At 41.9% G+C, this 57,671-nt stretch carries 51 protein-coding genes and 2 tRNA genes (2 of these 53 running past the window's edge); 22 read left to right on the top strand and 31 right to left on the bottom strand.

The window, feature by feature from the left end:
* Positions 1-54, bottom strand: a tRNA-Gln gene (locus tag GTQ34_RS12730); it reaches 18 nt to the left of the window's first position.
* 170 nt (positions 55-224) lie between these two features.
* Between GTQ34_RS12730 and GTQ34_RS12725 the strand changes: the two genes are divergently transcribed.
* A complete protein-coding gene (locus tag GTQ34_RS12725) occupies positions 225-3,563 on the top strand; it encodes a glycosyltransferase family 117 protein (RefSeq protein WP_166524186.1) in 3,339 nt (1,112 codons plus the stop codon).
* 32 nt (positions 3,564-3,595) lie between these two features.
* Here GTQ34_RS12725 and GTQ34_RS12720 read toward each other — a convergent pair whose 3' ends face one another.
* Positions 3,596-3,892 carry a thioredoxin family protein gene (locus tag GTQ34_RS12720; RefSeq protein WP_116185038.1) on the bottom strand — a complete coding sequence of 99 codons (297 nt, stop codon included), beginning with the start codon at positions 3,890-3,892 and terminating at the stop codon, positions 3,596-3,598.
* 90 nt (positions 3,893-3,982) lie between these two features.
* Positions 3,983-5,218 carry a metallophosphoesterase gene (locus GTQ34_RS12715; RefSeq protein WP_166524185.1) on the bottom strand — a complete coding sequence of 412 codons (1,236 nt, stop codon included), beginning with the start codon at positions 5,216-5,218 and terminating at the stop codon, positions 3,983-3,985.
* Positions 5,219-5,473: 255 nt separating this feature from the next.
* Between GTQ34_RS12715 and polA the strand changes: the two genes are divergently transcribed.
* Positions 5,474-8,308, top strand: a complete 2,835-nt coding sequence (gene polA / locus GTQ34_RS12710; protein ID WP_166524184.1) for a DNA polymerase I — start codon at positions 5,474-5,476, stop codon at positions 8,306-8,308.
* Positions 8,309-8,490: 182 nt separating this feature from the next.
* A complete protein-coding gene (locus tag GTQ34_RS12705) occupies positions 8,491-9,993 on the top strand; it encodes a serine hydrolase (protein ID WP_166524183.1) in 1,503 nt (500 codons plus the stop codon).
* Between the two features lie 51 nt (positions 9,994-10,044).
* Here the strand turns inward: GTQ34_RS12705 and GTQ34_RS12700 are convergent, their stop codons facing one another.
* A complete protein-coding gene (locus tag GTQ34_RS12700; protein WP_166524182.1) occupies positions 10,045-10,599 on the bottom strand; it encodes a hypothetical protein in 555 nt (184 codons plus the stop codon).
* A 178-nt stretch (positions 10,600-10,777) separates the two neighbouring features.
* On the opposite strand from GTQ34_RS12700, the gene GTQ34_RS12695 reads away from it, so the two are divergent.
* On the top strand, positions 10,778-11,515 hold the full coding sequence (locus GTQ34_RS12695) for a sulfite exporter TauE/SafE family protein (RefSeq protein ID WP_166524181.1): 738 nt from the start codon (positions 10,778-10,780) through the stop codon (positions 11,513-11,515).
* A 109-nt stretch (positions 11,516-11,624) separates the two neighbouring features.
* On the opposite strand, the gene GTQ34_RS12690 is transcribed toward GTQ34_RS12695, so the two are convergent.
* Together GTQ34_RS12690 and GTQ34_RS12685 are read right to left on the bottom strand one after the other, a co-directional pair.
* Positions 11,625-11,795, bottom strand: a complete 171-nt coding sequence (locus GTQ34_RS12690; RefSeq protein WP_166524180.1) for a hypothetical protein — start codon at positions 11,793-11,795, stop codon at positions 11,625-11,627.
* A gap of 168 nt (positions 11,796-11,963) precedes the next feature.
* On the bottom strand, positions 11,964-12,410 hold the full coding sequence (locus GTQ34_RS12685; protein ID WP_166524179.1) for a MarR family winged helix-turn-helix transcriptional regulator: 447 nt from the start codon (positions 12,408-12,410) through the stop codon (positions 11,964-11,966).
* A 123-nt stretch (positions 12,411-12,533) separates the two neighbouring features.
* Here GTQ34_RS12685 and hppD point away from each other — a divergent pair, with 123 nt between their 5' ends.
* From hppD to hisC, 5 genes are all read left to right on the top strand, one after another.
* Positions 12,534-13,670: a 4-hydroxyphenylpyruvate dioxygenase gene (gene hppD, locus GTQ34_RS12680; RefSeq protein ID WP_166524178.1), complete on the top strand. Its 1,137-nt coding sequence runs from the start codon at positions 12,534-12,536 to the stop codon at positions 13,668-13,670.
* A 102-nt stretch (positions 13,671-13,772) separates the two neighbouring features.
* Positions 13,773-14,930, top strand: a complete 1,158-nt coding sequence (locus tag GTQ34_RS12675) for a homogentisate 1,2-dioxygenase (RefSeq protein ID WP_166524177.1) — start codon at positions 13,773-13,775, stop codon at positions 14,928-14,930.
* A 105-nt stretch (positions 14,931-15,035) separates the two neighbouring features.
* Positions 15,036-16,256, top strand: a complete 1,221-nt coding sequence (fahA, locus tag GTQ34_RS12670; protein ID WP_166524176.1) for a fumarylacetoacetase — start codon at positions 15,036-15,038, stop codon at positions 16,254-16,256.
* A 99-nt stretch (positions 16,257-16,355) separates the two neighbouring features.
* Positions 16,356-17,225, top strand: coding sequence for a flavin reductase family protein (locus GTQ34_RS12665; RefSeq protein ID WP_166524175.1), 870 nt, complete (start codon positions 16,356-16,358; stop codon positions 17,223-17,225).
* Between the two features lie 2 nt (positions 17,226-17,227).
* Positions 17,228-18,337 carry a histidinol-phosphate transaminase gene (gene hisC / locus GTQ34_RS12660; RefSeq protein WP_166524174.1) on the top strand — a complete coding sequence of 370 codons (1,110 nt, stop codon included), beginning with the start codon at positions 17,228-17,230 and terminating at the stop codon, positions 18,335-18,337.
* 25 nt (positions 18,338-18,362) lie between these two features.
* On the opposite strand, the gene GTQ34_RS12655 is transcribed toward hisC, so the two are convergent.
* Both GTQ34_RS12655 and GTQ34_RS12650 read right to left on the bottom strand, forming a co-directional pair.
* Entirely contained in the window at positions 18,363-18,860 is a 498-nt protein-coding gene (locus GTQ34_RS12655; protein WP_166524173.1) for a lipocalin family protein, read from the bottom strand.
* A gap of 81 nt (positions 18,861-18,941) precedes the next feature.
* Complete coding sequence (locus tag GTQ34_RS12650; protein WP_417936283.1) at positions 18,942-21,569, bottom strand: DUF5916 domain-containing protein; 2,628 nt, start codon at positions 21,567-21,569, stop codon at positions 18,942-18,944.
* A 272-nt stretch (positions 21,570-21,841) separates the two neighbouring features.
* Here GTQ34_RS12650 and rplM point away from each other — a divergent pair, with 272 nt between their 5' ends.
* The 4 genes from rplM (at position 21,842) to tsf (ending at position 24,937) form a co-directional block, all read left to right on the top strand.
* The gene (rplM, locus tag GTQ34_RS12645) at positions 21,842-22,297 is read left to right on the top strand and encodes a 50S ribosomal protein L13 (RefSeq protein ID WP_166524172.1); all 456 of its coding nucleotides are present in this window, start codon (positions 21,842-21,844) and stop codon (positions 22,295-22,297) included.
* Positions 22,297-22,683 (top strand): 30S ribosomal protein S9, encoded by a 387-nt coding sequence (gene rpsI, locus GTQ34_RS12640; protein ID WP_166524171.1) that lies wholly within the window; start codon positions 22,297-22,299, stop codon positions 22,681-22,683. The genes rplM and rpsI overlap by 1 nt, the downstream gene beginning before the upstream one ends.
* 211 nt (positions 22,684-22,894) lie before the next feature.
* Positions 22,895-24,037 carry a 30S ribosomal protein S2 gene (gene rpsB / locus GTQ34_RS12635; RefSeq protein WP_166524170.1) on the top strand — a complete coding sequence of 381 codons (1,143 nt, stop codon included), beginning with the start codon at positions 22,895-22,897 and terminating at the stop codon, positions 24,035-24,037.
* A gap of 75 nt (positions 24,038-24,112) precedes the next feature.
* Positions 24,113-24,937 carry a translation elongation factor Ts gene (tsf, locus tag GTQ34_RS12630; RefSeq protein ID WP_166524169.1) on the top strand — a complete coding sequence of 275 codons (825 nt, stop codon included), beginning with the start codon at positions 24,113-24,115 and terminating at the stop codon, positions 24,935-24,937.
* Positions 24,938-25,007: 70 nt separating this feature from the next.
* On the opposite strand, the gene GTQ34_RS12625 is transcribed toward tsf, so the two are convergent.
* The 4 genes from GTQ34_RS12625 to GTQ34_RS12610 all read right to left on the bottom strand — a co-directional run bounded on the left by GTQ34_RS12625 (position 25,008) and on the right by GTQ34_RS12610 (position 28,132).
* Positions 25,008-25,814, bottom strand: a complete 807-nt coding sequence (locus tag GTQ34_RS12625) for a DUF4097 family beta strand repeat-containing protein (protein WP_166524168.1) — start codon at positions 25,812-25,814, stop codon at positions 25,008-25,010.
* A gap of 2 nt (positions 25,815-25,816) precedes the next feature.
* Positions 25,817-26,674 (bottom strand): DUF4097 family beta strand repeat-containing protein, encoded by an 858-nt coding sequence (locus GTQ34_RS12620; RefSeq protein WP_166524167.1) that lies wholly within the window; start codon positions 26,672-26,674, stop codon positions 25,817-25,819.
* 67 nt (positions 26,675-26,741) lie between these two features.
* The gene (locus tag GTQ34_RS12615; RefSeq protein WP_166524166.1) at positions 26,742-27,542 is read right to left on the bottom strand and encodes a HEAT repeat domain-containing protein; all 801 of its coding nucleotides are present in this window, start codon (positions 27,540-27,542) and stop codon (positions 26,742-26,744) included.
* Positions 27,539-28,132: an RNA polymerase sigma factor gene (locus tag GTQ34_RS12610; RefSeq protein WP_208103891.1), complete on the bottom strand. Its 594-nt coding sequence runs from the start codon at positions 28,130-28,132 to the stop codon at positions 27,539-27,541. Before GTQ34_RS12610 ends, GTQ34_RS12615 begins: the two co-directional genes overlap by 4 nt.
* Positions 28,133-28,257: 125 nt before the next feature.
* Here GTQ34_RS12610 and pyrH point away from each other — a divergent pair, with 125 nt between their 5' ends.
* From pyrH to GTQ34_RS12580, 6 genes are all read left to right on the top strand, one after another.
* Entirely contained in the window at positions 28,258-28,965 is a 708-nt protein-coding gene (gene pyrH / locus GTQ34_RS12605) for a UMP kinase (protein WP_166524165.1), read from the top strand.
* Between the two features lie 41 nt (positions 28,966-29,006).
* Complete coding sequence (gene frr / locus GTQ34_RS12600; protein ID WP_166524164.1) at positions 29,007-29,561, top strand: ribosome recycling factor; 555 nt, start codon at positions 29,007-29,009, stop codon at positions 29,559-29,561.
* A 75-nt stretch (positions 29,562-29,636) separates the two neighbouring features.
* On the top strand, positions 29,637-32,033 hold the full coding sequence (locus GTQ34_RS12595; protein ID WP_166524163.1) for an efflux RND transporter permease subunit: 2,397 nt from the start codon (positions 29,637-29,639) through the stop codon (positions 32,031-32,033).
* A 90-nt stretch (positions 32,034-32,123) separates the two neighbouring features.
* Entirely contained in the window at positions 32,124-33,557 is a 1,434-nt protein-coding gene (gene asnS / locus GTQ34_RS12590; RefSeq protein ID WP_166524162.1) for an asparagine--tRNA ligase, read from the top strand.
* A 39-nt stretch (positions 33,558-33,596) separates the two neighbouring features.
* The gene (gene rpoN, locus GTQ34_RS12585; RefSeq protein ID WP_166524161.1) at positions 33,597-35,054 is read left to right on the top strand and encodes an RNA polymerase factor sigma-54; all 1,458 of its coding nucleotides are present in this window, start codon (positions 33,597-33,599) and stop codon (positions 35,052-35,054) included.
* Positions 35,054-35,656: a hypothetical protein gene (locus GTQ34_RS12580; RefSeq protein WP_166524160.1), complete on the top strand. Its 603-nt coding sequence runs from the start codon at positions 35,054-35,056 to the stop codon at positions 35,654-35,656. Before rpoN ends, GTQ34_RS12580 begins: the two co-directional genes overlap by 1 nt.
* Here the strand turns inward: GTQ34_RS12580 and GTQ34_RS12575 are convergent.
* From GTQ34_RS12575 to GTQ34_RS12540, 8 genes are all read right to left on the bottom strand, one after another.
* Positions 35,651-36,397, bottom strand: coding sequence for a porin family protein (locus GTQ34_RS12575; RefSeq protein ID WP_235915037.1), 747 nt, complete (start codon positions 36,395-36,397; stop codon positions 35,651-35,653). The two genes, GTQ34_RS12580 and GTQ34_RS12575, sit on opposite strands and share 6 nt — an antisense overlap.
* A 39-nt stretch (positions 36,398-36,436) precedes the next feature.
* Entirely contained in the window at positions 36,437-36,919 is a 483-nt protein-coding gene (locus GTQ34_RS12570; RefSeq protein WP_166524159.1) for an ExbD/TolR family protein, read from the bottom strand.
* A gap of 12 nt (positions 36,920-36,931) precedes the next feature.
* A complete protein-coding gene (locus tag GTQ34_RS12565) occupies positions 36,932-37,540 on the bottom strand; it encodes an ExbD/TolR family protein (protein ID WP_166524158.1) in 609 nt (202 codons plus the stop codon).
* A gap of 11 nt (positions 37,541-37,551) precedes the next feature.
* The gene (locus tag GTQ34_RS12560; RefSeq protein ID WP_166524157.1) at positions 37,552-37,989 is read right to left on the bottom strand and encodes a hypothetical protein; all 438 of its coding nucleotides are present in this window, start codon (positions 37,987-37,989) and stop codon (positions 37,552-37,554) included.
* A gap of 26 nt (positions 37,990-38,015) precedes the next feature.
* A complete protein-coding gene (locus GTQ34_RS12555; protein WP_166524156.1) occupies positions 38,016-38,750 on the bottom strand; it encodes a MotA/TolQ/ExbB proton channel family protein in 735 nt (244 codons plus the stop codon).
* Between the two features lie 77 nt (positions 38,751-38,827).
* Positions 38,828-38,915, bottom strand: a tRNA-Ser gene (locus tag GTQ34_RS12550).
* Positions 38,916-38,983: 68 nt separating this feature from the next.
* A complete protein-coding gene (locus GTQ34_RS12545; protein ID WP_166524155.1) occupies positions 38,984-40,015 on the bottom strand; it encodes an asparaginase in 1,032 nt (343 codons plus the stop codon).
* Positions 40,016-40,018: 3 nt separating this feature from the next.
* Positions 40,019-40,786: a TatD family hydrolase gene (locus GTQ34_RS12540; protein WP_166524154.1), complete on the bottom strand. Its 768-nt coding sequence runs from the start codon at positions 40,784-40,786 to the stop codon at positions 40,019-40,021.
* A gap of 102 nt (positions 40,787-40,888) precedes the next feature.
* On the opposite strand from GTQ34_RS12540, the gene GTQ34_RS12535 reads away from it, so the two are divergent.
* The gene (locus tag GTQ34_RS12535) at positions 40,889-41,329 is read left to right on the top strand and encodes a retropepsin-like aspartic protease (protein ID WP_166524153.1); all 441 of its coding nucleotides are present in this window, start codon (positions 40,889-40,891) and stop codon (positions 41,327-41,329) included.
* Positions 41,330-41,412: 83 nt separating this feature from the next.
* On the opposite strand, the gene odhB is transcribed toward GTQ34_RS12535, so the two are convergent.
* The 6 genes from odhB to GTQ34_RS12505 all read right to left on the bottom strand — a co-directional run bounded on the left by odhB (position 41,413) and on the right by GTQ34_RS12505 (position 49,464).
* Complete coding sequence (gene odhB, locus GTQ34_RS12530) at positions 41,413-42,633, bottom strand: 2-oxoglutarate dehydrogenase complex dihydrolipoyllysine-residue succinyltransferase (RefSeq protein WP_166524152.1); 1,221 nt, start codon at positions 42,631-42,633, stop codon at positions 41,413-41,415.
* 25 nt (positions 42,634-42,658) lie between these two features.
* A complete protein-coding gene (locus tag GTQ34_RS12525; RefSeq protein ID WP_166524151.1) occupies positions 42,659-45,457 on the bottom strand; it encodes a 2-oxoglutarate dehydrogenase E1 component in 2,799 nt (932 codons plus the stop codon).
* Between the two features lie 96 nt (positions 45,458-45,553).
* Positions 45,554-45,928 carry a hypothetical protein gene (locus GTQ34_RS12520; RefSeq protein WP_313790477.1) on the bottom strand — a complete coding sequence of 125 codons (375 nt, stop codon included), beginning with the start codon at positions 45,926-45,928 and terminating at the stop codon, positions 45,554-45,556.
* A 15-nt stretch (positions 45,929-45,943) separates the two neighbouring features.
* On the bottom strand, positions 45,944-47,221 hold the full coding sequence (locus tag GTQ34_RS12515) for a metal-dependent hydrolase family protein (protein ID WP_166524150.1): 1,278 nt from the start codon (positions 47,219-47,221) through the stop codon (positions 45,944-45,946).
* Between the two features lie 70 nt (positions 47,222-47,291).
* Positions 47,292-48,317: a UDP-glucose 4-epimerase GalE gene (gene galE, locus GTQ34_RS12510; RefSeq protein WP_166524149.1), complete on the bottom strand. Its 1,026-nt coding sequence runs from the start codon at positions 48,315-48,317 to the stop codon at positions 47,292-47,294.
* A complete protein-coding gene (locus GTQ34_RS12505) occupies positions 48,310-49,464 on the bottom strand; it encodes a DegT/DnrJ/EryC1/StrS family aminotransferase (protein WP_166524148.1) in 1,155 nt (384 codons plus the stop codon). The genes galE and GTQ34_RS12505 overlap by 8 nt, the downstream gene beginning before the upstream one ends.
* An 81-nt stretch (positions 49,465-49,545) precedes the next feature.
* Between GTQ34_RS12505 and GTQ34_RS12500 the strand changes: the two genes are divergently transcribed.
* Together GTQ34_RS12500 and GTQ34_RS12495 are read left to right on the top strand one after the other, a co-directional pair.
* A complete protein-coding gene (locus tag GTQ34_RS12500) occupies positions 49,546-50,787 on the top strand; it encodes a 3-deoxy-D-manno-octulosonic acid transferase (protein WP_166524147.1) in 1,242 nt (413 codons plus the stop codon).
* 32 nt (positions 50,788-50,819) lie between these two features.
* The gene (locus tag GTQ34_RS12495) at positions 50,820-52,199 is read left to right on the top strand and encodes a sugar porter family MFS transporter (RefSeq protein ID WP_166524146.1); all 1,380 of its coding nucleotides are present in this window, start codon (positions 50,820-50,822) and stop codon (positions 52,197-52,199) included.
* A gap of 296 nt (positions 52,200-52,495) precedes the next feature.
* Here the strand turns inward: GTQ34_RS12495 and GTQ34_RS12490 are convergent, their stop codons facing one another.
* From GTQ34_RS12490 to GTQ34_RS12470, 5 genes are all read right to left on the bottom strand, one after another.
* Positions 52,496-53,122: a hypothetical protein gene (locus GTQ34_RS12490; RefSeq protein ID WP_166524145.1), complete on the bottom strand. Its 627-nt coding sequence runs from the start codon at positions 53,120-53,122 to the stop codon at positions 52,496-52,498.
* A gap of 44 nt (positions 53,123-53,166) precedes the next feature.
* Positions 53,167-53,466, bottom strand: a complete 300-nt coding sequence (locus GTQ34_RS12485) for an HPF/RaiA family ribosome-associated protein (protein ID WP_166524144.1) — start codon at positions 53,464-53,466, stop codon at positions 53,167-53,169.
* A 77-nt stretch (positions 53,467-53,543) separates the two neighbouring features.
* A complete protein-coding gene (locus GTQ34_RS12480) occupies positions 53,544-54,860 on the bottom strand; it encodes an ATP-dependent 6-phosphofructokinase (RefSeq protein ID WP_166524143.1) in 1,317 nt (438 codons plus the stop codon).
* 11 nt (positions 54,861-54,871) lie between these two features.
* Positions 54,872-56,488 (bottom strand): phosphoenolpyruvate carboxykinase (ATP), encoded by a 1,617-nt coding sequence (pckA, locus tag GTQ34_RS12475; protein WP_166524142.1) that lies wholly within the window; start codon positions 56,486-56,488, stop codon positions 54,872-54,874.
* A gap of 20 nt (positions 56,489-56,508) precedes the next feature.
* Positions 56,509-57,671: the 3' portion of an SLC13 family permease gene (locus GTQ34_RS12470; RefSeq protein WP_166524141.1), read on the bottom strand. The gene runs 676 nt beyond the window's last position; 1,163 of the gene's 1,839 nt are visible here — the last part of the coding sequence; its start codon lies off the right edge, out of view; the stop codon is at positions 56,509-56,511.

Here is a 57,671-nt window from a genome sequence, read left to right as displayed (position 1 = left end):
AACCTTGAACGACTGAACCAAAATCAGCTGTGTTACCAATTACACCATAGGCCAATATAGCAATTGAGCGTGCAAATTTATAACAAACTTTGGTTTCAACAAATAATTTCAAAAGAATAGAACCTATTTTTTCATTCCTCATGTTGTTAAAGGTTTTGAAAATTTAAAGGCCCTTCTGTGCGATATTTACTAAATTCGCCCCAACTTGGTTAACCACGACCTTTATGTTCGCAAACAACTTTAAAAAATGGGACACCATCCTTGGGTGGACATCCTTTACCATAGCTTTATTGGTATATGCACTGACTGTAGAACCTACAGGTAGTTTTTGGGATGCCGGTGAATACATCACCACTTCGGCAAAGTTACAGGTAGGACACCCTCCTGGAGCCCCCCTGCTCCAAATGATCGGTGCCTTTTTTGCCATGTTTGCCTTCGGGGACACCTCCAAAATAGCTCTGATGGTAAATGCGGTTTCAGTAGTTTCCAGTGCCTTTGCCGTATTGTTTACTTTTTGGACCATCACCAACCTTACCCGTAAGTTGATTTCGAAAGACAAAGCCCTTACCAACAGCAGGGCAATTGCTGTTTTGGGAAGTGGTCTTGTGGGTGCATTGGCCTTTACCTTTTCAGATAGTTTTTGGTTCAATGCCGTGGAAACCGAAGTGTATGCCATGGCCAGTTTGATCATGGCACTGCTACTTTGGCTGGGCCTAAAATGGACCGATAATTTGGATGATCCCCGAGGTCACCGCTGGCTTTTGCTCATTTGCTTTGTTATCGGCCTCACCTTTGGCATCCAATTTATGGGCTTTTTGGCCATTCCTTCTATTGGTCTTCTGTTCTATTTCAAAAAATACAAGAAAACCACGGTAAAGAATTTCTTGCTGGCCAATGTAGTCGTAATTGCCCTCTTAATGTTGGTGTATAAATTCTCGCTCACCTACGTGCTAAAGCTTTTCGGATGGAGTGAAGTTTTCTTCATAAATGAAGTTGGCCTACCTTTTAACTCAGGCACAATCATAATGGGAATCTTGTTTGTTGCTGCCTTTTATTTTGTTTTGGGATATACTCGAAAAAACAAATTTTATACTGGTAACCTTGTTGTGCTATGTGTCATGTTCCTAATTCTAGGATTTTCCTCATGGCTCATGCTGCCCATCAGAGCAAATGCCAATACGGTGGTGAACGAAAACAATCCAGAGGACGCCCGTTCACTTTTGGCCTATTATAATCGTGAGCAATATCCAGGTGTGGAAAGTCCTTTTTATGGTGCTTATTATTCCGACACTTTTGCCGCTGCGGGTGAGGACAAGGATGACAGCCCCAAATATGAAAAGGATGAGAATTTGGGCAAATATGTCATCGTAAACAATTATAAAGATGCCATGCAAGGACCCAATGAAAAACATGTGGGGCCTTTACCTAGAATGTGGAGTGATCAGCATGCTGAGAATTACATGCAGTATTTTGGTGAGTTGGAATTCCGCATCAAGTCTGAATATATCTCAAATAACGACCTCCGCCAAGCGGTGGCTCAATTTAAGGCAGCCTACCTACAAGGTGAGCTGGATACTGAACAATACATCCGTTTTCTCCGTGAATTTGGAGAATATATCGAAGTGGAACCACCCACCCTAGGTCAGAACCTTCGCTATATGTTTCAATTTCAGTTTGGCTACATGTACATGCGGTATTTCATGTGGAATTTTGTGGGCAGGCAAAACGATGTTCAGGGACGCTATGATGAAAACGGGCATTGGTTGAGTGGAATTGGTTTCTTGGACAGTCTCAGGTTGGGAAGTCAGGATAATTTACCCTCGGATTGGGCAGACAACAAGGCCCGAAATACCTATTTCTTTTTGCCCCTACTTCTAGGAATCATTGGATTGGTATTTCAAATCTCAAGAAACCCAAAGCATTTCTGGGTACTTTTTGTCTTTTTTATGTTTACTGGATTGGCCATTCAGTTCTATACCAATCCCTACATTTTCCAACCACGTGAACGGGACTATTCCTTAGTCGGGTCTTTCTATATTTTCTGTATATGGATAGGTATTGGGGTCTATGGCCTTTACGATGAGTTCAAAAAAATAACAGCTGCCAAGATAGTTGCTCCCGTGATTACAACATTATGCTTGCTGGCCGTGCCCCTGTTGATGGCCTTTCAGAATTGGGATGACCACGACCGTTCGGGCCGTTACACCGCACAGTCCACGGCAAAGGCCTACCTGGATTCTTGTCAAGAAGATGCCGGGGCCATCCTGTTCACTATTGGGGACAATGACACTTTTCCATTGTGGTATGTACAGGAGATTGAAAATTTCCGTACCGATGTACGTGTTGTGAACACCAGTCTGTTTGCCACCGATTGGTACATAGATCAAATGAAACGAAAGGCCTACGAGAGTGAGCCCGTTCCCTCTCAACTTACCCATGAAAAATACCGCTATGGCACTAGAGATGCTGTTTATTATCAAGGAATAACGGATAGTCGATGGGACATTAAGGATTTTATGAATTGGATTGGGAGCGACAAGCCCCAAACTAAGTTCCGATATCTTTTGGAAAAGCGAGGAGCAGATCTCAGTGAATATTCTGAAAGCAATTTGGACATCGTTTACTACCCCACAAACAAGATAAGAATTCCAGTCAATAAGGAAAACGTATTGAAAAGTGGACTGGTTAAAGAAAAAGACGCTGACCTTATTGTAGATTACATCGACATTGACCTTCCTCAGAGCGCACTTCCCAAAAATCGAATGCTGATGTTGGACCTGATTGCCAACAATGATTGGAAACGACCTATCTATTTTTCAGGGGGAAGCTTTGATCGTGCCGAATATATTTGGATGAAGGAATACCTTCAAATGGATGGGCTGGTGTATAAGTTGGTCCCCATAAAAACTGAAAACGAGAGTTCTTTTGAAATGGGCCGTATCGATTCTGAACTCACCTATGACATTGTAAAAAAATGGGATTGGGGCAATGCTGGAAGTGACGATATCTATCACGATCCGCAAACCCGTTCCCAAGGATTATCTTTCAGAAGTAATCTGGCAAGGCTTACAGAGACCTTGATCGCAGAAAATAAAATTGACAAGGCTAAAGACATCATCAATATTGCCATGACCAACATCCCTGTAGAGCATTTTGGCTTTTATGCCTTCGCGGAACCTTTTGTGGATGGCTATTATAAGGTTGGAGAAAACGAAAAGGCCAGAAAGCTCTATGAAAAACTGAAAAAGATATATCAGGAGCGTCTCGAATACTACGCCGGTGTTCCCTTGGATGAGCAATATGAAAAAATTGATGATATTTTGGCCGATATGCAGGCTTATCGAAGAAACATTGATATTCTTATTAAAAATGAGGACCGGGATTTTGCAGAATCTGAAACAATCATCTTCAATGAATACATTGATAAGTTTTCACAGTTCATGGGCGAAGAAGAGGAAGATATCTTTGAAGAACCTCCGGGGCCCAATCCAAGTTTGGAAGATTCCATCCCGTTGGACACCATTGAAACTGTAACCGATGGCGTTGTAGTTGAAGAACAATAGTAAAAAAGCGAGGTTTTCACCTCGCTTTTTTATTAAATATATTCGTTCAAAATGCCTATCAGTGTATTGGCGTCCTGTTCACCGCTCTGCCGCCAGACCATTTCGCCTTTCTTGTAGATCATTAACGTTGGCAGCCCCTTTATACGAAGTGCTTGAGATAGCTCTTTGTTTTTGTCAACATCTATCTTGATTACCTTGCCCTTATCTCCAAGAGCAGCAGCAACATCCCGAAGAACCGGGTGCATGGAAGTTGATTGTTCGTTCCATTCAGCGTAAAAATCCAACAACACGGGGACATTTACATCAATGAGTTCGCCAAACTTAGACATAGATTTTCTCTGGTTTACAAGTCAAAAGTAAGAAAATTTGTTAACGTTTTACGCGAAGCACGTGCATTAGTAGTCCTGCACAAGTTAAATTCAAGTTAAAGCTTTCTTTTTGAGTGTAATCACCGAAATCTCGGGCCAGATGCCTACACGACCTGGATAACCAATAAATCCAAAACCACGATTTACGTTGATGAACTGTCCCAATTCTTTATAAAGTCCTGCCCAATATTTATAGCGCCATTTTACAGGGCTCCATTTCACCCATCCTGGAATTTCTACACCGAACTGCATACCATGGGTGTGACCACTAAGGGTTAGATGAAAATGGTAATCATCCTGCAAAACCACATCCTCCCAATGGGAAGGGTCGTGACTCAATAAAATCTTAAAATCATCTTTAGAGACCCCTTCCTTGGCCTTTTCCAAATCACCTGCTTTTTTAAAACCTCCCCTGCCCCAGTTTTCAACACCAAGTAAAGCAATTTTTTGGCCGTCACGTTCCAAATAACGATTGGAATTCAGGATAAGGTCAAAACCCATCTCTTTTTGTAATGTTTTCAAATCCTCCAAATTTTGAGCTTTGGCCTCTTCGGTATCCCATCGGGTATAGTCTCCGTAATCGTGATTTCCCAGAATGGAGAAGATACCATCTTGGGCATCCAAACGTGCAAATAAGTCTTTCCATGGAAGCATTTCATCAGTGCGGTCGTTGACCATATCCCCTGTAAAAAAGATAACGTCACTCTTTTGTTGATTGATCAAATCCACTCCATAGGCCACCTTGTTGGCATCATCAAAACTACCGCTGTGCACGTCGGAAATTTGTGTAATCTGGTATCCATCAAAAGCATCGGGAAGATCGTCAAACTCCAATTCGTATTTAAATACTTGGTAGTTGTACTTGCCTCTGTACATACCATAAAGCAAGGCACCAAAAGGTATGGAAGCCAATCCCACCGCAATGGCACTTATAAATTTTCTTCGATTGGGAAAATGACCTGTCTCGGAAGGTGCAGCTCCTGAAATCTTGTTATAGCCAAAAGCCACCAGTCTCCCCAAATCTTCCAAAAGCATAAAAGAGCCCAGCATGATTCCAAGTAAAAAGAAAGCGAAGAAAATACCCGAAGCCAAAGCCACGGAACCCCTAAAACCATCTCCTGGGGTATAGGCCAGAACTTTGATAATCAAAAACAATAATGCTCCTAGAAACAGCACCCCATACGCCCAATGGGCCCATTGCGTTTTAAACAAGGTGCGGAACGCCTGAAAGCCGTAAATGGCCATGACGATGTAAATTAGCGATAGAACGATTACAAACCGAGGCATATCAATTTTTTCGCAAAAGTATCGCTAAACTACTGAAATAAAGATGATTTTAAATTTATTTAACGGTATCTGTCCTTTTATCCACTGCCCTACTTGTTGTATTGTATCAAGCAAGAAGATAGCACGACAAAACAGGATCCACAATCATTCAAGACTGTCCACCCAAATCCAGATGTATTTCACCATTTTTGTTTCTTTCCGACAGCAATTTGTACTTTTAACAACTATCCGATAAAAACAGATAATTAATAATTCATGTCCGATCAAAAACGACTTTTTCTGCTTGATGCCTACGCACTTATTTTTCGAGGGTACTACGCCTTGATCAAAAACCCTAGAATCAACTCAAAAGGAATGGACACCTCAGCCATTATGGGTTTTATGAACTCCCTTTTTGATGTGATCAAACGCGAACAGCCCGACCATTTGGCCGTGGCCTTCGACAAAGGAGGCAGTGTGGAGCGCACCGAAATGTTCGAGGAATACAAAGCCAATCGTGATGAAACCCCGGATGCCATCCGTATCGCCATTCCGTACATTCAAAAAATATTAAAGGCCATGAAGATTCCTGTGGTGGAGCTGGAAGGCTACGAAGCCGATGATCTTATCGGTACCTTGGCAAAACAAGCTGAAAAAGAGGACTACAAGGTTTTTATGGTAACCCCCGATAAGGATTTTGGGCAATTGGTCAGTGATAACATTTTTATGTACCGCCCGGCCCGGATGGGAAATGGCATTGAGATTTGGGGCATTCCTGAAGTACAAAAGCGATTTGGCGTGGACCGTCCCGAACAGGTCATTGATTATTTGGGGATGATGGGGGATGCCAGTGACAACATTCCGGGCCTCCCTGGTGTGGGTGACAAAACAGCTAAAAAATTTCTGGAACAATTTGGTTCCCTGGAAGGATTGCTGAGCAATACAGACCAGCTCAAAGGAAAGATGAAGGAGAAGGTGGAGGAAAATGCCGAATTGGGAAGACTGTCCAGACAATTGGCAGAAATAAAGACGGATTGTGATGTGACCTTCCACGCTGAAGATTATGAAATGTGTCCTCCAGATGCAGAAAAGGTCCAAGAAATTTTTAAGGAACTGGAGTTTAGAAGGTTAAAAGATCAGTTCATAAAAATATTTTCTGGTGAGGTTGAAGCCAGCACTCCTGTAACCAGCACTGAAACAGCCAAACAAGAGGCCAAAGTGGCCGGCAGCGGTCAATTTACGCTTTTTGGAGGTGATCCAGGTGAGTCTGCTGCCACCATTAAAGATGTGAACAGCAGAAAAACCATTGCCGATGTTCCTCATTTTTACCAAGCCGTATCCAATGGATTGGCCATGGATTTGTTTTTGGAGAAATTAATGCAACAGAACTCGGTCTGTTTTGACACGGAGACTACATCCATCAACCCTTTGGAAGCAGAACTGGTCGGTATTGCTTTCAGTTGGTCAACAGGCAAAGGGTTCTATGTGCCTTTTCCCGAAGACAGAAATGATGCCATGTCACTCATTGAAAAGTTGAGACCCTTTTTTGAATCCGAGGACATTGAAAAAATTGGTCAAAATTTGAAGTACGACATCAAAGTGATGCACAACTATGATGTTGAGGTCAAGGGGAAATTGTTTGATACGATGTTGGCGCACTACCTGATCAATCCCGATATGCGGCACAATATGGATGTGCTTGCGGAGACCTATCTCAATTACACCCCGATTTCGATTACTGAACTCATTGGCAAAAAGGGCAAAAATCAATTGAGCATGAGGCAAGTGCCGGTGGAAAAACAGACCGAGTACGCTGTGGAAGATGCCGATATCACCTATCAATTGGCCCAAAAGTTTCGTCCCGAGCTCAAGGAGGCCCATACGGATAAACTGTTTGAAGAAATAGAAGTGCCACTGCTCCGTGTTCTGGCCGACATGGAACAGGAAGGCATCAATTTGGATAAGGAGTTCTTGAATGACCTTTCCAAAGAATTGGATAAGGATATAAAAAAATTGGAGACAAAGATTTATGAACAGGCTGGGGAGGAATTCAATATTGCATCACCAAAACAGTTGGGTGACATTCTCTTCGGTAAGTTAAAACTCGTAGATAAACCTAAAAAGACCAAAACCGGACAATATTCCACCGCAGAAGATGTACTCTCCTATATGGCCAAGGACCATCCTATAATCAGAAACGTGCTCGAGTACCGTGGACTGGCCAAATTAAAGAGCACCTATGTGGACGCCTTGCCCAATGAGGTGCAAAAACACAGTGGGCGCATACACACGGATTATATGCAGACCGTGGCCGCAACAGGACGTTTGAGCAGCAACAATCCCAATTTGCAGAACATCCCCATACGCACAGAACGGGGAAGGCAGGTTCGGAAGGCTTTTATTCCCAGGGATGAGAACTATGTGTTGCTGGCAGCAGATTATTCCCAAATCGAATTGCGCATTATTGCGGCTTTGAGTGAAGAGGATACCATGATCTCCGCTTTTAAAAATGGAGAGGACATTCATGCCTCAACGGCCTCCAAAGTATTCAATGTGCCGATTGACAAAGTGACCCGCGAACAACGCAGCAATGCCAAAACGGTAAACTTTGGAATCATTTACGGAGTTTCCGCTTTTGGTTTGAGCAACCAAACCGATTTGAGCCGTACCGAGGCCAAGGAACTGATAGACACCTATTACAAGACCTATCCCAAATTGCGCAATTACATCGGCGAGCAGATAGATTTTGCCCGTGAGTATGGCTACGTGCAAACAGTTTTGGGCCGTAGACGTTATTTAAAGGATATAAATGCCGGTAATCAAGTGGTGCGTGGCGCCGCCGAACGTAACGCCGTTAACGCTCCCATCCAAGGAAGTGCAGCCGACATCATCAAAGTGGCCATGATCAACATCCACAAAAAGCTTTCCGAAGGAAAGTATAAGACCAAAATGCTGCTGCAGGTACACGATGAATTAGTTTTTGATTGCTACAAGCCCGAATTGGAAGAGTTGAAGGAACTTATCAAAACTGAAATGGAAAGTGCCTATGAATTGGCTGTGCCCTTAGATGTGGAAGTAGGAATCGGCGAGAACTGGTTGGAGGCGCATTGAAAAATTTATGCTGACAGTATAGAATGATTGTTGCTATATACGATAATTTCAGAGATGAATGAAGCATAGAGTGCCCTTCGTCAATTTTAGTAACTTTCAGATTATTGGAATTACAATAATTGCTAAAACATTTATGTCATTTTGAATTTAAAAAACTGTTTATCAAAATATTATACTTCTTCATGAAAGCTTATCTCCTTTCCCTTGTCAGTCTTCTTTTAATCTTTTCACTGGTATCCGCACAACAAGATACCAAGGCCGACCTATTGAATACCATGATAGAAAAGGGCATGGAAGATTGGAAAATACCGGGTTTGGTCACCGTGGTTGTGAAAAATAGTGAGGTAGCGTTCAAAAAGGCGTATGGGTTCAAAGATTTGGAAAGCAAAGCCCCTGTGGACGAGCATACGCTATTTACCATGGCCAGTACCACCAAGGCCATTGTTTGCCAAGCCCTTGGTATTTTGGTGGACCAAGGCAAGTTGCAATGGACGGACAAAGTACGGCAACACCTGCCCGACTTTAAACTTTCGGATGCCTTTATCACTGAGGAAGCCCGTGTGCAGGATCTTTTGACCCACAATTTAGGGATTCAACAAGCGGACCTGCTCTGGGTGATGGACAGCACCTCCACCAAAGCCACAGTGCAACGGTTTGCCCTATCCCCAAAAACCTATCCCGTTCGCGGGGGGTTCGATTATAATAATATAATGTATGCGATTGCTGGAGAAGTTATCCAAGCGGTAAGCGGTCAACATTGGACGAATTTTGTAAAGGAAAATATCTTTGAGCCCATTGGCATGGACGATGCCGTTGCCAAATCAGCCGACATATTCAGCAAAGGAAACCATGCCACCCCCTACCTCAACGATATCGAAGATGGTATTGTAACGGTCGACTATAATCTTTCGGACCAAATCGGAGCTGCGGGAATGATTTGGGCCAGCCTATCCGATGTAAGCAATTATCTACATTATTTGGTCAACGACGGAGTGGTTGGTAAGGATACACTCCTCAAGAAATCCACCTTCGAATATATGTTCAAGCCCCATGCCTTTGTAACCGATGCCAGTTTCTATCCTACGCAACAGTTGACCAAACCGCATTGGAAGACATATGGTTTGGGTTGGTTTCAGCACGATTACCGAGGTGAAAAGCTCGACTTTCATACAGGCAGTATTGGAGGTTTGGTCGCCATTTGCGGTATAATGCGCGACAAGGACGTAGCCGTTTATGTTTTTGCCAACCTAGATCATGCCGAATTGCGCCATGCCATTATGTACAAGGCCATGGACCTCTTTGCCTTTGATGACAACAGCCGCGACTGGCATAAAGAAATCTTTGACCTCTATGTTGATTTTAGGGAACAACAAGAGGAAGATTTGAAAAAAAGCAAAGCTGAACGTGCGGCGGGGACCAGCACCACATTGCCAATGAAAGCCTACGAAGGTACCTATGAGCACCCCATGTTGGGACAGGTCAATGTAAAAATATCAAACAGGGGACTTGATATAGATTTCAATAATTTTAAGAAGCTCTCAACCTATCACTGGCATTACAACGCCTTTAAATCTACCAAAGAAAATCCCTTTCATGCAGTGATGGACTTCAACTTTCAAATAACTACTTCAGGGAAAGTGGCTTCAATGGAAACCTTCGGAGAAACATTTGTCAAAACAAAATAAGAAAGGCACCTAATTGGTGCCTTTTCCTTCATTCCTGTTCGTTTTTTAGCTTCAGAAGCTATTTGCCCATCGAGGTCTTGGATTTTTATTGGAAAATGGCTCGATGAAAGCTTTCCAATGACGATTCCAATGAAAAGGCACCAAATCAAACCACAATTTGAGGTCCAATACCCCTTCATCTTTGATGGTAAAGCCATTTTCGATGGTGAAATCCAAATGGTCCAATTGATTGGCGTTTTCCTCGTTGCCATCAGCATATCGTAGCACGTTGCCTTGGTTCCTAACATGAAATCGCAGGGCGGTATAGTCTCTTGCAGGTAAATTAACCAGACTTCCCAATCGCACAAAATGACCCGATTGCATTCCTTTGAAAGTGACCGCATTGTTTTCAGAAAATTCCTGAATCAAATATTCCCTTCCTTCAGAATCAACGGCACTAAAACGGTAAATATTGAAGGTCATTTCAGCAATATTGCCGTCTTTAATAACTTCATTTTTCAAAATCAATTCTTTGGCAGCCCGTCCTTGGGCCTTCCATCCAGCAAACAAATCAAAAGTGAAAGGAACTGTTTGCCATTTATTTGGATATACTTTGTTAATTTTCATAGTACATTGTATTTTGATATACAGTACAAAATTGCGATAGTAAATAAGTCTGTGCTTCTATAGAATTCACCAGTTTCTATGCTATTTTATCCTTAAAAATTGATTTTTTATTGTTTTACGTTAAAATTTCACAAAAACATTCTTCCTTACCTTTGAATGGGACATCCTTAACCAACATATGAAAGTCAATTATTTCTTTTTACTGCTGGCTCTTTTGGCAGAAATAATCGGAACAGTGGGTGGTTTTGGATCATCGGTCTTTTTTGTTCCCTTGGGCAATTTTTATTTTGATTTTTACTCTGTCCTCGGAATGACAGCTATTTTTCATCTGTCAAGTAACCTTAGTAAGATATTTTTCTTCAAAAAAGGGTTGGATAAAATGCTGTTACTCTATATTTGTTTGCCATCAGTACTGTTTGTTATTATAGGTGGATTTCTCTCCAAACTCGTCCAAACTGCAACACTTGAAATTGTATTAGGTATTTTTTTAGTGGTTTTTTCCCTTTTGTTTCTCATAAAAAGTGAAATAGTGGTCCTTCCCAAAAAGAAAAATGCGGTCATCGGTGGCACGCTGTCCGGGTTTTCCGCAGGGCTTTTGGGAACCGGAGGTGCCATTCGGGGGCTTACCTTGGCCGCTTTTAATCTGGAGAAGAGTGCCTTTATTGCTACTTCCGCCTTTATTGATTTTTTGATTGACTTCTCCCGCACTTTTGTGTACTACAGCAATGGGTATATCGGCAAGCAGGAGCTTACCTACCTTCCCTTTCTATTGGTCATAGGATTTGTAGGCACCTATCTCGGCAAAAAAATACTGTTTTATATCCCGCAGGGGATTTTTAGGAAACTGAGCCTAGTACTAATTTTGTTAATAGGCTTGGCAACTCTAGCACAATTGATTGTTAAGTATTCCTATTGAAACTGGAGCATCTTCTTTGGATTGATCTCGATGCGCTTGAGAAAATTATTAAAAGAAAAAGGCACCCAAATGGATGCCTATTCATTATTTGAATATTCGATTTGAAAGTTTACCAGCCCAAGGCCAGTTTAAATTTTGATTTTCGTTCTTTTTGCACGGTTTCTTTTTTCACGTGCCTTTCGCTTTCCCTTAATCGGGCTTCCTTTTCCATATGCGCAAACAAATCCATTGAAAAGGGATACGTCTGCCATACGTTGGGATAATGCTTAAACTTTTTCATACTATAAGTTTTTTGAAAAATGTATCACAAAATTCACGCATATCTTAAGGCAATAAATTAACAGGATTTTCCGCTTTCTATGCTATATTAACATCGAAGGCCCTTTTTAACAATTCTTTGGGACAATCTCCCATATCATGTTGGCAATTAAGAAAATAGGTGCCAATTTCAGGCCATATTGTAATTATCCCCTATCTGGTCCAAGACCTTCAAAAAAATCTCAAACTCTGACACCTCCAATTTTTTGATGGCCTGCTTGCGAAGGTCAACTGCATGGGGCAATACCAAATCGATTATTTTTTGACCCTCAGAGGTAAGTTCAAGTTTAAATCGTTTTTGATCGCCATCAAATCGGGTTTTATTGATCCATCCCTTGCGCTCCAAACCTCCAATTACCCGGGAGGTAGTAGCTCGATTCCGAAAATTACTTCGTACAACCTCCCTTTGGCTGGCTTCATCACCAAGTTCATAAATACGATGTAGAATAACCCATTGCTCAATCGTCATATTAACGCCTAATGCATCAAACTTACGCAGGTAGGCGTCTTGAACTTTTCGAAGCACCAAGTCCAAATGCAAGCCTATTCCCTGTATTTCATCAATTTGATTGAGCATATTGAATTTTAGGTCAAAATTTTAACCTTATTTTTTATTTCCGAAAACGCTTTCGTAAGCCAAAAATAACTATTTTTGTTGCATTAACAACAATAATAATCGAATTCAAAAAATAAAAGCCTTATGGAAACTTCTACCCTATCCAATATAAAGGATGACAAGTTGCAAGATTTTATGCCCATCAATGGCACGGACTACGTAGAGCTCTACGTGGGCAACTCCAAACAAGCTGCCCATTTTTATAAGACCGCTTTTGGTTTTCAATCGCTGGCCTACGCTGGCTTGGAAACAGGCCTTAAAGACCGCGAAAGCTATGTGGTGGTCCAAGATAAGATACGTTTGGTTTTAACCTCTCCGTTGAAAAGCGGAACAGAAATCGGAAAACATATTGACAACCACGGCGATGGTGTGAAAGTGGTTGCCCTTTGGGTAGAAGATGCCACCTACGCCTATGAAACTGCAATGGCCCGAGGGGCAAAATCCTACATGGAACCAACCACCGAGAAAGACAATACTGGAAAAGTGGTTCGCTCGGGAATATATACCTACGGGGAAACCGTCCATATTTTCGTGGAACGCAAAGATTACAACGGTGTTTTTCTTCCCGGATACAAAAAATGGGAAACTCCCGATTACAATCCTGCTCCCGTAGGGCTAAAATATGTGGATCACATGGTGGGCAATGTAGGTTGGAACAAGATGAACCATTGGGTGGACTTCTATGAAAAAGTATTGGGTTTTAAAAACATTCTTTCTTTTGATGACAATGATATCTCCACAGAATACACCGCATTGATGAGCAAGGTGATGAGCAACGGAAATGGTCGCATTAAATTCCCTATCAACGAACCTGCCGAAGGCAAGAAAAAATCGCAGGTAGAGGAGTATCTTGATTTTTATGAAGGCGAAGGCGTACAACACGTTGCTGTTGCCACAGACGATATAATCAAAACCGTAAGAGATCTAAAAAGCCGGGGCGTGGAGTTTTTAAGGGTCCCGGACACTTACTACGAAGCAGTCACTGACCGCGTTGGTGAAATTGATGAGGACATTGCCCCCTTAAAAGAATTAGGGATTTTGGTTGATCGTGATGATGAGGGGTACCTGCTCCAGATTTTTACAAAACCGGTAGAACCACGCCCTACCATGTTCTTCGAAATCATTCAAAGAAAAGGCGCACAATCGTTTGGAAAGGGTAACTTTAAAGCATTGTTTGAAGCCATAGAGCGCGAACAAGAGTTGCGTGGAACACTTCACTAAACAAAAGCTTACGCATAAAAAGGAAATGCAAGTTTGAAAAACAAATACGCCTTATTCGTAAACTTGTATTTCCTTGTAAACTTCAATTTAAAATACTAAACTATGCCCATCTATCATAAACTCGGTAAAATTCCACAAAAGCGGCATACCCAATTTGAAAAGCCCGAAGGAGGGCTCTATTATGAGCAGCTGTTCGGCACCATTGGTTTCGATGGCATGTCATCCCTACTCTATCACATTCATCGTCCAACACAGGTAAAGGAAATTGGCGAACCCGTGGATATGAATCCGAAAATTGCTGTGCAAAAGAACATCACATCCCGTAAACTAATTGGATTTGATGTGCTGCCCAAAGATGATTTTCTCGAAGCAAGAGAACCTCTTTTGGTGAACAGCGATGTACACATCGGGTTGGCAGCACCAAAAAAATCGCTTACGGACTATTTTTACAAAAATGCCGATGCCGATGAGATGCTCTTTATCCATAAAGGCTCCGGAACATTAAAAACCTTTTTGGGGGACATCCCTTTTGAATATGGCGATTACCTTATCATTCCTAGAGGGATGATATACCAAATCGAATTTGACACCGAGGACAACCGTATCCTATATTCAGAATCGTTCCATCCCATATATACCCCCAAACGTTATCGAAATTGGTTTGGACAGCTTTTGGAACACTCCCCATTTTGTGAACGGGATTACAAATTGCCACAAGACTTGAAAGCGCATGATAAAACCGGGGAGTTTGTGATGAAAATAAAAAAGCAGGGCATATTGCACAGCTTGGTCTATGCCACACATCCGTTTGATGTGGTTGGATGGGACGGCTACAATTATCCCTACGGATTTTCAATCCACAATTTTGAACCCATTACAGGTCGTGTGCACCAACCGCCACCCGTGCACCAAACCTTCGAGACCAGTGCATTTGTGATTTGCTCATTTTGTCCAAGGCTTTACGATTACCATCCGAAGGCTATTCCGGCTCCCTATAACCACTCCAATATCGATTCTGACGAGGTGTTGTATTATGTGGATGGCGATTTTATGAGTCGCACAGGCATTGGACCTGGCTATATTTCCCTGCACCCTGCAGGAATTCCACATGGACCACATCCTGGAACGTATGAGGGAAGTATTGGCAAAAAAGGCACTGAAGAATTGGCCGTCATGATAGATACGTTCAAACCTTTACAGGTGACCGAAAATGCCCTCAAAATTGACGATGGCAAGTACTATAAATCTTGGTTGGAGTAATAGTTAAACCATATTGAATGTCATTTCGAACGAATGTGAGAAATCTCACTTTTAGATTTCCCAATCGCCACGCTCATTTCGAAATGACCTAGCAAAACATAATAAATGATAGTAAACATACCTGAAAACTCAGATTTTTCAATTCATAACATTCCTTTTGGAATATTTTCTACCAAGGATAGAAACCCGCGTGCGGGAGTGGCCATCGGGGAGCATATCCTTGATTTGGCAGCCGTGCACAGCTTAGGTGTTTTCGATTTTGATATTGCTGTTTTAAATCGAAATAATCTCAATGATTTTATTGCATTGGGCAAATCGGTCACCTCCAAGGTACGTACCGACATTCAATCGTGGTTGCAAGACGATAATTCAGTTTTGACAGGAAAGCCCGAATTGTTCGTAAAGCAATCCGAGGCACAAATGCATATGCCTGTACACGTAGGTGATTATACTGACTTTTATTCCAGTATAGAACACGCCACCAACGTGGGAAAGATGTTCCGCGACCCTGAAAATGCATTGCTTCCCAACTGGAAGCATATTCCTGTGGGTTATCATGGTAGGGCCAGCTCTATTATTGTGAGTGGCCAACCCATTCATCGACCAAAAGGACAAACACTTCCCAAGGATAGTAACACTCCCGTTTTCGGTCCTTCACAACGGTTGGATTTTGAGTTGGAAATGGGATTTGTGGTTGGAAAAAATACTCAAATGGGCGATACAGTATCCACAGGTGAAGCCGAAGACCACATTTTTGGCTTGGTCCTCTTTAATGATTGGTCTGCCCGTGACATCCAAAAATGGGAATATGTACCATTGGGCCCTTTTTTAGCGAAGAACTTTGCTTCCTCAATTTCTCCATGGATAGTAACCTTGGAAGCCTTGGAGCCGTTTCGCGTGGCGGGCCCCAAACAAGAGCCCAAAGTATTGCCTTATTTGGAATATGACGGACAGAAAAATTATGACATCCATCTTGAAGTAGGTATTATACCAGAAGGTAGTGAAGAAACCAACGTTTGTCAAAGCAACTTCAAGCACATGTATTGGAACATGGCACAACAATTAGCACATCATACAGTAAATGGTTGTAATGTGCATATCGGGGATATGATGGCATCGGGAACCATTTCTGGAAAAGACGAAGATTCCTATGGTTCCATGTTGGAATTGGCCTGGATGGGGACCAAACCACTTCAAATGAAAGATGGAACCGAACGCAAGTTTATCAATGATGGAGATACGGTAAGCATGAGGGGTTACGCTCAAAAAGATGGCATTCGTGTTGGATTCGGAGAGGTTTCCACAAAAGTGATGCCTGCAAAATAGTATATTGGTTCTGGACGTCACATTGAGCACAGTCGAAATGTCATCCAGAACTACTTTTCATATCTCGACTACGCTCGATATGATAAAAAAGGTTTCAAAATGATACAGACCATAGACCCAAATCAAATTTCCCAGCCTGATCTTCACAACATTTTGTTGACGGCTGTGGCACCAAGACCCATTTGTTTCGCCAGCACAGTGGATAAGCATGGCAATGTGAACCTGAGCCCATTCAGTTTTTTTAATGTGTTCAGTTCCAATCCACCTATAATGATTTTTTCTCCTGCCCGCAGCGGACGAGACAATTCCACCAAGCATACCCATCAAAATGTGAAAGAGGTTCCAGAGGTGGTGATCAACATCGTCAATCAGGGTATAGTGGAGCAAATGTCACTTTCCAGCACGGCTTATGATAAAGGAGTAAACGAATTTGTAAAGGCCGGATTTACCCAAGTGCCCAGCAAAACAGTGAGTCCTCCAAGAGTTGGAGAAGCACCGGTTTCTTTTGAATGCTCGGTGGAAGATGTCATTGAGTTGGCGCAAACACCCGGTGCCGGTAACCTTATTTTGGCCAAAGTGAAACTTATCCATATTAATGAAGAGTATCTGACCGACGGTTTATTGGATACCCAAAAACTGGATTTGGTGGGACGTATGGGGGGCAGCTGGTACGTTCATGCCAATGGAAGTGCTCTCTTTGAAATTCCCAAGCCCATACGAACCAAAGGAATAGGTGTGGATGCTCTGCCGCAGGGGATTCGTCAAAGTGAAGTGTTGACGGGCAACAATTTAGGTCGACTGGGCAATTTAGAACGATTGCCATCAAAGGAAGAGATAATGGAAAGTCTTCAAGATTTGGAGTTGGAAGATGCATCCAAAAATGAAATCCATAAGATGGCACAACAAATTTTGGAAGAAGGAAAAACTGAGAAGGCGATGGCCTTATTGATGCACGCCGAAATGCTTTAACCATGGAAAAAGGAATCGAATCCATCTTTAAACCCCATCTGGAACCCAAAGAAGTCTATAAAGGTGGGAAGAACATTCCACCATCGCTGAAAAAGATTTACAAACTCTCTTCCAACGAAAACCCCTTGGGCCCATCACCAAAAGCAATACAAGCCATAAAATCAGTATTGGACCAAATTGACCTGTATCCCGACCAAACGGATATTCGCCTTCGGGAAGCTTTGGTTAAAGACTTTGGAGGAAAATTAGCTGCTGATCAGTTTATAACCGGAAATAGTGGTTCGGAAGTAATAGATATGATTTTGCGGGCCTTCATTAATGAAGGAGACGAAGTAATCTATTCCAATCCTTGCTTTTTGCCCTATTCTGTTTTTTCGAGATGGTATGGCGCAAAACAGATTGATGTCCCCCTGCGTGAACCCGATTATGAATTGGATGTTGATGGTATTTTGAATGCCATTACCCATAGGACCAAAATTATTTTTTTGACCAGCCCCAACAATCCCACGGGCACTTATATTCCAAAATCAGTTTTGGAGGATTTCTTGGAAAGGATCCCAAAAAATATTGTGATTGTTTTGGATGAGGTCTACAGGCACTTTGTAGACGCTCAAGACTATGTTATGGCACTTCCCTATGTTCTAAAGGGACACAACATTATAGGCCTGAACAGTTTTTCCAAAACATACGGATTGGCAGGACAGCGAATTGGCTATTGCTATACTACGGCCACTATTGCGAACTACATCCGACTCATTCATAAGCCATTCCTCTTGCCATTAACTTCCATTGAGGCAGCCATAGGTGCACTGAACGACCATGAATTTATTGAGGAAACGATTAGAACGGTACGCATTGGGCGAGCTTATCTTGCCCGGGAATTTGAAAAGCTACAAATAAAATATTGGCCAAGCCAAGCCAACTTTTTCATTATTGACCCGCCACTGCCCGAAATGGAATTCACGGACAAAATGTTGGACGAGGGTATTATGGTCCGACCCGTTTCCCAATTTGGGGCACCTGGTAAAGTACGGATTACCATTGGTGACCGAGAAGCCAATGGAGCTTTGGTCAACGCACTTCAAAAAATAAATCCCCATCCGAAAAGATAGGCCCTTGTACTATTCGTGGGAAGGTCTATTGCCTGGTAAAAACAGCGTCGGCCCCGGCATAGTTGTTTTCATCAATATCTTCGCCTGAAATAATCAACGTGTTATTCCCTTCAAATTGAATAGTAATGGTTTCAGACATTTGGTTTTCGTCGGTAAGTGTCAGTTCATTGCCTTCCAAGATCCATGTGCCCGACTCAGTATCACTTTGCGTTGGACAATCCACAGACAAACCTGTCGGGGTGGCATTTGGGACAATATAGTTTACGCTGTTTGATGACATTACCGTTCCATCAGCATTAAAGGTAAAGCTTGCCAAAAAGCAATCTTCATCTACCAAAGCATCCAGAATTTCATCTGCCAAATTTAATGTAGGGTCACTCGGGTCTTCAACAAACCTTGCATCGGTTAACGCCCATGTCCCTACCAAATCATTGTCATCTGTAGAATTTTCTCCAGAATTATCATCATTGGAACATGAGAAAAGAAGCGTAATCATACCTATTAGAAGAGATGTCTTTTTCATTATTTTTTGTTTGTGAGGTTTTTTCAACCTTAAAAACGAAAAAATATGCCAAATCTTGCCCTTCCGAAACCAAAGGGGAGTCTAAAAGACGAAGCGATACGTTGCTTTTAAAAGAAAAATGTTCTGAGGGGTCTGTCCGAAAACATTATCTCCCAGACTAGTTAGAAGTCCTCGGGTAGGGTCTCCATCGCGGGAAACATCTTGGGACCACACCAAAAAGATTTCTGAACCTGGAATGTACTCCCAACGAATCACCAAGTTGGAACGGAACTGAACAAAGGAAAAATCAGAATCATCGAAACTGAAATCCTGAACACCGTCCATATCCTCGTCCACACCATATGTTCCTTCCGAAAAAGTGATTTGGCTTCCTTGATACTGCACAAACCTATTTTCAAATCGATTTGCCGTGGCATCGGTGACATGCTTGAAGTTGGAATATCTCCCTCTGGAGATAAAGGGCTGGCCCCAATATTGTATGGTCAGGTTTGGATTGATGGTGTAGTTCAGTCGAAATGACATGCTAAGGGTACGTTGGTCTATCTCGCCATTTAAGTAACGAGCAGCACCATCGCTATTTTCGAGATTATCAATATACTGTAACTTATCCCGATTGATACGCAAGGAAGGAAATGCTGAAACCCGAATGGCATTCACGGGCTGGTATACAAACCCCGCCTCTATAAAATAAGACTTTCTGGAATTGTCAACGGCCTTTCGCCCATTATGAAATACATTAAAGCGGAGCTTTTTACGGCTATCTGTCCTAATGCTGTTCCAGAAACTTATCCAAGGAGATTGTCGCAATCTTGGCCCACCTCGCAAAGCAAAATTATCATATTGTATAGGTGCATAGTTAAATCCAAAATTAGAAAACCAGTTGTTTTGCCAGTTTTGCCAGCTGTTGGTGTTGAATTGCAAATAATTATGGTTCCCACCAAAATCCCAAGCGCTCCAATGGTTATAGTTGATGCCTACGCGTCGGAAGGTACTATCGGGTTTCAGGGTCTGATATCCTATCCAAGTGTAGTGCCGGAGATCATCGGCCTGTCGCTGAAAGCCAACATCATTCAGTTCCAACTCTGGAGAACGCCACGTGCCCCCCGTTTCGAACCGCCAATGGCCATTGCCCACTTTTCCAATTTGGAGGTTACCTCCCGTGCCGGAAAGTTCCGTTCTGGTACTATCGACAGAAACATAGTTGGCATCCACCCGCTGAAATAAATGCGTAATGGACTCTTGTGTATTTTTGATGGCTTCCTCGCTTCCTTTCACGTGGCTAAAGGTTACATTGCCTTCTACATACCAATCCCGATTGTTCCACTGGTGTTTAAAATCAATTGCTCCAGTAAAAGCTGACTTATGCAGGAAGTCGAGCTGTTCCGTTAAATTGTCCCTGTTGGTGGCCGTAAAAATTCCTCCAATATAGGAGTTGCGTTCATTGAAATCTTTTTGCAGCCTTCCCACAAAATAGTTGGTAAGTGGCTCCACCATCTCTCGACGCTTGTTACCTTCTTCGTCTATGATGGAGGCGTATCGCTTGGCCGTGACACTTTCCAAGACCCCTATGGCCCAACCATTCTTTGTTTTGCCGCTAAATTTGGCCGCACCTATAATTGGAGTGTTCGCCGGGAGATCCATAAACTCATTATCCTCCGTATCTGGTGAACCTTGAGGATTTCTTCCTATACGTCGAGAATAGAAAACATTGTCAAAACCGAAGGTGTTTCCCGCTTCAGATTGGGAAAGGTTGAAATCGAAAATGTTCTTGTTCTCCACAAAAAATGGCCTTTGCTCCCTAAAAAAGATTTGAAAACCATCCAAAGCAATTGCCGAGGGGTCTGCCTCTACCTGTCCAAAGTCGGGGTTAACCGTTAAATCAAGAGTTAAATCATTGGTCACGCCAATTTTGGCATCCAATCCTACTGTAATATCACTTTCGTTACCGTCCCTAAAGGGATTGCCTTCCTCTTCCTCATAGGTTTCCCCACTGGTAACTGTATAGGGCTGAATCTCCAACTGCTTTTGGGGCTGTATGTTCTTTAGGCCGTGCAGCTCACCAAACTCACTTACCCAACCGGGTTGATCAATGGGCTTTCGTTGCCACAAAGAGCGTTCTTCCGCCCTAAAAAAGCGTCTAGTGGACTGTAATCCCCATACTTGGTTGTCGGCTGAACCAAATTTTAATTGACTTAATGGAATTCTTATCTCTGCCGTCCATCCTTCATCATCAATATTGGTCTTGGCATACCAAATGGGATTCCAACTCGAATCCCAATTGTTCCCATTATTGGAAACAAACTCGTCTCCCTTTACTCCTGCTGCTGTAATGGTAAATGAAAATGCCGTCCGTTTATCATGGTAACTGTCAATGTTGAACTCTACCCAGTCCCCATCAAAACCATCCCTTCGGGATAGTCGCTTTACAATTTTATCCGGTTCGGAATCATAGCATCGTACACCTATGTATAGGTTCTTGTCATCATAAACAATCTTGAACTTAGTTTGATTGGAAGGATCTGTATTTTCATCTGGTTGAAATTCCACATAGTCTCCTCCCCATTCCACAAGCTTCCAAACGGAATCGTCCAGAAGGCCATCAATTATTGGAGGATTTTCTGGTTCAAGAGCCTTTGTGACATAAATTTTTTTGGGGACTTTAGTTGCCTCTGCCTTCTCTTGGGCAAGTGCCCCAAAATACAACAACATCACCATGAGATGAAAACCAATTCGTTTCAAGTGTTCGCTTTTTGATTGATGAGTTACATTAAAGACATACAAAAATTTAGATAGTTACAGTATGGCTTGTATTTATTTTTCAGCAACGAAAAGTATTTGCCATCAACCCATGTTCCAAACAAAACATAATGGATAGGAAAATGAAAAAATATTCCCAATCAACGGTTTGTATTTCAATCTAATAATTGTACATTTGCAGCCCGTTTATCGGAAAAGGATTCAAATTCAATAATATTCAAGAAGTGGATACATTAAGTTATAAAACTGTTTCTGCCAATAAATCCACCGTTGATAAGCAATGGTTGGTTGTTGATGCTGACGGACAGACATTGGGAAGATTGGCATCGAAAGTGGCCAAATTGCTCAGAGGTAAACACAAGACCAATTTTACCCCTCATGTAGATTGTGGAGATAATGTAATTGTGATCAATGCCGAAAAAATCACTTTGTCCGGCAATAAGATGGATGACAAGGAATATTTAAGATATACTGGATATCCAGGAGGTCAACGATCTACCTCTGTAAAGGATTTGTTGAGCAAGCATCCAGAGCGAGTTGTTGAGAAATCCATCAAGGGAATGCTCCCTAAAAATAAATTGGGTGCTGAGCTGTTCAGAAACCTAAAAGTATACGCAGGGCCCGAACATGGTCATGAAGCTCAAAAACCAAAAGCTATAAACCTAAACGACTACAAATAATGGAAGTGGTTCATAAAATTGGTAGAAGAAAAACCGCTGTGGCGAGAGTTTATGTTTCCGAAGGAAAAGGAAATATCATCGTCAACAAAAAAGATTTGAAAGATTACTTTACCACTGCAACCTTGCAATACAAAGTAATGCAACCTTTTTCCCTTACAGACACAGAAGGCGCTTACGATGTTAAGGTAAATGTTTATGGAGGAGGAATAACAGGGCAGGCAGAAGCTGTGCGTTTAGCACTTTCCCGTGCCATGTGCGAAATTGATGAAGAGAACAGGGGCGTTCTTAAACCTGAAGGTTTGTTGACAAGAGATCCGAGAATGGTGGAAAGGAAGAAATTCGGACAGAAGAAAGCCCGTAAAAAATTCCAGTTCTCCAAACGTTAATACCCCGGTGCTTTGCACCAAATTATATACTAGAAGTTCATTGAAAGCCCTGAAGTTTTTCAGGGTTAAATTTTAACCGAGTTGTCGTTGTTCCAAAAAGGGATAAAACCGACTTTTTGGAATTTAGTTTAGCATCTAAATGGGTAGGGCGAGCTTATTGCGACCACCAATCCATTGCTACTACAACGGAACGTAAACTAATTACAAAAAAATGGCAAGTAAAACTGAAGTCAAAGACTTATTGGAAGCATGTGTGCATTTCGGACACCTAACACGAAAGTGGAACCCAAACATGGCCCCATATATCTATATGGAGCGAAACGGTATCCACGTTATCAATCTCTACAAGACAGTAGCTAAACTCGAGGAGGCCAATGAGGCACTCAAGAAAATAGCTTCATCTGGAAGAAAAATCCTTTTTGTAGCCACAAAAAAACAAGCTAAGGACATTGTCGCCGACAAAGTGTCCAAGGTAAATATGCCGTACATCACCGAAAGATGGCCAGGGGGAATGTTGACAAACTTCGTCACCATCCGTAAAGCTGTGAAGAAAATGGCGTCCATCGACCGCATGAAGAAAGATGGCACCTTCAATACACTTTCTAAAAAAGAAAGATTGCAGGTTGATCGTTTACGTGCCAAGTTGGAGAAAAACCTAGGTTCGATAGCGGACATGACCCGTTTGCCAGGCGCAATATTTATTGTGGACACCATGCGCGAGCACATCGCCGTTAAAGAGGCACAAAAACTGAATATTCCCATTTTTGCAATGGTGGATACCAATTCAGACCCAAGGCCTATCGACTTCGCAATTCCTGCCAACGATGATGCAGGAAAATCCATTGAGGTTATTTTGACCTCAGTGACGGATGCCGTTGCTGAAGGTTTGGCAGAACGCAAGAGTGAAAAGCAGGAAGGAAAACAAGACGAGACTCCAAAGGCAGCTGCGAAGGAAGTTGCTAAGGAGAAGGAAGTGAAACCAGAACCTGTACAAGAAAAAGAGGAGCCAAAAGCCAAAGAAAAGGTAGAAGTAAAGAAAGAAGAACCTGTCGCCGAAGCCAAGGAAGAGAAAAAAACAGCCAAGAAGACAACGTCCAAAGCTGAAGACCTTACCAAAATAGAAGGAATTGGACCAAAAGCTGCAGAGGCCCTTACCAATAGCGGTATTAAAACCTATGCTGAATTGGCCAAGGCCGATGCCGAAAAAATCAAGGAAATATTGACCGAGGCAAGTTCAAGAATGGCCCATTTGGACCCAACCTCTTGGCCAAAGCAGGCTAAAATGGCAGCTGATGGGAAATGGGACGAATTACAGGAGTGGCAAGACAACGCCAAAGGAGGAGTTGAAGCCTAAGACTGGTTTAACATTGTTCTAAAACAAAACACCTTAGTGTGTTTTATTATACACAAAAATTTAAAATTTTATAAGATGGCAAAGATTACCGCCGCAGAAGTAAATAAATTAAGAAAGGCTACCGGTGCCGGAATGATGGATTGCAAAAAAGCTTTGGTTGAAGCCGATGGTGATTTTGACAAAGCAATAGAAATCCTAAGGAAGAAAGGACAAAAAGTGGCCGCCAAAAGAGCGGATCGAGATTCTTCGGAAGGAGCTGCTATCGCCAAAGTGAGCGTAGACAAAGCAAATGGAGTGATCATTTCCTTGAACTGTGAAACCGATTTCGTAGCCAAGAATGAGAGTTTCGTTAAGTTGGCCAACGATTTAGCTGACTTGGCTTTGGGATACAACAGTAAGGATGATTTTTTAGCTGCATCCTTCAACGGGATGACTGTAGCTGATAAGTTGACCGAGCAAACCGGTGTTATTGGTGAAAAAATAGAAATTGGAAGCTTTGAAAAACTAAGTGCCCCATTCGTGGGCTCTTATATCCATGCAGGCAACAAAATTGCCACTTTGGTAGGTTTGTCAGCCGCAGTTGATGGTGCCGCAGAAGCCGCTAAGGATGTTGCTATGCAAGCTGCTGCCATGAACCCAGTAGCCTTGAACGAAGCAGGAGTTGACCAGTCCATAATTGATAAGGAAATTGAGATTGCCAAAGATCAATTGCGTCAAGAAGGAAAACCAGAAGCCATGTTGGATAACATCGCCAAAGGAAAACTGAAACGCTTCTTCAAGGACAACACCTTGGTGAACCAGGCTTTCATAAAAGACAGCAAGCAAAGTGTCGCCGAATATGTAAAATCCGTTAACCCTGATTTGGAGGTGACCGGATTTCAAAGAGTTGCCCTAGGGTAAACTTTTGGTTTAACATATAAAAAAACCGCTCTAAACGAGCGGTTTTTTTGTTTCCTAGGATTTCTTGATATCACTTGGACTTAATCAATATATCCCCATTAAAGGTTTTAAAAAGTATTTCAGGGCCACCGCCATTTATAGTTCCTCGAAGCCATTGTTCAATCTTAACCTTGTAACCTCTCGCAGATTGCCCTTTTTCTACCTTGGGTTCCCTTTCTGAAATGGCCATATTAAAATCCGAATAGATTTCGCCCATATCCGATTTAGCCTTTACATTGGCTTTTATCATGCTAGGGAAAGTCACTTCAACATTGCCATTAAAACTACTGAAGGCCATGTCGGAATCTTCTTTTACCGAGTTGAAATTAACCTTTACCTCTCCATTGGTGGTATCGGTGATGGCTGACCCACTTACATTTTTTAGTGTTATGTGCCCGTTTACATTGCTGATTTCCATATCCCCACTTACTCCCTCAACATAAATATCTCCATCATTCACAGTTTTCAACTTCAACGAAAAATTCTTGGGCACCTTAATCTCAAAATCCGTTTTCCTATTCCATGCTTCGTTATCGATTTTTACCACATTATTCTCTTCTTCGGCACTAATGCTAAGTCCAGAACCTCCTATCCGTTTCATACCATACTTTGACTGACCGGAATTTTCAACTTCACCAACCATTACCTTTACAATAACCTCTTTACCCTCATAAGCTATCACATTTATAGATCCAGACAACTGCTCTACCTTGAGCATACCTTCTTTGCTGGGCGAACTTAATGGAATTGTGAACAAATCAATTTCCTTTTCTTGGGCCTGTGCAACACTTATCCACAATACGGCCAAAACCGCAATCCATGCTTTTATCCTTTTCATAGCTATATCTTTTTTAAGTATACATCCCCGTTTAACGTTTCAAAATCCAAAGCTATGCCCCCTTTTCCAATTTGTAGTTTGGGGGTTGCTTGATATGTGTACTTGGCTTTCTTTCCTTCAAATGATCGCTTGGCATCCATATACTGTTTAGCAATATCAAAGTCTGTAAAAAGTTCTCCGTTCATGGTTTTAAACGACACATTCGCAGATAGTTCCTGTTGATATTTAACGTTGATGTCCCCATTCAATGAATAATACTTTGAATCCTCGGTTGGGTTGTTTACGTATGCAATGGAAACATCCCCATTTATACAATGCAAATCTGTTTGACCGGATACATTCTCTAAAGTAATACCCCCATTGATATTATTTACCTTCAAATAATCCCCTTTCATGTTCTTTACCAAAATTTCTCCGTCATTTATGGTACTAATGTTGATTTTAACGGACCAGGGAACTTTCACATCAAAATGGAGGGAATGATCATAGGGCCATTCTTCCTGATTGCACCAATTATAGCGCAAGTTGTCATCATCAAATTCAATGTAAGGGGCATCAGGCCTAAGTATCAGCCTATCCGGGTCGGTTGTCACCTTTAGCTGAAGCTCTTTCTTGCCAAGCTCTAAATCTTCAACCGACTTGGCTGTTATGATGCGCATCACTTCCATTACGACCTTATCACCGTTGTAGCCTTGAATATCAATGGAGCCAAAAACATTTTTGATTATCAAAGTATTTGCCGAAGTGTTCCCAAAAGGTACTTCTTTAGAAATTTTTTCCGAAAACTCTTTCTGCTGGGCTTTCATGCATGCGGTACCTACCCAAATAGTGAGTGAGAGCACCAAGATTAATTGTTTCATCATTTTGATTATTAAACTGTTCGTGATTTGATTTTTGTCTCTATGGAGACAGATTGATAAATAAACTCTAGATTATCGATTCTATGGAATTCTCTATTTTCTTCTTCACCGTAGTATCCAGTGTCTTCTCCTGCAATAGCTGTCGAAAAGGCGCAATGGATGCTTTCTCTTGCAAGGCCACCATAAGGTTCGCCAAGGTAACTTGAAGAATGGGTGATTCTTGGTGTGCAATGGACTGGACCAGTCCTTGCCTAACGGTCGGGTTGTCCAAATAATTGGTCAAAGATTCTATGGCCGCCAATCGCACATTAACATTTGGATCATTGTTGAGCGTTTGCAAAAGGGCCTTCACCACAATGCTGTCAACTTGGGCAATTTTATTGGCCTCGCCGACTCCCTGCAATCGCTGATTGGCAGAGGGTTGTTCCAATAAGGTCAATACGAGCCGCTGCCTGACTTCTTCCAAGGGCTCATCTACCTGAACAATCTTTTGATTTTCATCGGGCATCTCCCCAGGGCTAAAAAAGTATCCAATTACCAAACCCACACCTACCAACAAAAATCCATAGGCCAATTGTGGTTTGAAAGCCGAAAAAACCATCTCTTGAAGTAAAATCCAAAAGCTTTTTTTAGTCTTTTTATCCACCTCTTGCACTAATGCATCGAAAAAGCTTTCATCCATTTTCGCTGTTGGCTTTGGGGCGTCCAAGTTTTCAACCTTGGACCAAATGTTCATTAGTCCTTCGAACTCTTTGCTCAAATTCTCATTTTTGGCAAGTAACTTCTCAAATTGTGCCCTATTCTTTTCAGGCATATCCCCACTGAGATATTCCATCACTTGTATTTCAAAGTTTTCCTTATTCATCATGAAGTTTCCAATTCTAAAAAAATCGTTCTTAATTCTTTGAGCGCCCTGTGCACTCTAACTTTGGCAGCTCCTTCGGTACAACCGAGTATCTCGGCCAACTCTCCAAACTTCAACCCTTTATATTTGCTCAAAATCAAAAGCTCCCTTTTTTCATCGGACAATTTTGCCAACGCGCGTTTTAACAATATGGAGTTACCTTCTCTTTCCATTGACTCATTGAAACCATCATCTGAAGCTTCTCCCAATTCCTCTGATGATACCTGCCAGGAAATTTTTTCCTTGGCCGTTTTTTTATGATGATCATAGTTGACATTTCTTGCCATGCGAAACATCCAAGCACCAAACATTCCCTTACCTGTATAAGAACCTCTATATTTCAACATCCGCATAAAAACATTCTGCACCAAATCCTCACTTACCGAAGGATTGTTTCCCAGATTATAGAAAAAACCAAACAAAGTTTTTTTATGGCGTTCATAAAGTAATCCCAACTTGTCCAAGTCTCCTGATTTTACTTCTGACATAAGAGCATTGTCCGATAGGTGGTCCAAGTTGTCGGTGTTTTCTTGTTTGTTTTCAGGATATACCATCACTTTTTCAAAAGGTTACAAAATGTATGGTTTTTTTAATCGATTTTCTTTCAAAACCGCTCATTTTGATACTGCAAAGCCTAAATAATTTTGATTATTTTTGTCCGGACTTCAACAATTCCTCAATGCAATACAAAAGAATTTTACTCAAATTAAGCGGTGAAGCCCTAATGGGAGAACAGCAATACGGTATAGATGCCAATCGGTTGGCAGAATATGCCGAAGACATTAAGGCTGTTGTCGAAAAAGGGATTGAAGTAGCCATTGTCATTGGGGGAGGCAATATTTTTAGAGGTCTTTCCGGTGCAGGTCAAGGAATGGATCGCGTACAAGGAGATCACATGGGCATGTTGGCTACCATAATCAATGGTTTGGCCTTGCAGAGTGCTTTAGAACTTCAAGGGGTTGAAACGCGATTGCAATCGGCCATAAAAATAAATGAGGTTGCAGAACCCTTTATCCGAAGAAGAGCGATTCGTCACTTGGAAAAAGGCAGAGTAGTTATTTTTGGTGGCGGTACGGGCAACCCCTATTTTACCACAGATTCTGCTGCTGTGTTAAGAGCCATAGAAATAAAGGCCGATGTTATTTTAAAGGGCACTCGGGTGGATGGCATCTATACATCCGACCCAGAAAAGGACAAAAACGCCACTAAATTCGAGTCCCTCTCCTTCAGCGATGTATTGTCCAAGGGTTTGAAGGTGATGGATACCACTGCCTTCACCCTAAGTCAGGAAAACGAACTTCCCATTGTGGTTTTTGACATGAACACAAGAGGAAACCTGATGAAAATCGTATCCGGCGAGAATATCGGTACAGTTGTCAATATTTAAGTGGCATATACTTTGATTCATTAGTTAAAATTGAAAATATTATGAACGAAGAAGTTAAATTTATACTGGACACCACAAAAGAAAGCATGGATGCCAGTATTTCCCATTTGGAAAAAGCATTGGTAAAAATACGGGCGGGCAAAGCAAGTCCAATGATGCTCTCCACAGTTATGGTCGAATATTATGGTTCTCAAACCCCACTATCCCAGATAGCCAACATCAATACCCCTGATGCCCGGACCCTTTCGGTACAACCTTGGGAAAAAAGCCTACTTTCCGAAATAGAAACGGCCATTATGAATGCCAATTTGGGCTTTAATCCGATGAACAATGGCGAAATGGTAATCATCAACGTTCCTCCCCTGACAGAGGAAAGAAGATTACAATTGGTAAAGCAAGCAAAATCCGAAGCAGAGGATGCCAAGGTAGGTGTGCGAAGTGCCAGACAGGATGCCAACAAGGAATTAAAGTCATTAGATATCTCAGAGGACCTGCTGAGCAATGCAGAAGTGGATGTACAGGAACTGACCGATAATCACATCAGTAAAATTGATGCTATCCTCACTGCCAAAGAAGCGGAAATAATGAAGGTATAACACCTCGAAATTGAACTTTTCATTTTCTAGGAACACAGCGCATCATTTTCTACCTTTGCGCCCAACGATTCCCCAATGGTAGCAAAGCTCACAAAAGGATTTTGGCCCAAGGTAGCACGCCTTATTCTCCGTAATAGAGTCCTTATTCTTTTAGCAATAGCTGGATTCACTGTTTTTTTGGCACTCCAGTGGAAAAATATGCAATTTTCAAATTCGGAGGCCAATATTCTTCCTGATGACCATCCAGCTACCGTTAACTACAATGCATTCAAAAAAATATTTGGTGAAGAGGGCAATGCGGTTGTTCTGGCCGTTAGGGATTCTGCGCTGTTCACGCCTGATAATTTTAATCGCTGGAACAAATTAAGCAAACAACTGCAAGCTTTTCCGGAAATTGATTTCGTGGTTTCCACAGACAATCTAAAAGTATTGGTGAAAGATAATGACCAACAGGCTTTTGTGATGGAGCCCCTTATAAAGAAACCATTCTCCACCAAGGAAGAAGTGGAAAAAACGACAAACCACCTTTTCAAAGAGCTCCCTTTTTACGACAACCTTATCTACAACCCCAATAGTGGAACCATACAGACCATCGCCTATCTGGATAAGGACATCATGAACACGGCGGTCAGAAATGAGTTTATTTTGAACGACCTTGGGGATTTGGTCAAAAATTTTGAAACTGAAACTGGTTTGGATGTCCGCGTTTCCGGTATGCCCTATATCCGAACCTGGAACACCAAGTCCATCGTTGATGAAATCGGTATTTTTATTGGGGCCGCATTGTTGGTTACCTCTCTTATTTTTTTCTTTTTCTTTAGGAGTTTTAGGGCCACTTTTATTTCGATGTTCGTGGTTATTATCGGTGTGATGTGGGCCTTTGGTATTCTTGGGCTTTTTAGATATGAAATCACGATCCTTACAGCTTTGATTCCGCCCCTGATTATTGTTATTGGAATACCTAATTGCATCTTTCTAATCAATAAATATCAGCAAGAAGTTAAAAAACACGGTAATCAAGCCCTTTCCCTGCAACGGGTTATTTCCAAAATAGGCAATGCAACGTTGATGACCAATGTCACCACGGCTTCAGGTTTTGCCACCTTCATTATTTTGGACAGTGCCTTGCTTAAAGAATTTGGTATCGTAGCTTCTATAAATATCGTTGGGATTTTTATTCTTTCCCTACTGATCATACCCATAGTGTACAGCTTCATGCCCCTTCCCAAAACCAAGCACTTGAAGCATCTAAACAAAAAATGGATTGATTTTTTTGTGAACTGGATGGAACGCATGGTAAGGAACCATCGCATAGGCGTCTATATTACTGCTGTTATTGTTTTGGTGATGAGCATTGTAGGCATTTATCAAATTAAGATTACCGGAAGCCGTATCGAAGACCTACCCAAAAACACACATTATTTTAAGGATATCCGGTTTTTTGAAGAAGAGTTTGACGGCATCATGCCCATGGAAATTGTTGTGGACACCAAGCGGAAGAATGGCGCGGTTAAACCAGCAACCTTAAGAAGAATGAACCAGCTGGAGGAAATCATTGAAGAGACCCCAGAGTTATCCAAGCCAATTTCCTTGGTCAATTTGGTGAAATATTCCAAACAAGCCTTTTACAATGGCATTCCAAAGTATTATCAATTGCCCACATCCCAAGAAAATACCTTTATCATGGACATGGCAAGGAAGTCATCAAGTGATGACGACCTTTTGGAAAGTTTTGTGGACAGTACAGGTCAAGTGGCGCGGTTGACCACCTTTATGCGCGATGTGAAAATAGAACGCATGGAAGAGATTGAACAGGATGTTCAAGATGCCATCAATAAATTTTTTCCGACAGAACGCTACAGTGTTTTTATGACTGGTAAGGCCCTTTTATTTTTAAAGGGGACACGATATTTAGTCAAGAATTTGTTGATTTCTTTGGCACTGGCCATTGGATTGATATCTCTTTTTATGGCCTATCTGTTCCGTTCGTTTAGGATGGTCATTATTTCACTGGTCCCAAACTTGCTTCCTCTTGTCATTACGGCGGGACTCATGGGTTATTTGGGCGTGCCTATAAAACCCTCAACCATATTGGTGTTTAGTATTGCTTTTGGTATTTCGGTGGATGATACCATTCATTTCTTGGCCAAGTATCGACAGGAATTAACGGCCAACCGCTGGCAGATTAAAAAATCCGTCTATGCTGCCCTACGTGAAACCGGTGTAAGCATGTTTTATACATCCATTGTGCTTTTCTTTGGATTTTCGGTCTTTATTATTTCCAGTTTTGGGGGGACCAAAGCTTTAGGAGGACTCGTTTCGGCAACACTGCTTTTTGCCATGCTTTCCAATTTAATTTTGTTGCCCTCTTTGTTGCTTTCCTTGGAAAGAAGTATTGCCAATAAACAAGTCCTTAAAAAACCTCAGATTGATATTTTACCCAAGGAAGAAGACACCATCAAGGATAAATAGTTAGTGAAGTGCCTATAAATATGGCTTTTCTGTTGCCCTCTTTTTTCATCAAAAACCTATCTTTACCCCTTAATTTACCAGAAGGAAGAAATGAAATCTTATTCCGTAAAAGAACTATTGGAGAAACAGCCCCTAGGAGATTCCGTTGTTGTGAATGGATGGGTAAGAACTTTTAGGAGCAATCGATTTATAGCGTTGAACGATGGGTCGACCATCCATAACCTGCAATGCGTTGTCGATTTCGAAAATTTGGAAGAAAGTCTTCTTAAACAGATAAATACAGGGGCAGCCTTAAAAGTATCAGGAACTTTGGTAGCGAGTCAAGGAAGAGGACAAAGCGTCGAAGTCCAAGCTACCGACGTTTACGTTCACGGTGGAGCCGACCCAGACACCTATCCCATACAGCCTAAAAAACACTCTTTGGAATTTTTAAGGGAGAAAGCACATCTTCGGGTAAGAACCAATACGTTTTCTGCGGTAATGCGTGTCCGTTCCGCATTGGCCTTTGCCGTACACAGTTATTTTCAGCAGAACGGATTCTACTACATGCACGCACCTATAATTACAGGGTCCGATGCCGAAGGAGCTGGAGAAATGTTCAGGGTAAGTGTCCTAGATCCCAAAAATCCACCGCTGTCTGCAAGTGGGGATGTGGACTATGAGCAAGATTTTTTTGGCAAAGAAACCAATCTAACGGTTTCCGGTCAATTGGAGGCCGAAACCTATGCTATGGGCTTGGGTAAGGTATATACTTTTGGTCCTACTTTTAGAGCAGAAAATTCGAATACGTCTAGACATTTGGCAGAATTCTGGATGATAGAGCCTGAAATGGCCTTTTATGATTTGGATGCCAACATGGATCTGGCGGAAGACTTTGTTAAATGGATAATACAATATGTCCTTGATAATTGTCAAGATGATCTTCAGTTCTTGGAAAAACGACTGTTGGATGAAGAGAAATCCAAACCCCAGCATGAAAGGTCTGAAATGGCCCTGATTGAAAAACTAAAGTTTGTGGTAGACAACAACTTTAAAAGGGTCACCTACACCGAAGCCATAGATATTCTTAGAAACAGCAAACCCAATAAAAAGAAAAAGTTCCAGTTTCCCATAAACGAATGGGGAGCAGATCTTCAAAGTGAGCACGAACGCTTTCTGGTAGAAAAACATTTCAAGTGCCCTGTCATTCTTTTTGATTATCCAGCGAACATCAAAGCATTCTACATGCGCCTTAACGAAGATGGGAAAACGGTCCGGGCCATGGACGTGCTTTTTCCAGGTATCGGAGAAATTGTTGGTGGATCACAGCGGGAAGAACGCCTGGAGGTACTCCAGGAAAAGATTAAGGCCTTGGATATTGATGAAAAAGAGTTGTGGTGGTATCTGGACCTTAGACGATTTGGTACCGCGGTGCATAGTGGATTTGGACTAGGCTTTGAGCGTGTGGTCCAGTTCGTTACGGGCATGGGTAACATTAGGGACGTCATACCATACCCAAGAACACCACAAAACGCAGAGTTCTGAATTGAATTCTTAAATTTATAAGAAGGAAGATAACGCATCATGCTAAAACAGCACTTACAGTTTAAGCTTTCACAAAAGCTGTCTCCACAGCAGATTCAACTCATGAAATTGATTCAACTGCCCACACAGGCTTTTGAACAACGATTGAAGCAAGAGTTGGAGGAAAATCCTGCATTGGAAAGCGGAAAGGCCGAAAGCGAAAACTTAGATGATGCCTATGATGACACCTATGATGATGCATCGGACCACGAAACCATCTCCACGGACGAAATCAATATCGATGATTACCTGAGCGATGATGAGATTCCAGATTACAGGACCCGAGCGAACAATTATAGTTCCGATGATGATGAAAAGACCATTCCCTATGCAGCAGGCACTTCTTTTAACCAACACCTGATCAATCAACTGAACACGATTTACCTGGATGATGAGGAATGGGCAATTGCTGAATTCTTGGTAGGAAGTGTTGACGAAAGTGGTTACATCCGAAGACCCCTTGCCGATATTATGGACGACCTTGCCTTTACACAGAATATTTATGTTGAGGAAGATAAAATAGAGTCTGTGCTTAAGGTGGTACAAAGATTAGACCCTCCTGGTGTGGGTGCCCGCTCGTTGGATGAGTGTCTTTTGATACAATTGAGACGAAAAGAAAAAAGACCGGCCGTAGAATTGGCGATTTCCATTTTAGAAAAGTCCTTTGAACAGTTCACCAAAAAACACTACACCAAACTCATCCAAAAACATCATATTAGCGAGGAGGAACTGAAAGAAGCCATCACCGAAATTGAAAAGTTGAACCCAAAGCCCGGGGGATCTTATGCAGGCAACAATAGGATGGTGGAACATATTGTTCCCGATTTCTCCATTCGGATTGTGGATGGTGAACTGGAACTTACCCTAAATGGAAGAAACGCGCCCGAACTTCATGTGTCCAGGGAGTACAACAATATGCTTCAAGGCTATAAGGACTCAAAAGAAAAGACCAAGTCTCAAAAAGACACGGTACTCTTCATCAAACAAAAACTGGATGCGGCAAAATGGTTCATCGATGCGATAAAGCAACGACAGCAAACCTTGTTTGTGACCATGAGCGCAATCATGAACTACCAGAAAGAGTATTTTATGACAGGCGATGAACGGAAACTGCGCCCCATGATCTTAAAGGATATAGCGGATGAAATTGATATGGATGTTTCTACCGTGTCCAGAGTGGCAAATAGTAAGTATGTGGACACGCCTTATGGAACCAAATTAATTAAAGAGTTCTTTTCCGAGTCCATGAAGAATGAGCAAGGAGAAGACGTTTCGACCAGGGAAATAAAAAAAATATTGGAGACCGTTATTCTTGATGAGGAAAAGAAGAAACCATTGACTGATGACAAGTTGGCCAAAATACTGAAGGAACGCGGATATCCCATTGCAAGACGTACGGTCGCCAAATACCGAGAACAATTGGGCATTCCTGTGGCTCGGTTAAGAAAGCAGATCTAATGCGCCATTTTTTCCACATTGTCTCCTATGTGTTTCATCCCTTGTTCATCCCCGTCGGAGGTACCATTCTATATTTCATGATTGCTCCATATAGCACACTTGAAATCCAAAGTGGTAATGTCCTCCCAATTTTCATACTCACTGTAATCATTCCTATTATTTTCTTTCTGATTCTAAAGAACATAGGTCTCATTAACTCTATTTTTTTGCCCACCTTGCAAGAACGGAAGTATCCACTTTATATCAGTTGTATTTTATTGTTGATGATTTTGTACAAGGTAATTCCGAACAATTACGTCCGTGAGCTTTTTTATTTCTTTACCGGATTGCTAACCGCCACCTGTACTGCACTTATTCTTATTTTTCTAAAATTCAAAACCAGCATTCATTTATTGGGTATGGGCAGTATTTTGATGTTCATGATTGCACTGAGCATTCACTTTGAAAAAAACATTACTTTGGCCATTAGCCTTTTCATCATCATGACAGGTTTGGTGGCTACGTCTCGTTTGTATCTAAAAGTGCATAGCAAGGCCGAGCTTCTTATCGGGTTTTTGATTGGGGTTTGCTCTCAGTTGATTATCCTGAAATATTGGCTATAAAATGTAGAAGATGACACCAATGCGTAGGACTCTTAAATCAATCGTTTCATTATTGTCCAGCACCGTACCGTCTTTCAAAAGTGGGTTTAGGGCATAGTAGGCATGAATGTTCCAAGTATTGTATCCAAAGCTGAGTGTGAGCCCATACTGCAGGTCCTGAATATCTGGATTTGAGAAACCATTTCTCACCTCGTCAGTCACCAATCTTGATCGACCGCTAAACACATACCCGAGTTTAGCCCCAGCATAAATCCTCCAAAACTTGTACGACTGTAGTGTTGAAGTTCGCCAACGCAGTTCTAAGGGAAACTCTACTGTATGCGTCTCCAACTTGCTTCGCTTAAATTGATCTGAAGTCAAAACCTCGTAAACAACAATGTCTCCCACTTCGCTGGCACCAATATTACTGTAATACGAGTTGGTTGCATATCCAATACCCAGCCCCAAACCAAAGTTTCTTCTGCTGTTCAGCGGAATGTCTTTAATGAAACCCAACTGAAAATTATAGGAAAGGCTTCGCTGGTTAACATCCTCCGATCTATCCAACAAAAAATTAAACCCTAATCCAAGATAAAACTGATCCTCCAGATATTTTTCATCGAAAACAGCCCCATCTTGTGTATCCTGAGCATTGCCCAGTAAGAAACAAAGTAGAAGCAGTATGACTAAAAGATAATTCTTCATGGTTGTATACGTGGCATAAAGATAGAGATACATGACACCAAACAAAAAACGCTCCAAATTAATTTGGAGCGTTTTCCACTAAATCTAAGTTATTGATTACTGTAAATTGTTGAAGGCATCTCCTTCGTAAGTGGTATAATTCACTTTAAGGGCGTTCACCTTCCGCAATTCTTGTTTAATATCGGTGATAAGACCCATGTTGGCATTCTTATCCACCTTTAAAGCAGTAGTCAATACATTTTGCAATTCTTGAGGCTTTTTAGCACGCTCGGCCAAAATATAGGAACCGACCTCTTCTACGCTAGCGAACTTATCGTTCAGTTGTATTTTAGGTTCTGTTCCGAAAACCTTCTCATACTCCTGTGTAGGCTTGCCAACATAAATGTAGATTACCCTATCCTTTTTTTCCAATTTCTTGGTTTCGGATGCATTTGGAAGCGTATTTTCAACAAGTAGGGAACTATCCTTCATTGTGGTTACTGTCATAAAAAAGAACAATAACATGAACACGATATCGGGCAAAGAAGCGGTTGAAACCGCTGGTAAATCCCCATCTTTCTTTTTTGCAAACTTTGACATAAAATCTAAACTTTAATTACTTGTGGTTTCCGCTTCAGATAATTTCTGTGGAAACATATCCTGAACACGCTTTACTTTATCCTTAAGGTCATCCCTTACGTTGGAAGGAGTTTCAGGGTTCAAATATTCTGCTTCCATCTCGGTAAAATCCCGGCCATACAAACGTTGGGCCTCTCGATTTCTTAATTCGTTGTAGGCACCGACCAGTTCGTTTTGAACTGTTATGTAAGTTGCATACTTGGTTTCCCTGTCATTCTTTAGTGAAATAATGGCCTTTTCTGGATTATCCGAAGAAGTAGCGTCTTTCCTGCCTTTGCAATAATTGCAACTTCCATCACCATTGTTTTCAAGAAATGCAACAGCCGCTTTTCTTAAATCCCTTAGCTGCATCAGATTGTCTTCAACCAACAGCTGTCCATTTTTGTTAATATTTACCGTGAAGATGTTCTTTTGTTTAATAACAACTTCTACATCTTCTGGAGGATCAATGGGTGGTAGCATACGGTCCAAGCCTGCATCCGTTTCTATGGTTGTGGTAACCAAGAAAAAGATTAACAGCAGGAACGCAATGTCCGCCATGGAACCGGCATTGACTTCCGGAGCTCCTTTTCTTCTGGGCATAACTTACTTTTTTACTTTACAAACATTTTCTTCAATCCAGGCACCACCATCAGAATAACGGCAACCAAGGTTAGAATGAAAAATACATTCAGTCCCATGCCAATATTTTTAACGGTACTTTCCGTAGTTTCCACTCCTCGTTCCGACATGGTTTCAACAACAGCCATATTATCAGACGACAATCCGTAGGATATCGCAACGACAATGGCCAGTCCACCAATGGCAAACAAGGATTTTTTGAGGCTTCCAGGGGTGGACAATAGTTTTTTGAGTCCAAAAAACACGGACGCCACCACGGCTATCGCCAACAATAGGTACATAATAATGAACATAAAGTTCATGGAACCACTATTGATGGCATCTGGATCATCAGCGGATGGTAGCGAGAACCAAAGTACGGCCGCTATCAATCCGATGACAATTAGTGCTATTTTTACTAGTTTATTCATGATTCTCGATAGTTTTTAATTCGTAATTATTTCTTGTGTGCCGCCAACATATCAATCAAGGATATGGAGGAGTCTTCCATGTCGTTTACGATACTATCGATTTTTGCAATGATATAGTTATAGAAAATTTGTAGGATAATTGCCGTGATCAAACCAAAAACGGTTGTCAATAACGCAACCTGGATGTCACCCGCAATCAAGGATGCGCTCAAGTTACCTACTGCTGCAATTTTCTGGAAGGCTTGAATCATACCGATTACCGTACCCATGAACCCAAGCATGGGTGCAATAGCGATGAAAAGCGACAACCAAGAAACGTTTTTCTCCAATTGTCCCATCTGCACGCCTCCGTAGGCAACAACAGCCTTTTCAGCGGATTCCAATCCTTCGTCGGCTCTGTCAAGACCTTGGTAAAATATGGAGGCAACTGGTCCTTTGGTGTTTCGGCAAACCTCTTTGGCGGCCTCTACACCCCCAGATGCCAATGCATCTTCCACTTGTTGTTTGAGTTTGGTTGTATTGGTAGTCGCCAAATTCAAATAAATAATTCTTTCAATTGCAACTGCCAATCCCAAAATTAGACAAAGAAGTACAATTCCCATAAAGGCAGGGCCTCCCTGGATAAACTGTTCTTTCAATACCTGAGTGAAACCTTTGCTGGCTTCAGCCGCAGCTTCATCTTGTAACATGGCTGCAGAAGCAGTCGTAGTTCCTAAAACAAACATTCCGGCAGCAGCCAGAGTAAAGGATATTTTTTTCATTTCGTCAAACTTAAATTTAGTTAGTTAATAATGTTAAAGATATAAAAATTTTACAATTGAAAAATTAAAATACCTAGCAGAGAGGAAGGGATTCGAACCCTCGATACACTTTTGGTGTATACACACTTTCCAGGCGTGCGCCTTCGACCACTCGGCCACCTCTCTATTAATGCGTAATTAGGCCGTCCAATAAACAAAAAAATTATTAGTTATAGAAATTTGGGGCGTTAATTTTAGCTCATCTCTCCCCTAAGCGAAGTTTCAAAAACTGTCTTAAACAATTTGTTGGAAATATTGGTCCCAAGTAGGTACATTGCCTTGGTTACGGCGGCTTCCGTTGTAATATCCTTTCCATCAACCATCTGCATGTTATCCAGTCGTTTGCTCGTTTCATAATGTCCCATGGCCACCGAACCTCCCGAACACTGTGTCACATTGATTATGTGCAACCCATTGGAAATGGCAATTTCCAGTGCCTCCAAAAACCAATCGTCCATAGGAGCATTGCCCGCTCCATAGGTTTCCAATATCAATGCCTTTAATCCTGGAATTCCGAGAACAGCATGAAGCACATTTTTGTTAAGTCCTGGGAAAAGCTTTAAAATAGCTACGTTATCGTTTAAGGTTTTATGGACCTTCAATGGTTTTTTCTTTAATGATGATTTGCGCAAGTTGGCCGCATCTACCTTCAAGTGTACCCCCGATTCTACCAGAGGTGGATGGTTCAAAGAGGCAAAGGCCTCAAAATGCTCTGCATTGATCTTGGTGGTCCTGTTGGCCCTGTAAAGTTTGTATTCAAAATACAGCCCTACTTCTTGAACTACGGGTCGACCCTTTTCTTGAAGGGACGCAATTTCTATGGAGGTGATTAAATTCTCTTTGGCATCGGTTCTTAAATCACCAATTGGCAATTGAGACCCTGTAAAAATTACGGGCTTTGCCAAATTTTCCAACATAAAACTGAGGGCGGAAGCCGAGTAGCTCATGGTGTCGCTGCCATGTAAGACCACAAAACCGTCGTATTCCGTGTAGTGCTCCTCGATTATGGAAGCAATCAACCCCCAATATTTGGGGTTCATATTGGAAGAATCAATTGGTTTTTTGAAGGAAATACCCTTTAAATCACAATCGAGTTGGTCCAATTCAGGGATGTTTTTAATGAGCTCCTCAAAATTAAAAGCTTTCAAAGCTCCGGTTCGATAATCCTTAACCATACCGATAGTACCCCCTGTGTAGATCAACAATATTTTGGTTCTCGCTTTCATGGACTAAATTCCAAATACATGTTTTGAGTTTTCTGTGGTAATTGCCGCTATTTCTTCCACAGGCCTACCGTAAATATGGGAAAGTTTTTCCAATACTTTAATTATATAAGAACTTTCATTGCGCTTTCCGCGATATGGAACAGGGGCCAAATAGGGCGAATCTGTTTCCAGAACAACGTGCTCCAAATCAATGTTGCCTAAAAATTGGTCAATCTTGCCATTTTTAAAGGTGACCACTCCCCCAATGCCCAATTTCATGTTGTATGATATGGCTCTTTTGGCCTGTTCCTTGGTTCCCGTGAAACAGTGAAAAATACCAAACAAGTCCTTTCCGTTTTCCTGTTCCAGAATTTCAAAGATTTCATCAAAAGAATCCCGGCTGTGGATCACAATGGGCAGTTTATATTTTTTTGCCAATCGAATTTGATACACGAAGGCTTCTTGTTGTTGTTTTAAAAAGGTTTTGTCCCAATACAGGTCGATACCTATTTCACCTACAGCATAAAACTTCCTTTTAGAAAGCCATTCTTCCACGTGTGCCAACTCTTGCTTATAATTTTCATTAACATGTGTGGGATGCAGCCCCATCATTAAGAAGACATTTTCGAGATAACTGGCTTCCAAATCTAGCATAGCACGTGTATACGTAGAATCAATAGCTGGGATAAAAAAACGTTTCACTCCAGCATCCAGTGCTCGTTGGACCATAGCATCCCGGTCATCATCAAAGGCTTCGCTATATAAATGGGCGTGGGTGTCGGTTATTATCATGTGGCAAAAATAGGCTTATCTTAGACGTTCTGAAATATTCAGTTTGAAATAAACACCTGGATACTTCGACTGCGCTCAACATGACAAAGCTCAAAGAACGACATGGCATCACTCAAAAAATTTCTGAAATCCAAGGACTATATCAAGATACCCTTGGTATTTACTGAGACCAATCATTTTGAAATTGCTGCCAAAATCAATGGGGTTGCAGGGCGATTTATTTTGGACACCGGAGCCTCCAATACCTGTGTGGGCATGGATAAAATTGAGTTTTTTGAGATGGTTTCCGAAACTTCGGAAATAAAGGCTGCCGGAGCCGGAGCCACTGAAATGGAAACCCTGGTCTCTTCCAATAATAGCATCCAAATTGGGAATTGGAAAAAAAAGAAACAGAAAATTGTTCTCTTTGATTTGGTCCATGTGAACCAAGCTTTAATTTCGCACAATGCCCTGCCCGTGGATGGTATTATAGGAGCGGATATTCTTAAGAAGGGGAAGGCCGTAATTGACTACGATAACAAATACCTCTACCTAAAAAAATAAAAGTATTTGTCAGTTCGAGCGCAGTCGAGAACCAAATTGCAATCTATACACCACCTATCGACTCCGCTCGAGGTGATGGCACGCTATAGCTCAAGGGCTTTTTTCACATCGCCATCCAGCAACAGTTCCTCTGGGCTTTCGAGCGCTTCCTTTACAGCGACCAAAAATCCTACGGATTCTTTTCCGTCGATGATTCGATGATCGTAGGACAGGGCAACGTACATAATCGGTGCGATGGCAATGGCTCCATCCCTTACTATGGGTCGCTCAACAATGTTGTGCATGCCTAAAATCCCACTTTGCGGCGGGTTGATTATTGGCGTGGACAACATGGAACCAAACACTCCTCCATTGGAAATGGTAAAAGTACCGCCGGTCATCTCATCTACAGTAATCTCGCCATCCCGTGCGCGAAGTGCCAAACGCTTTACTTCTGCTTCGACACCCCTAAATGTGAGATTTTCTGCATTTCGAATAACGGGCACCATCAATCCTTTTGGGCCTGAAACGGCTATGCTGATGTCGCAGAAATCATAAGTGATCATCTCCTTGCCATCAATCATGGAATTTACGGCCGGGTACATTTGTAATGCTCTGATAACCGCTTTGGTGAAAAAGGACATAAAGCCCAAGCTCACACCATGTTTTTCCTTAAATTCTTCTTTGTATTGCTTACGAAGTTCAAATATCGGAGACATGTCCACCTCATTAAAGGTAGTAAGCATCGCAGTCTCGTTCTTGGCCGAAACCAAACGCTCTGCCACCTTTCTTCTTAGCATGGAAAGTTTGGAACGGCTCTCGCTCCGGTTTCCTCCAGTGGGGGTGCCCATGGATGGTACCGCTTTTACAGCATCGTCCTTGGTGATACGTCCGTCCCTTCCCGTGCCAGAAACTGATGCGGGTTCAATGCCTTTCTCATCCAATATTTTCTTGGCAGCAGGTGATGGAGTTCCCGAAGCATAGGTCTCTTTTCTTGGCTCTGCTTTAGTGGGTTCCTTTTCGGCCTCGTCTTTTTTCGGTTCTTCTTTTTTGTCATCCTTGGTCTCCCCATCAGCCTCTGGCTTTTCTGCGCTGGTATCAATCAAGCAGACCACTTCACCTACGGCAACCGCATCCCCCACTTCAGCCTTCAACGTAATAATCCCACTTTCCTCTGCGGGAAGCTCCAAAGTGGCCTTGTCTGAATCTACCTCAGCTATGCCCTGATCTTTTTCAACATAATCCCCATCTTCCACCAACCATTCTGCGATTTCGACCTCTGTTATGGATTCCCCTGGTGAGGGAACTTTCATTTCTAAAACCATTCCTATACTCGTTTAAACTTTGTCTTTATCGAATTAACATATTGTCCTTGCCCTTGTCAAAGACATATTCTATTACTTGGGCATGCCGTCTTTGGGAACGAACCGCACTGCCAGCAGCTGGAGCTCCATAAAATCTTCGTGATGCAACTCTAAATTGTTTGGCTTCTTCCAAATGCATCAACAGGTGACCCCAAGCTCCCATATTTCTTGGCTCTTCTTGGGCCCATACAATATCGTCCGCTGATTTATATTTTTTGATGATTTTTCTGATTTCTTGTGCCGGCAAAGGGAACAATTGTTCCAACCGGACCAAGGCAACATCATCGCGTTGCAATTTTTCTCTTTGTTCCAAGAGGTCATAGTAAAATTTACCTGTACAGAAAACCAACGTTTTAATGTTTGAAGCTTTAGCGGTGTCATCATCAATAACCATTTGAAAGCTTCCGTTGGCCATTTCCTCTTTTGTTGAAAGCACTTTTGGGTGCCTCAGCAGACTTTTTGGGGTAAAAATCACCAAAGGCTTTCTAAAATTGGCTTTCATTTGTCTTCGCAATAAATGGAACATGTTGGCTGGCGTGGTCACATCGGCCACAAACATATTGTCCTTGGCACACAACTGAAGATACCGCTCCATGCGTCCGGAGGAATGCTCAGCTCCTTGACCTTCATAGCCATGAGGCAACAAGAGTACCAATCCGTTCTGTAGTTTCCATTTGTCCTCTGCCGAGGATATATATTGGTCAATGATGATTTGGGCACCATTGCTAAAATCTCCAAACTGGGCCTCCCAAATCGTTAACGTCTTTGGGCTTGCCATGGCGTAACCGTAATCAAACCCCACTACCGCATACTCTGAAAGTAAGGAATTGTAGATGTGGAATTTCCCGTTTTGGTTCTTGCCCAAATCGTTCAATAAGACTACTTCTTCTTCGTGCATTTCGGTCTTGATAACTGCATGTCGATGGGAGAATGTTCCCCGCTCCACATCCTGACCGGTCATGCGGACATCAAAACCTTCTTCGATAAGCGACCCATAGGCCAAAAGTTCGCCCATGGCCCAATCGAGCTGGTTGTCTTCGAAGTACATCTTTCGTCTGGAGTCGACCAGTCTTTCCAGTTTCCTTAAGAATTTTTTTCCTTCGGGGAGTGCAGTAATGCTTTTGGCCACCTCATCCAATTTCTTTAAATCAAAAGATGTGTCAACGGGACCGAGCATGGCATCTTCTACCACTTGTGTGAACCCTTCCCATTCATCTTCCATGAACGGCGTAATCCTGGTTTTTTCTATTTTTCGGGAATCCATCAAGTCTTCCTCAAGACTCTTTTTATATTCGGTCTCCAGGGTTTTTACATAGTCTTTATCAATGATTCCTTCGGCAAGTAGTCTCTCGGCATAAATATCGCGAGGGTTTTTGTGTTTAGAAATCGATTTATAGAGTAAGGGCTGTGTGAATTTGGGTTCATCCCCTTCGTTATGGCCATACTTTCTGTATCCCAGTAAATCCAAAAACACATCTCGTTTGTAACGCATGCGATATTCGAGAGCAAAAGTGGATGCGTGAACCACAGCCTCGGCATCATCTGCATTTACGTGCAACACTGGTGATAGGGTAACCTTGCCAACATCTGTGCAATAGGTAGATGACCTCCCATCCAAATAGTTGGTGGTGAACCCGATTTGGTTGTTGACCACGATATGTATGGTGCCCCCTGTTTGGTATCCATCCAAACGGGCCATCTGAATAACTTCGTAAACCACACCTTGACCCGCAAAAGCAGCATCACCGTGAACCAAAATGGGAAGTACCTCCGAAATATTGTTTTGGTGGTCTCTGTCTTGTTTTGCCCTGGTGATTCCCTCAACAATAGAATTAACGGTTTCCAAATGGGAAGGATTGGGTGCAATGTTCATATTTACCATCTTTCCTGAGTCCGTCTCCCGCATCGATGTCCAGCCCAAATGATATTTTACATCCCCATCAAAAATGGTTTCCTCATAATCTTTGCCATCAAATTCACTGAAAATATCTTTTGGTGATTTTCCAAAAATATTGGTCAACACATTGAGCCTGCCCCTATGGGCCATTCCCATTACAAATTGTTTTACCCCGGCATCAGCAGCCTTCTCAATAATAACATCCAAAGCTGGAATAAGGGTTTCGCCCCCTTCCAATGAAAAACGTTTCTGCCCGACATATTTGGTGTGCAAAAAGCTCTCAAAGGATACCGCTTCGTTTAATTTCCTGAGTATGTTCTTCTTTTCATCTGCATTGAAACTGGGATGATTATCATTCACATTAAGCCAGTCCTGAATCCATTGTATACGTTCTGGTGTCCTAATGTACATATATTCCACCCCAATGGCATCGCAATAAATGCGTTCTAGGTGGCCAACAATCTCCCTTAAGGTGCTCGAGCCAATACCTATGATCTTACCGGCATCAAAAACAGTGTTCAAATCCTCGTCTGACAGCCCAAAGTTGGCTATATCCAAGGTGGGTTCGTATTTTCTTCTCTCCCGGACAGGGTTCGTTTCGGTGAACAAGTGTCCCCGCGAACGATAACCATCAATCAAACGGATAACCTGGAATTCTTTTTGCAAAGTTTCGGGCATCTCCACTTGCTTTCCGTTGGAAAGTATGACCATACCGCTCTTCCCGGACTCGATACCCAAATCTTCCAGAGATCCTTCAAGGCCAAAATCAAATCCTTGGAAAAAAGCCCTCCAACTGGGCTCGATACTATCAGGGTTTGTTAGATATTTATCGTAAAGCTCCGCAAAGAAAGAGGTGTGCGCGGCGTTTAAAAATGAATATTTGTCCATGGACAGTTCCTAGCTAAAAACTAACTGAAAATTTAATCAAAAATACAACAAATACCGAAGCTAGACCATAATCTTGTCCATAATTGAAAAAATCTTTCAATTGCTGTATTTGTTTTTGAACCAAACTTTTGTCCACTCCCTTTTCAAGATCAGAAAGCATACTTCGGCCGCAATATCCACAGTATCGGATGAAGTGATTTTTTTTACCTCACTTTCTGAAATGTCCACAACATATAGCAAGTTGAGATAGTCATCGAACCGCTCCATCAAAAGGAAGTAAATTTTCTCGTGGAGGCTTTTTTTTAATTTTTCTGGGACCATGTCGGCCGGAAGGTCCAACCTAACATTGGCCAGCTTAAAATCCTTGTCCAATTGCCTCAGCAATTTTTTATAGAGCTTTTCTTTTAGGGCACGTTGCAAAACCTCTTGGCTATTATTGGCAGTTGGCATCATACCATTATATACGCCCAAATGGAGCAAAAGGTTTTATTCCGACTTCATTATTTTACCTTCTTTCATGACAAAAACCACATTTTGAAGTGTTTGTACATCATCCAGCGGATTGTCTTCCACAGCAATGATATCGGCAAGAAAGTTTTCCTCCAACTGCCCCAAACTCTTTTCCATGCCCAAAAGCATGGCATTGGTAATTGTTGCTGATTGTAGCGCTTCGGTAATCGACATTCCGGCTTCTACCATATACTCAAACTCTCTGGCGTTTTCTCCATGTGGAAATACCCCTGCATCGGTTCCAAAAGCGATAGGCACTCCTTTTTTGTAAGCTTTTCCAAAGGTGCTTTGGCTTTTTGGGCCTATTTCCAGTGCTTTTTGTGCTACTATTTCTGGGAAATACCCAGGTATCTTTGCATTTTCAGTGGCCTGTTTTCCGGCCGTGATGGTCGGCACCAAATAGGTATTGTGCTTTATCATCAAGTCCATGGTTTCTTCACTCATCAAAGTACCATGCTCAATGGTTTTAATCCCACCTAGTATGGCACGCTGCATACCTTCATCGCCATGGGCATGGGCAGCGGTCAACATATTGTAATCCTTTGCGGTTTGGGTAATAGCCTTTATTTCTTCTATTGTAAATTGAGGATTTTGGCCACTTTTTGCCACACTCAACACACCGCCCGTAGCGGTTATTTTAATCACATCCGCTCCGTTTTTGTAACGCTGTCTTACTGCCTTTTTGCCATCTTCCGGCGAATTGACCACTCCTTCTTTTGGCCCAGGGTCTCCCATGAGCTCTTTTTTTACTCCATTACTTGGGTCCGCATGGCCACCTGTAGTGCCAATGGCCTTCCCACAGGTGAAAATTCTAGGTCCATCTATGATGCCACTATTGATGGCTTTTCGCAACGCAATGTTCACTCCCGAGCCTCCCAAATCCCTAACCGTCGTAAAACCGGCCATAAGGGTGTTCTTAGCATAAATGGTGGATTGCAGTGCTACATCGGCTTCGTTTTGTGTGAATCTTTGGATGTATCTTTTTGGATTGGACTGTCCTTCAATATGTACGTGCATGTCAATGAGTCCTGGGAGTACCGTTTTGTCCTTTAGATCTATAATATTATCGTTGGATCTGCCTGATACAAATCCATCCTGAACTGATTTGATTTTCTTTCCGGAAACAACCAACGTTTTTTCTGAAAGCAGTTTTCCTGATTTAACATCTAGCAGTCGTCCACAATGCAGATAGGTTTCTTGTGAAAATAGCAATGCAGTGCATAAAACGAACGAAAGGGTAAGGAGTTTTTTCATCTTTTTGGCGTTATCGGTTAGATGCTAAATGTAAGCATACATTTTTGAATCTGCCTCCTGTAATGTTTGCCTAGTTTCTGATTTTTTGTTCCCAGTCCCAGGCGGATTTAATAGCTTCATCAAGGGTAGATTCAGCTTTCCAGCCCAATACTTCGTTCGCTTTATTCGTATCGGCATAGGCGATGGCATCATCACCAGACCTTCTGCCAACTATTTGGTACTTTAGTTTTCTACCTGATACCCTCTCGAAACTATCAATTACCTCTAAAACTGTATTTCCCTTTCCAGAACCAAGATTAAAATACTCAAAATTGGATTCATTCTCTCCATTCAATAATCTTTTAAGGGCAGTAATATGCGCTTTGGCCAAATCGACGACATGGAGATAATCTCGGATACAGGTGCCATCCTTTGTTGGCCAATCTCCTCCAAAAACCTTTAACTCTTTGTGGATTCCCATGGCAGTCTGGGTAATGTATGGCACTAGATTTTGGGGTTCTCCAAGCGGTAGCTCTCCAATCATCGACGAAGAATGTGCTCCTATAGGATTGAAGTATCTCAGTGACACCACCGACAGATTTTGTTTTGCCATGCAGGTATCTTTTAAAATATCCTCCCCTATTTTCTTAGTATTTCCATAAGGTGATTCAGCAGACTTCAATGACAGATTTTCGGACATGGGCTTATCATCCAATCTTCCATAAACTGTTCTTGACGAACTAAATATAAAATGCGACTTATTCTTTTTTTCAAGTTCTTGAAGAAGGTATATCAATGTTACTACATTGTTTTCATAATACAACAATGGTTTTACTACACTCTCTCCTACGGCTTTAGATGCAGCAAAATGGATTACCCCGTCAATATTGTTGTGATTCTTGAAAAAGTCCTGAACTTTTTGCTTGTCTCGAAGATCAAACTGTTCAAAAATTGGTTGTTTGCCAGTAATAGCCTCAATACCATCTAAAACCGCTATGGAGGAATTGGAAAGGTCGTCAATGACAACCACATCGAAACCTTCGTTCTGAAGCTCAACCACAGTGTGAGACCCAATATATCCCAACCCCCCTGTAACCAATATCTTCCTGTTAAGCATTGACAAAATCAATGACAAGATCGGTTATAAACGAAATTTGTTCATCGTCCAGTTCGGTATGCATGGGAAGCGAAATCACTTCACCCACAAGCTGGTTGGTCACTGGAAAGTCTGCCCCATTATAGCGGTCGTCCTTGTATGCTTTTTGTTGATGTAACGGAACGGGATAGTAAACTCCACAGGGTACGTTGTTGTCATTTAAATGTTGAACCAGTGCGTCCCTTTTCCCATTTGATATCTTCAGGGTATACTGATGAAAGACATGACAGTCACATACATCGCAGATTCCTTGACAACCATTTACTGTTTTGGGCACCATAATATTGGGTTGACCAACAAAAGCTGCGGAATATTTTCTGGCGGCTTGTCTTCTTTTCTCGTTGTATATGTCCAGATGGGGCAGTTTTGCCCTGAGTACTGCAGCTTGGATAGAATCCAACCGGGAATTCACCCCTACTACATCATGATAGTATCTTTTGTACATGCCGTGGTTGACCATGCCTCGGATAGTATGTGCCAAATCATCATCGTTGGTGAAGATAGCCCCACCATCACCATAGCATCCTAAATTTTTAGAGGGGAAAAACGACGTGGAAGCCACATGTCCGATTGTTCCAGCCTTTTGTTTGCTTCCATCTCTTGAGGTATAATTTGCTCCTATGGCCTGAGCGTTATCTTCAATAACATAAAGATTATGTTTTTTGGCCAAACCCATAATGGCATCCATATCGGCACATTGACCAAAAAGATGCACGGGAACAATGGCCCTTGTTTTTGGTGTAATGGCCTGCTCTATAGCCGCGACATCAATATTAAAGGTATCGGGATCCACATCCACCAGCACAGGGGTCAAATTCAGCAATGCAATCACCTCCACGGTAGCTGCGAATGTGAAATCAGCTGTGATTACCTCATCGCCGGGCTGCAGACCCAATCCCATCATGCAAATTTGCAATGCATCGGTGCCGTTGGCACAGGGAATTACATGCTTTACTCCCAAATAGGTCTCCAATTCCTTTTGAAAAGCGTGGACATGAGGTCCGTTGATGAATGCTGAAGAATCCAAGATTTCAGCTATCGAATCGTTGACCTCTTTCTTTATGCCCTCGTACTGACCTTTTAGGTCAACCATCTGTATTTTTTTCATCCAAAAAAATTCTTGATCAAAATTAAGAAATTCGCAGGCCATAATGCCCTATTGCCGAAAGAATGTATTTTAGCGAAAAAGATGCCCTTGCGTTTAGTTTATACCTTTTTGTTAACGCTTTCTTGGTACGGCCTTAAAATAGTTGCACTATTTAATCCCAAAATAAAGCTTTTTGTTTCCGGTCGGGAAAAATCTTTTGAGCTGCTTGAATCAAAGATTCTGTCCGGTACTAAATCCATTTGGATGCACGTTGCCTCGCTGGGCGAGTTCGAGCAAGGTCTACCCATTTTGGAAAAGTTAAAAGCGAACTATCCACAGCACAATATCGTACTCACTTTTTTTTCACCCTCGGGATATGAGGTCAAAAAAAACACTTCCATTGCAGATGTAGTGGTATATCTTCCGATGGACACAGGCAGTAATTCAAAACGATTCTTGGATACTATCAATCCTGAGCTTGCTATTTTCATAAAGTACGAGATATGGCCCAACTATCTCCATCGGTTACACGAAAGAAAAATACCAACGTTGTTGGTGTCAGCCATTTTTTCCAAGAGACAAGTTTTCTTCAAGTCATGGGGCGGTTTCATGAGAAAAAGTCTTAAGGCCTTTGAGCATTTTTTTGTACAAGACCCGAATTCAAAACAACTTTTGGAATCCATAGATTTTAAAAATGTCACTGTAAGCGGAGATACACGGTTTGATCGGGTAGCAAAGATTTCGGAAGGGAACAATCAGCTGGATTTTATGGAAGCTTTTAAAAGCAGCCATTTTTGTCTAGTGGCAGGAAGCACTTGGCCGGAAGATGAAAAACTATTGATTGACTCTATCAATTCCTCCGATGAGGGAATAAAATTTGTGATCGCCCCCCATGAGATTAAACAGCCACATGTGGATGGCATAGTGGACAAAATACGAAAGAAAACAGTTTGTTATTCTAAAATGGATAAAACAGACCTAAAGCATTATGATGTGCTTGTGGTGGACACCATTGGTCTTCTGACCAAGATATATAGCTATGCAAACTTGGCCTATGTTGGAGGTGGTTTCGCCACAGGTTTACACAATACCTTGGAACCTGCAACTTTTGGCATCCCTGTAATCATTGGGCCGCAATACCAAGGTTTTAAGGAAGCCGAAATCTTGGTTGAAAAAGGGGGTATCCTATCGATAAATAACCAAAAGGAATTTGATTTTCTAATAAACAAGTTGATTACAGATAGCTCTTTTTTGAAACAATGTGGAAAGGTGAATTCCGATTACCTGAAAAAAAATGTGGGCGCCACCAACATCATACTACGACACATCCAGAAGATTCTTTAATTTTTGGTTAGCTTTAGCAAAATTCAACCAACATGGACAAACGTATTCTGCGTATCTCGTTAACGGCTGCTTTGGCCGGTTTTTTGTTTGGATTCGATACCGTGGTCATAAGTGGGGCCAACCAGCCCATTAAAGACATTTGGAACACCAATTGGTTCTTGGGAGACTCAATTTTCACATTCCATGGTATTTTTATCATGTCCATGGCCCTTTGGGGCACTGTTTTGGGGTCTTTAGTTGGTGGGATACCTTGTGATCGGTTGGGCCGGAAGAAAACACTTTTTTGGATTGGTGTGCTTTACTTTGTTTCAGCAGTTGGCTCTGCATTGGCTCCTGAACCTTATTTGTTTTCATTCTTTAGATTTATTGGCGGTGTGGGAGTAGGCGTTTCCTCGGTCGCTGCCCCAATATACATTTCCGAGATTTCCACTGCCGACACCAGGGGTAGATTAACAGCCATGTACCAATTTAATATTGTGTTTGGAATCTTAATCGCCTTTATTTCCAACTATTTGATAGGGGTTCTTTTTGATGGGAACGTAGCATGGCGATGGATGCTGGGTATTGAAGGAATACCTGCACTAATCTATACCTTATTGGTTATAAAAATTCCACACAGCCCAAGATGGCTAGTGTTGAAGAACAAAGAAGAGTCAATGGTTATTAAATCCATAACTCTCCTTGGAATCCAAAGTGACCAAGTTTCCATATATCTTTCACAAATTAAAATGGGGCTTTCTGAAACTGTTGAAAAGGAAAAGGAAAAGCTTTTTTCCGGCAAGTACAACAAACCCTTGTTCTTGGCTTTTTTCATCGCCTTTTTCAATCAATTGTCTGGAATAAATTTTGTGCTTTATTACGCTCCTGAGATTTTGGAACGGGCCGGACTGGCCTCCGAAGAATCCCTGTTTAGTTCAATTTCCATTGGGGTGATTAATCTAATCTTCACATTTGTGGGCATCTCCCTTATTGACAAATTGGGGCGTAAGCAATTGATGTATATTGGCTCTTTAGGATATATTCTAAGCCTGGCCATGGTAGGATGGTGTTTTTATTCCGGCGCCAGTTCCGTGCTTTTATTGATTTTTATCCTTGTTTTTATTGCATCGCATGCGATTGGACAAGGTGCCGTGATTTGGGTCTTCATTTCAGAAATTTTTCCAAACAAAGTGCGCTCCTACGGACAATCTTGGGGTACGGGTACCCATTGGGCATTTGCCGCATTGATCACACTGCTTACACCCACCTTTTTGGACTCGGAAATTGGTATTTTTAAAGACAATCCTTGGCCCATATTCATTTTCTTTTCCTTTATGATGGTCCTACAACTGTTGTGGGTGATTTTTGCCATGCCAGAAACAAAAGGAAAAAGTCTGGAAGAACTGGGCAAGTTGCTTAGTGGGAAAAAGTAATTGATATAGGATACAGGGTTTAACGGATGCCGAAAAATACCACCGTTAATCGAATAACAGCTTTGTGGTTTTACCAAATACGTGAATAATTCCGTACATTGAGGGAAATAACACTATTATGTCTAATGAAGCCTCCTTCGGCAACAAAATCATGGTAGCTTTCTTAAGGGTCATGGTTTTTGTGCTGGTAGTTATTCTTATTGCGATTCCTGTTTGTATTTTATTGGACTTGGTTGGAATCTTGTAAAACCCAGCACCACTTATCAAAAGTAGCTTTCAAAGGATATTTGCTTTTTCTAGAAAATAACATCTTCTTCTGCCATAGCCCCGGTAATCAGTTTGATATAGATGTCGATGGTCTTATCTACGTTAGAAGGCTCGGTAACATCGATATTTCCTCTCCATATCAACTCTCGCTCTTTACCAACACAAATACAGTACAATGAGGTTTCCGCATGGTAGATATTGAACGTATCATAATATCTCGGGTCATAATAAATATCTTGATGCTCCAAATAATCGCTACTGAACCGAACAAAAAGCGCATCGATATTGTTCATTCTTTCTTTAAAGGTCCTTTTGTTCTCAGTACCAACTACCTTCGTGAACAAAATAGCATCGAAGCCTTTATCCAAAAGTTGTTCCTCCACTTTGTTCAATTCCTCTTCCGTTTGTTCTGACAAAGTGAATTCCACATCAAAAAGGTCCATGCTACGCATGGCCTCCACACCGTGTTCCTCCAACTTTTCCACCAAACGACTCTCAAACTCTATTCTGGTATTCTCGTCTTGAGCCATACCCACTACCAACACTTTGTAAGCATCAAAAAGTACTATATCGGGGTTTTTCCAGGTACTCACGAGTTTGGTGCCGGAACAACCCATTAGCAACAAAAAAAACAAGGATACAATTTTTGATTTCATCAGATAGGTTTTTAGGGTTACGGCATGGCAAAATTTATTATTAATTAGTGTGAAGCGAAATTACTCTGTCGCTTTTCCAACTGTCTCCTCAAATCATCTACAGTCTCTGCCATGGCTTTTTCAAAATCATTGCTTCGAGACTTGGCAAACAATCTTGGACCTGGGGCACTTAGTTCAATTTCACAGATTTTATCATCACCTGCCTTATCCTTTTCCATTTTAAAAAGGACGTTGGCCTTAATGATCCAACTATATTTTTCTGATAGTTTATCCAGTTTCTTCATTAAAAGTTCATTTAATGCCTCACTGGTTTTCATCTTTTGATATTGAACAAATACTTCCATGATTATTGTTTTGATTTAATTCAAAGCTAGGGTTGTAAAATTTGAAATTGAATGACAAATGTCAGTTCAGCATTACTTTATCCCAAGAAAAAGGGTTGGCCCGTACTTTGCAGCACCGAGAACCAAAACTCACCTTCCAAATCTATCTTTTTTCGCTTCTTGGTCACCTCTGAAATAGGAACGTATACAAACTTATTGTTCACCTTACAGGCCACAAACTTAGTTTTTCCGGCCATGGCACCATGCACAGCATGATAGGCCAATCTGCTGCAATATACACTGTCAATGGAATTGGCCGGAGCACTCCGCACAATATAACTGGGATCAATGTATTTTATGGTGACGGGTGTTTCAGTAAACCTTTCAGTAATCTTTTGCTTTAGGAAAAGTCCAATATCTGAATGTTTTATGTTTCCGGAAGCATCCTTGACTTCACTTTTTTTATCAAACAAATGCTGTCCGGCTCCTTCGGCCACTACAATTACGGCATGTTTTTTACGATCTAGCCGTTTTTTGAGGGCTCCCAAAAATCCATTTTCGCCCTCCAGGGCGAATTCCATTTCAGGTATCAATACAAAATTGACCACTGGCATGGCAAGTGCTGCAGATGCGGCAATGAACCCACTGTCCCTTCCCATAAGCTTCACTATGGAAATGCCATTATAAGCCCCAGTGGCTTCGTTATGAGCATCCCTGATAATAGGACTGGCAACATCAAATGCAGTCTCAAAGCCGAAAGACTCATCAATCAGATCAATATCGTTATCGATGGTTTTGGGAATACCTACCACACTAATCATCGCATTCCTACTTTGGATTTCCTCTCCAATGGCGTTGACTCCTTTCAAGGTTCCATCACCGCCAATGGCAAACAGCATGTCAACTTTGTTTTGTTCAAGGGTGTCCACCATGGTTGAGACATCCTGCCCTCCTCTTGAAGAACCTAAGAAAGTACCTCCAAATTGGTGGATGTCCTTCACCTTTTCGGGGGTGAGTTCCACAAAATCATGCCCCACCTCCGGGTTAAGTCCCTCATACCCGTAAGGCACTCCGATAATTCTTTTTATACCATAGAAATAGTGGAGTGCCATGACTACTCCACGGATGACATTGTTTATCCCTGGACACAATCCACCGCAGGTAACAATGGCCGCCGTGGTCTGTTTTGGGTCAAAGAAGATTTCTTGTCGCGGACCTGCCTTATCCAAACACAAAGGCTCTTCCCCACTGTTAAGGCAATGCTTGTAATTATCAATTGAGAGGTCAAAAACCAATCTATCGGCATCGTTTACAAAATTGAAGATTTTATCTCCCCTGACAGTACTCAACTGCAGGGGAGATTTGTGTTGGGGGTCTCCTAAATTTTCTATTTGAAATCTATTTTCTTTATTCACCTTTGTTTTGGTTAAAAATGTTCATTTAAACTGTGATGCGAGTCAATAAGTGGTCCTCCGTTAAGAATCTCCTCAGAGGATTCACTTGCAAACTTATCAAAGTTAATATGAAATGAGTGTGCCAACTGTATGGCCTTGCTCACATAAGCTCCTTTCTGCAGCCAAGTATTCATCGGATCTAAAATTTCCGTAGGTACTCCAGGGCAGTATTTGGGCATATGCAATCCAAAGATAGGGTGAACATCAAAATCTACATCATCCAATTTTCCTTCCAAAATGGCGGAAATCATGGCGCGGGTATACTTCAGTTTTATTCGAGAACCAACACCATAAGGGCCACCGCTCCATCCTGTGTTGATCAACCATACATTGACCCCAGCCTCGGTCATTTTTTTGCTCAACATTTCAGCATAAACAGCAGGGTGCAAAGGCATAAAAGGCTCTCCAAAACAAGCTGAGAAGGACGGAACAGGTTCGTTGATTCCAGCTTCCGTACCGGCTACCTTGGCCGTATAACCCGAAATAAAATGGTAGGCCGCCTGTCCGGGAGTCAATTTCGATACTGGCGGCAACACTCCAAAAGCATCACAAGTCAAAAAGAAAATATTCTTTGGGTTAGAGGCGTAAGAAGGCACTTGAATGTTGTCGATGTGTTCAATGGGATAGCTTACCCTTGTATTTTGGGTAATGCTGCTATCAAAATAATCCACTTCTTTGGTTCCTTCCTTAAACACCACGTTCTCCAAAAGCGCCCCGGGACGTATCGCTCTGTAAATATCTGGTTCCTTTTCCTCAGTCAGGTCGATTACCTTCGCATAGCATCCTCCTTCAAAATTGAAAATGGTGTTTTCCTCGGTCCAACCGTGTTCGTCGTCTCCAATTAGTTTTCTATCAGGGTCTGCAGAAAGAGTCGTTTTTCCGGTTCCAGAAAGTCCAAAGTAAATGGCGGTATCCCCTTTTTCACCAACGTTGGCGGAACAGTGCATAGGTAAAATATTCTTTTCGACAGGTAGGATGAAGTTCAAGGCGGTAAACACGCCTTTTTTCATTTCTCCAGGATACTCCGAGCCCCCTACAAGAGCTATCTTTCGGGTATAATTCAAAATGGAGAAGTTCCCTGCTATAATTCCAAACTCTGCCGGATTGGGTGCCTCGTACCCGGGAGCACATAGTACCAACCATTCTTCTTCAAAATCCTTTAACTCTTCTTCTGGCAAACGTAGGAACATGTTTTTGATGAAATAATTGGACCAAGGAAATTCAGTAATCGTTCTCACGTTCATTTGATACCTCGGGTCAGCACAGACCGCTGCGTCCCTTACATAAATCTCTTTCCCTGAGAGATATTTGACCACCTCATCGTACAATTTGTCAAAATTTTCCGGCGAAATTGGCTTGTTGATACGTCCCCACCAAATTCGGTCTTTGGTATAATCATCCTTTACCAAAAAACGATCTTTTGGAGAACGTCCTGTAAACTTGCCTGTGTTAATGGCCAGTGTACCATTTTCAGATTCAACCCCCATTCCTTTTTCAACCGTAATTTTTTGAAGAGTCTCCGCATCAAGGTTCCAATGTGCAGTGACCTCCTTAAGTCCGTATTTGCTTAAATCTTTGTTTTTGTCCATAATCTATCGTTTTTATCAGGTTAAAAGCTCCATATCCATGGAACCACAATTAATGTTGTTATGAAGAAAAGTAGAAGCAATGGTCCTCCTACTTTTACATAATCAATGAACTTGTATCCTCCCGCAACCATTACCATGGCATTGGTCGTAGTGCCCACTGGGGTTAAAAACGCTGTGGATGCACTTACTGCAACCCCAATCATAAATGGTTTAGGTGAAACTCCGAGTTTGGCCGAAGCCATAATGGCTATAGGTGCCATTAGCACTGCGGTAGCGGAGTTGTTGATGGTCTGACTAAATATAGCGGTCAACAGAAAGATGCCGGCTAAAAGCGCCGTAGGGTGTATGCTTCCCAATGCATCCACCAAACTGTTGGCGGCCAACTGTGCCGCTCCAGTCTTCTGTAGGGCCAATCCCATCGGAATCATGGCCGCTATCATCACAACACTGGTCCAACTGATTCCTTTGTATGCCTTGGTTATGGGAACGCACCCACTGAGCATCATTATACCAGCACAGACCAATGCAGCGACCGCACCGGGCAATATATTGAAAACCAAAAGGAGAATCATCAAAATCAGCGTTCCCAGCGCGATATAACTTTTTGGTGTAAGCTCATCCACATTTTTTGAAAGTGCCTCAGGACTTCCTGAAATTACCAAGTTTTCATACACGGACTTTAGATTCTCGATATTCTCCCACTGACCTCTAATGACAAAGGCGTCTCCAGCTTCAATTTTAATTTTTCCGGTCAAGGGTCTATTTTTTCTTGAGGCTGCCAAGAGCTGAACCCCGGTTTGTTTTAAATAATGCCCCAAGGGCACTGTTTTTCCAACAAAAACCGATTTTGGGGTGATGATCATTTCGGCCATCCCTACTTCTTGATTGATCAATTCCTTTTTGAGCATGTCCTTTTCCGGCTTTAAGGGAATAACCCCTAGATGGAACTTGATTATGAGCTCATCGACATCCTTTGTCTCACCCTTTACGGTAATAATATCGTGATATCGCATTTCCGTTTCGGGACCAGGCATTTCCACAAATTGTGGTACCCTCTGCTGCAATGGACTTGGATGTCTACGTTTCAGCCTCATCACAGAAACATTATAGGTTCCCTCAAAATCCCAGTCACCAATTTTGGTATTAATCAATTCGGACATAGATCTAATACGCAAACGATACA

The sequence above is a fragment of the Flagellimonas ochracea genome, assembly GCF_009903685.1.
Taxonomy (GTDB): domain Bacteria; phylum Bacteroidota; class Bacteroidia; order Flavobacteriales; family Flavobacteriaceae; genus Flagellimonas; species Flagellimonas ochracea.
The sequence above is the reverse complement of the archived record's forward strand: the minus strand, read 5'-3'. Positions and strand labels throughout refer to the sequence as shown.

What these genes read in the sequence shown, in the direction of transcription:
- hppD (WP_166524178.1), top strand. Translation starts at nt 12,534, where the DNA reads ATGGAAACTTCTACCCTATCCAATATAAAGGATGACAAGTTGCAAGAT.
- GTQ34_RS12495 (WP_166524146.1), top strand. Translation starts at nt 50,820, where the DNA reads ATGGACAAACGTATTCTGCGTATCTCGTTAACGGCTGCTTTGGCCGGT.
- frr (WP_166524164.1), top strand. Translation starts at nt 29,007, where the DNA reads ATGAACGAAGAAGTTAAATTTATACTGGACACCACAAAAGAAAGCATG.
- galE (WP_166524149.1), bottom strand. Translation starts at nt 48,317, where the DNA reads ATGCTTAACAGGAAGATATTGGTTACAGGGGGGTTGGGATATATTGGG.
- GTQ34_RS12515 (WP_166524150.1), bottom strand. Translation starts at nt 47,221, where the DNA reads ATGAAAAAACTCCTTACCCTTTCGTTCGTTTTATGCACTGCATTGCTA.
- GTQ34_RS12485 (WP_166524144.1), bottom strand. Translation starts at nt 53,466, where the DNA reads ATGGAAGTATTTGTTCAATATCAAAAGATGAAAACCAGTGAGGCATTA.
- tsf (WP_166524169.1), top strand. Translation starts at nt 24,113, where the DNA reads ATGGCAAAGATTACCGCCGCAGAAGTAAATAAATTAAGAAAGGCTACC.
- GTQ34_RS12615 (WP_166524166.1), bottom strand. Translation starts at nt 27,542, where the DNA reads ATGATGAATAAGGAAAACTTTGAAATACAAGTGATGGAATATCTCAGT.
- GTQ34_RS12715 (WP_166524185.1), bottom strand. Translation starts at nt 5,218, where the DNA reads ATGCCTCGGTTTGTAATCGTTCTATCGCTAATTTACATCGTCATGGCC.
- GTQ34_RS12565 (WP_166524158.1), bottom strand. Translation starts at nt 37,540, where the DNA reads ATGCCCAGAAGAAAAGGAGCTCCGGAAGTCAATGCCGGTTCCATGGCG.
- GTQ34_RS12595 (WP_166524163.1), top strand. Translation starts at nt 29,637, where the DNA reads ATGGTAGCAAAGCTCACAAAAGGATTTTGGCCCAAGGTAGCACGCCTT.
- GTQ34_RS12690 (WP_166524180.1), bottom strand. Translation starts at nt 11,795, where the DNA reads ATGAAAAAGTTTAAGCATTATCCCAACGTATGGCAGACGTATCCCTTT.
- GTQ34_RS12705 (WP_166524183.1), top strand. Translation starts at nt 8,491, where the DNA reads ATGAAAGCTTATCTCCTTTCCCTTGTCAGTCTTCTTTTAATCTTTTCA.
- GTQ34_RS12555 (WP_166524156.1), bottom strand. Translation starts at nt 38,750, where the DNA reads ATGAAAAAAATATCCTTTACTCTGGCTGCTGCCGGAATGTTTGTTTTA.
- GTQ34_RS12535 (WP_166524153.1), top strand. Translation starts at nt 40,889, where the DNA reads ATGGCATCACTCAAAAAATTTCTGAAATCCAAGGACTATATCAAGATA.
- GTQ34_RS12560 (WP_166524157.1), bottom strand. Translation starts at nt 37,989, where the DNA reads ATGAATAAACTAGTAAAAATAGCACTAATTGTCATCGGATTGATAGCG.
- odhB (WP_166524152.1), bottom strand. Translation starts at nt 42,633, where the DNA reads ATGGTTTTAGAAATGAAAGTTCCCTCACCAGGGGAATCCATAACAGAG.
- GTQ34_RS12620 (WP_166524167.1), bottom strand. Translation starts at nt 26,674, where the DNA reads ATGAAACAATTAATCTTGGTGCTCTCACTCACTATTTGGGTAGGTACC.
- GTQ34_RS12500 (WP_166524147.1), top strand. Translation starts at nt 49,546, where the DNA reads ATGCCCTTGCGTTTAGTTTATACCTTTTTGTTAACGCTTTCTTGGTAC.
- GTQ34_RS12650 (WP_417936283.1), bottom strand. Translation starts at nt 21,569, where the DNA reads ATGTTGTTGTATTTTGGGGCACTTGCCCAAGAGAAGGCAGAGGCAACT.
- GTQ34_RS12490 (WP_166524145.1), bottom strand. Translation starts at nt 53,122, where the DNA reads ATGAAATCAAAAATTGTATCCTTGTTTTTTTTGTTGCTAATGGGTTGT.
- GTQ34_RS12580 (WP_166524160.1), top strand. Translation starts at nt 35,054, where the DNA reads ATGCGCCATTTTTTCCACATTGTCTCCTATGTGTTTCATCCCTTGTTC.
- GTQ34_RS12525 (WP_166524151.1), bottom strand. Translation starts at nt 45,457, where the DNA reads ATGGACAAATATTCATTTTTAAACGCCGCGCACACCTCTTTCTTTGCG.
- rpoN (WP_166524161.1), top strand. Translation starts at nt 33,597, where the DNA reads ATGCTAAAACAGCACTTACAGTTTAAGCTTTCACAAAAGCTGTCTCCA.
- GTQ34_RS12675 (WP_166524177.1), top strand. Translation starts at nt 13,773, where the DNA reads ATGCCCATCTATCATAAACTCGGTAAAATTCCACAAAAGCGGCATACC.
- asnS (WP_166524162.1), top strand. Translation starts at nt 32,124, where the DNA reads ATGAAATCTTATTCCGTAAAAGAACTATTGGAGAAACAGCCCCTAGGA.
- GTQ34_RS12625 (WP_166524168.1), bottom strand. Translation starts at nt 25,814, where the DNA reads ATGAAAAGGATAAAAGCATGGATTGCGGTTTTGGCCGTATTGTGGATA.
- fahA (WP_166524176.1), top strand. Translation starts at nt 15,036, where the DNA reads ATGATAGTAAACATACCTGAAAACTCAGATTTTTCAATTCATAACATT.
- rpsB (WP_166524170.1), top strand. Translation starts at nt 22,895, where the DNA reads ATGGCAAGTAAAACTGAAGTCAAAGACTTATTGGAAGCATGTGTGCAT.
- pyrH (WP_166524165.1), top strand. Translation starts at nt 28,258, where the DNA reads ATGCAATACAAAAGAATTTTACTCAAATTAAGCGGTGAAGCCCTAATG.
- GTQ34_RS12700 (WP_166524182.1), bottom strand. Translation starts at nt 10,599, where the DNA reads ATGAAAATTAACAAAGTATATCCAAATAAATGGCAAACAGTTCCTTTC.
- hisC (WP_166524174.1), top strand. Translation starts at nt 17,228, where the DNA reads ATGGAAAAAGGAATCGAATCCATCTTTAAACCCCATCTGGAACCCAAA.
- rpsI (WP_166524171.1), top strand. Translation starts at nt 22,297, where the DNA reads ATGGAAGTGGTTCATAAAATTGGTAGAAGAAAAACCGCTGTGGCGAGA.
- GTQ34_RS12720 (WP_116185038.1), bottom strand. Translation starts at nt 3,892, where the DNA reads ATGTCTAAGTTTGGCGAACTCATTGATGTAAATGTCCCCGTGTTGTTG.
- polA (WP_166524184.1), top strand. Translation starts at nt 5,474, where the DNA reads ATGTCCGATCAAAAACGACTTTTTCTGCTTGATGCCTACGCACTTATT.
- GTQ34_RS12725 (WP_166524186.1), top strand. Translation starts at nt 225, where the DNA reads ATGTTCGCAAACAACTTTAAAAAATGGGACACCATCCTTGGGTGGACA.
- GTQ34_RS12695 (WP_166524181.1), top strand. Translation starts at nt 10,778, where the DNA reads ATGAAAGTCAATTATTTCTTTTTACTGCTGGCTCTTTTGGCAGAAATA.
- pckA (WP_166524142.1), bottom strand. Translation starts at nt 56,488, where the DNA reads ATGGACAAAAACAAAGATTTAAGCAAATACGGACTTAAGGAGGTCACT.
- GTQ34_RS12665 (WP_166524175.1), top strand. Translation starts at nt 16,356, where the DNA reads ATGATACAGACCATAGACCCAAATCAAATTTCCCAGCCTGATCTTCAC.
- GTQ34_RS12540 (WP_166524154.1), bottom strand. Translation starts at nt 40,786, where the DNA reads ATGATAATAACCGACACCCACGCCCATTTATATAGCGAAGCCTTTGAT.
- GTQ34_RS12545 (WP_166524155.1), bottom strand. Translation starts at nt 40,015, where the DNA reads ATGAAAGCGAGAACCAAAATATTGTTGATCTACACAGGGGGTACTATC.
- GTQ34_RS12685 (WP_166524179.1), bottom strand. Translation starts at nt 12,410, where the DNA reads ATGCTCAATCAAATTGATGAAATACAGGGAATAGGCTTGCATTTGGAC.
- GTQ34_RS12570 (WP_166524159.1), bottom strand. Translation starts at nt 36,919, where the DNA reads ATGTCAAAGTTTGCAAAAAAGAAAGATGGGGATTTACCAGCGGTTTCA.
- GTQ34_RS12610 (WP_208103891.1), bottom strand. Translation starts at nt 28,132, where the DNA reads ATGGTATATCCTGAAAACAAACAAGAAAACACCGACAACTTGGACCAC.
- GTQ34_RS12655 (WP_166524173.1), bottom strand. Translation starts at nt 18,860, where the DNA reads ATGAAAAAGACATCTCTTCTAATAGGTATGATTACGCTTCTTTTCTCA.
- GTQ34_RS12505 (WP_166524148.1), bottom strand. Translation starts at nt 49,464, where the DNA reads ATGAAAAAAATACAGATGGTTGACCTAAAAGGTCAGTACGAGGGCATA.